Origin of the sequence: Novosphingobium colocasiae, from assembly GCF_014652555.1 — a bacterium.
Taxonomy (GTDB): Bacteria; Pseudomonadota; Alphaproteobacteria; order Sphingomonadales; family Sphingomonadaceae; genus Novosphingobium; species Novosphingobium colocasiae.
This window is the reverse complement of the sequence record NZ_BMZA01000005.1, coordinates 53,348-111,018: the sequence shown is the minus strand read 5'-3', so window position 1 is coordinate 111,018 and position 57,671 is coordinate 53,348. Positions and strand designations below refer to the sequence as shown.

46 protein-coding genes and 1 tRNA gene (1 of these 47 cut by a window edge) are annotated in these 57,671 nt (G+C 65.9%); 22 read left to right on the top strand and 25 right to left on the bottom strand.

Going from position 1 to position 57,671, the window contains the following annotated elements:
• The 6 genes from IE122_RS09285 to IE122_RS09260 all read left to right on the top strand — a co-directional run.
• Positions 1-1,607 carry the 3' portion of a [protein-PII] uridylyltransferase gene (locus IE122_RS09285; protein WP_189620880.1) on the top strand. 1,144 nt of this gene lie to the left of the window's left edge, so the window shows 1,607 of its 2,751 coding nt (coding positions 1,145-2,751); its start codon lies beyond the left edge, outside the window; its stop codon occupies positions 1,605-1,607.
• 125 nt (positions 1,608-1,732) lie between these two features.
• Entirely contained in the window at positions 1,733-2,887 is a 1,155-nt protein-coding gene (locus IE122_RS09280; protein WP_229813952.1) for a patatin-like phospholipase family protein, read from the top strand.
• A gap of 31 nt (positions 2,888-2,918) precedes the next feature.
• Entirely contained in the window at positions 2,919-3,701 is a 783-nt protein-coding gene (locus tag IE122_RS09275) for a 3-hydroxybutyrate dehydrogenase (RefSeq protein ID WP_189620878.1), read from the top strand.
• Positions 3,702-3,865: 164 nt separating this feature from the next.
• Positions 3,866-4,132: a hypothetical protein gene (locus IE122_RS09270; RefSeq protein ID WP_189620877.1), complete on the top strand. Its 267-nt coding sequence runs from the start codon at positions 3,866-3,868 to the stop codon at positions 4,130-4,132.
• 227 nt (positions 4,133-4,359) lie between these two features.
• Positions 4,360-5,436 carry a response regulator transcription factor gene (locus IE122_RS09265; RefSeq protein WP_189620876.1) on the top strand — a complete coding sequence of 359 codons (1,077 nt, stop codon included), beginning with the start codon at positions 4,360-4,362 and terminating at the stop codon, positions 5,434-5,436.
• 104 nt (positions 5,437-5,540) lie between these two features.
• Positions 5,541-6,395, top strand: coding sequence for a hypothetical protein (locus IE122_RS09260; protein WP_189620875.1), 855 nt, complete (start codon positions 5,541-5,543; stop codon positions 6,393-6,395).
• Positions 6,396-6,877: 482 nt separating this feature from the next.
• On the opposite strand, the gene IE122_RS09255 is transcribed toward IE122_RS09260, so the two are convergent.
• Together IE122_RS09255 and IE122_RS09250 are read right to left on the bottom strand one after the other, a co-directional pair.
• Positions 6,878-8,209, bottom strand: a complete 1,332-nt coding sequence (locus tag IE122_RS09255) for a glutamate--tRNA ligase (RefSeq protein WP_189620874.1) — start codon at positions 8,207-8,209, stop codon at positions 6,878-6,880.
• 33 nt (positions 8,210-8,242) lie between these two features.
• Positions 8,243-8,623 carry an RrF2 family transcriptional regulator gene (locus IE122_RS09250; RefSeq protein ID WP_229813950.1) on the bottom strand — a complete coding sequence of 127 codons (381 nt, stop codon included), beginning with the start codon at positions 8,621-8,623 and terminating at the stop codon, positions 8,243-8,245.
• Positions 8,624-8,732: 109 nt separating this feature from the next.
• Here IE122_RS09250 and hcp point away from each other — a divergent pair, with 109 nt between their 5' ends.
• The gene (hcp, locus tag IE122_RS09245; RefSeq protein ID WP_189620873.1) at positions 8,733-10,373 is read left to right on the top strand and encodes a hydroxylamine reductase; all 1,641 of its coding nucleotides are present in this window, start codon (positions 8,733-8,735) and stop codon (positions 10,371-10,373) included.
• Between the two features lie 73 nt (positions 10,374-10,446).
• Here hcp and IE122_RS09240 read toward each other — a convergent pair whose 3' ends face one another.
• Both IE122_RS09240 and IE122_RS09235 read right to left on the bottom strand, forming a co-directional pair.
• Positions 10,447-12,126 carry an NAD+ synthase gene (locus IE122_RS09240; RefSeq protein ID WP_189620872.1) on the bottom strand — a complete coding sequence of 560 codons (1,680 nt, stop codon included), beginning with the start codon at positions 12,124-12,126 and terminating at the stop codon, positions 10,447-10,449.
• Positions 12,127-12,386: 260 nt separating this feature from the next.
• Positions 12,387-12,557, bottom strand: coding sequence for a hypothetical protein (locus IE122_RS09235; RefSeq protein WP_189620871.1), 171 nt, complete (start codon positions 12,555-12,557; stop codon positions 12,387-12,389).
• Positions 12,558-12,738: 181 nt separating this feature from the next.
• On the opposite strand from IE122_RS09235, the gene IE122_RS09230 reads away from it, so the two are divergent.
• The 5 genes from IE122_RS09230 to metH all read left to right on the top strand — a co-directional run bounded on the left by IE122_RS09230 (position 12,739) and on the right by metH (position 19,164).
• Positions 12,739-13,737: an ArsR/SmtB family transcription factor gene (locus IE122_RS09230; protein WP_189620870.1), complete on the top strand. Its 999-nt coding sequence runs from the start codon at positions 12,739-12,741 to the stop codon at positions 13,735-13,737.
• Positions 13,734-14,621 carry a methylenetetrahydrofolate reductase [NAD(P)H] gene (metF, locus tag IE122_RS09225; protein WP_189620869.1) on the top strand — a complete coding sequence of 296 codons (888 nt, stop codon included), beginning with the start codon at positions 13,734-13,736 and terminating at the stop codon, positions 14,619-14,621. Before IE122_RS09230 ends, metF begins: the two co-directional genes overlap by 4 nt.
• Positions 14,618-15,679, top strand: a complete 1,062-nt coding sequence (locus IE122_RS09220) for a homocysteine S-methyltransferase family protein (RefSeq protein WP_189620868.1) — start codon at positions 14,618-14,620, stop codon at positions 15,677-15,679. The genes metF and IE122_RS09220 overlap by 4 nt, the downstream gene beginning before the upstream one ends.
• Positions 15,680-15,782: 103 nt before the next feature.
• Positions 15,783-16,292, top strand: a complete 510-nt coding sequence (locus IE122_RS09215) for a GNAT family N-acetyltransferase (RefSeq protein WP_229813948.1) — start codon at positions 15,783-15,785, stop codon at positions 16,290-16,292.
• A gap of 106 nt (positions 16,293-16,398) precedes the next feature.
• Positions 16,399-19,164, top strand: coding sequence for a methionine synthase (gene metH / locus IE122_RS09210; protein WP_189620867.1), 2,766 nt, complete (start codon positions 16,399-16,401; stop codon positions 19,162-19,164).
• A gap of 85 nt (positions 19,165-19,249) precedes the next feature.
• Here metH and IE122_RS09205 read toward each other — a convergent pair whose 3' ends face one another.
• Positions 19,250-19,504, bottom strand: a complete 255-nt coding sequence (locus IE122_RS09205) for a hypothetical protein (protein WP_229813947.1) — start codon at positions 19,502-19,504, stop codon at positions 19,250-19,252.
• A 234-nt stretch (positions 19,505-19,738) separates the two neighbouring features.
• Between IE122_RS09205 and IE122_RS09200 the strand changes: the two genes are divergently transcribed.
• Positions 19,739-20,320: an NUDIX hydrolase gene (locus tag IE122_RS09200; protein ID WP_229813946.1), complete on the top strand. Its 582-nt coding sequence runs from the start codon at positions 19,739-19,741 to the stop codon at positions 20,318-20,320.
• Between the two features lie 6 nt (positions 20,321-20,326).
• Here the strand turns inward: IE122_RS09200 and IE122_RS09195 are convergent, their stop codons facing one another.
• Complete coding sequence (locus tag IE122_RS09195; protein WP_189620865.1) at positions 20,327-20,482, bottom strand: hypothetical protein; 156 nt, start codon at positions 20,480-20,482, stop codon at positions 20,327-20,329.
• A 295-nt stretch (positions 20,483-20,777) separates the two neighbouring features.
• Between IE122_RS09195 and recQ the strand changes: the two genes are divergently transcribed.
• Entirely contained in the window at positions 20,778-22,541 is a 1,764-nt protein-coding gene (gene recQ, locus IE122_RS09190; protein ID WP_229813969.1) for a DNA helicase RecQ, read from the top strand.
• A 9-nt stretch (positions 22,542-22,550) separates the two neighbouring features.
• Here recQ and IE122_RS09185 read toward each other — a convergent pair whose 3' ends face one another.
• On the bottom strand, positions 22,551-23,393 hold the full coding sequence (locus IE122_RS09185; RefSeq protein WP_189620863.1) for an SDR family NAD(P)-dependent oxidoreductase: 843 nt from the start codon (positions 23,391-23,393) through the stop codon (positions 22,551-22,553).
• A 140-nt stretch (positions 23,394-23,533) separates the two neighbouring features.
• On the opposite strand from IE122_RS09185, the gene IE122_RS09180 reads away from it, so the two are divergent.
• The gene (locus IE122_RS09180) at positions 23,534-25,969 is read left to right on the top strand and encodes a TonB-dependent receptor (protein ID WP_229813945.1); all 2,436 of its coding nucleotides are present in this window, start codon (positions 23,534-23,536) and stop codon (positions 25,967-25,969) included.
• Between the two features lie 14 nt (positions 25,970-25,983).
• Here the strand turns inward: IE122_RS09180 and IE122_RS09175 are convergent, their stop codons facing one another.
• The 8 genes from IE122_RS09175 to IE122_RS09140 form a co-directional block, all read right to left on the bottom strand.
• Positions 25,984-26,376, bottom strand: a complete 393-nt coding sequence (locus IE122_RS09175; RefSeq protein WP_189620862.1) for a winged helix-turn-helix domain-containing protein — start codon at positions 26,374-26,376, stop codon at positions 25,984-25,986.
• Positions 26,377-26,431: 55 nt separating this feature from the next.
• Complete coding sequence (locus IE122_RS09170; protein ID WP_189620861.1) at positions 26,432-27,082, bottom strand: ATP-binding cassette domain-containing protein; 651 nt, start codon at positions 27,080-27,082, stop codon at positions 26,432-26,434.
• Positions 27,079-27,744 carry a molybdate ABC transporter permease subunit gene (gene modB / locus IE122_RS09165; protein WP_189620860.1) on the bottom strand — a complete coding sequence of 222 codons (666 nt, stop codon included), beginning with the start codon at positions 27,742-27,744 and terminating at the stop codon, positions 27,079-27,081. The genes IE122_RS09170 and modB overlap by 4 nt, the downstream gene beginning before the upstream one ends.
• A 24-nt stretch (positions 27,745-27,768) precedes the next feature.
• Positions 27,769-28,518 (bottom strand): molybdate ABC transporter substrate-binding protein, encoded by a 750-nt coding sequence (gene modA / locus IE122_RS09160; RefSeq protein ID WP_189620859.1) that lies wholly within the window; start codon positions 28,516-28,518, stop codon positions 27,769-27,771.
• A gap of 83 nt (positions 28,519-28,601) precedes the next feature.
• Complete coding sequence (locus IE122_RS09155; RefSeq protein WP_189620858.1) at positions 28,602-29,273, bottom strand: NnrU family protein; 672 nt, start codon at positions 29,271-29,273, stop codon at positions 28,602-28,604.
• Positions 29,274-29,365: 92 nt separating this feature from the next.
• Complete coding sequence (locus IE122_RS09150) at positions 29,366-30,682, bottom strand: amidohydrolase family protein (protein WP_189620857.1); 1,317 nt, start codon at positions 30,680-30,682, stop codon at positions 29,366-29,368.
• A complete protein-coding gene (locus IE122_RS09145) occupies positions 30,679-32,067 on the bottom strand; it encodes an amidohydrolase (RefSeq protein WP_189620856.1) in 1,389 nt (462 codons plus the stop codon). Before IE122_RS09145 ends, IE122_RS09150 begins: the two co-directional genes overlap by 4 nt.
• 65 nt (positions 32,068-32,132) lie before the next feature.
• Positions 32,133-34,001 carry a peptide MFS transporter gene (locus IE122_RS09140; protein WP_189620855.1) on the bottom strand — a complete coding sequence of 623 codons (1,869 nt, stop codon included), beginning with the start codon at positions 33,999-34,001 and terminating at the stop codon, positions 32,133-32,135.
• A 260-nt stretch (positions 34,002-34,261) separates the two neighbouring features.
• On the opposite strand from IE122_RS09140, the gene IE122_RS09135 reads away from it, so the two are divergent.
• The 4 genes from IE122_RS09135 to IE122_RS09120 all read left to right on the top strand — a co-directional run bounded on the left by IE122_RS09135 (position 34,262) and on the right by IE122_RS09120 (position 39,327).
• Positions 34,262-34,543: an integration host factor subunit beta gene (locus IE122_RS09135; protein ID WP_189620854.1), complete on the top strand. Its 282-nt coding sequence runs from the start codon at positions 34,262-34,264 to the stop codon at positions 34,541-34,543.
• Positions 34,544-34,628: 85 nt separating this feature from the next.
• Positions 34,629-34,713 (top strand) — tRNA-Leu (locus IE122_RS09130).
• A gap of 169 nt (positions 34,714-34,882) precedes the next feature.
• Positions 34,883-37,570: a LuxR C-terminal-related transcriptional regulator gene (locus tag IE122_RS09125; RefSeq protein ID WP_189620853.1), complete on the top strand. Its 2,688-nt coding sequence runs from the start codon at positions 34,883-34,885 to the stop codon at positions 37,568-37,570.
• Positions 37,571-37,677: 107 nt separating this feature from the next.
• Positions 37,678-39,327 carry a GMC family oxidoreductase gene (locus tag IE122_RS09120; protein ID WP_189620852.1) on the top strand — a complete coding sequence of 550 codons (1,650 nt, stop codon included), beginning with the start codon at positions 37,678-37,680 and terminating at the stop codon, positions 39,325-39,327.
• A 95-nt stretch (positions 39,328-39,422) separates the two neighbouring features.
• Here the strand turns inward: IE122_RS09120 and IE122_RS09115 are convergent, their stop codons facing one another.
• Positions 39,423-40,568 (bottom strand): epoxide hydrolase family protein, encoded by a 1,146-nt coding sequence (locus tag IE122_RS09115; RefSeq protein WP_189620851.1) that lies wholly within the window; start codon positions 40,566-40,568, stop codon positions 39,423-39,425.
• Between the two features lie 279 nt (positions 40,569-40,847).
• Positions 40,848-44,477, bottom strand: a complete 3,630-nt coding sequence (putA, locus tag IE122_RS09110; protein ID WP_189620850.1) for a trifunctional transcriptional regulator/proline dehydrogenase/L-glutamate gamma-semialdehyde dehydrogenase — start codon at positions 44,475-44,477, stop codon at positions 40,848-40,850.
• 97 nt (positions 44,478-44,574) lie between these two features.
• Here putA and IE122_RS09105 point away from each other — a divergent pair, with 97 nt between their 5' ends.
• Complete coding sequence (locus IE122_RS09105) at positions 44,575-45,045, top strand: Lrp/AsnC family transcriptional regulator (protein WP_189620849.1); 471 nt, start codon at positions 44,575-44,577, stop codon at positions 45,043-45,045.
• Between the two features lie 154 nt (positions 45,046-45,199).
• On the opposite strand, the gene IE122_RS09100 is transcribed toward IE122_RS09105, so the two are convergent.
• Genes IE122_RS09100 through cyoA form a run of 7 tightly spaced genes read right to left on the bottom strand, consistent with a single transcriptional unit; the run spans position 45,200 to position 52,112 of the window.
• Entirely contained in the window at positions 45,200-45,748 is a 549-nt protein-coding gene (locus tag IE122_RS09100; protein ID WP_189620848.1) for a response regulator transcription factor, read from the bottom strand.
• Complete coding sequence (locus IE122_RS09095) at positions 45,745-47,040, bottom strand: ATP-binding protein (RefSeq protein ID WP_189620969.1); 1,296 nt, start codon at positions 47,038-47,040, stop codon at positions 45,745-45,747. The genes IE122_RS09100 and IE122_RS09095 overlap by 4 nt, the downstream gene beginning before the upstream one ends.
• On the bottom strand, positions 47,040-47,726 hold the full coding sequence (locus tag IE122_RS09090; protein ID WP_268249015.1) for an SURF1 family protein: 687 nt from the start codon (positions 47,724-47,726) through the stop codon (positions 47,040-47,042). Before IE122_RS09090 ends, IE122_RS09095 begins: the two co-directional genes overlap by 1 nt.
• 50 nt (positions 47,727-47,776) lie before the next feature.
• The gene (gene cyoD / locus IE122_RS09085) at positions 47,777-48,151 is read right to left on the bottom strand and encodes a cytochrome o ubiquinol oxidase subunit IV (protein WP_189620847.1); all 375 of its coding nucleotides are present in this window, start codon (positions 48,149-48,151) and stop codon (positions 47,777-47,779) included.
• A complete protein-coding gene (gene cyoC / locus IE122_RS09080) occupies positions 48,148-48,798 on the bottom strand; it encodes a cytochrome o ubiquinol oxidase subunit III (protein WP_373299126.1) in 651 nt (216 codons plus the stop codon). Before cyoC ends, cyoD begins: the two co-directional genes overlap by 4 nt.
• 3 nt (positions 48,799-48,801) lie before the next feature.
• Positions 48,802-50,814, bottom strand: a complete 2,013-nt coding sequence (gene cyoB / locus IE122_RS09075) for a cytochrome o ubiquinol oxidase subunit I (protein ID WP_189620846.1) — start codon at positions 50,812-50,814, stop codon at positions 48,802-48,804.
• 5 nt (positions 50,815-50,819) lie between these two features.
• Positions 50,820-52,112, bottom strand: coding sequence for a ubiquinol oxidase subunit II (cyoA, locus tag IE122_RS09070; RefSeq protein ID WP_189620966.1), 1,293 nt, complete (start codon positions 52,110-52,112; stop codon positions 50,820-50,822).
• 195 nt (positions 52,113-52,307) lie between these two features.
• Between cyoA and IE122_RS09065 the strand changes: the two genes are divergently transcribed.
• On the top strand, positions 52,308-53,636 hold the full coding sequence (locus IE122_RS09065) for an MFS transporter (RefSeq protein WP_189620845.1): 1,329 nt from the start codon (positions 52,308-52,310) through the stop codon (positions 53,634-53,636).
• An 18-nt stretch (positions 53,637-53,654) separates the two neighbouring features.
• Here IE122_RS09065 and IE122_RS09060 read toward each other — a convergent pair whose 3' ends face one another.
• Complete coding sequence (locus IE122_RS09060; RefSeq protein WP_189620844.1) at positions 53,655-55,790, bottom strand: putative bifunctional diguanylate cyclase/phosphodiesterase; 2,136 nt, start codon at positions 55,788-55,790, stop codon at positions 53,655-53,657.
• Between the two features lie 213 nt (positions 55,791-56,003).
• Here IE122_RS09060 and IE122_RS09055 point away from each other — a divergent pair, with 213 nt between their 5' ends.
• Positions 56,004-57,629 carry a hypothetical protein gene (locus IE122_RS09055; protein ID WP_189620843.1) on the top strand — a complete coding sequence of 542 codons (1,626 nt, stop codon included), beginning with the start codon at positions 56,004-56,006 and terminating at the stop codon, positions 57,627-57,629.
• The last annotated feature ends 42 nt before the right edge of the window (positions 57,630-57,671 follow it).

Here is a 57,671-nt window from a genome sequence, read left to right as displayed (position 1 = left end):
GGCGGATTTCAGCGCCGGGCGAAGGCTGGTTCAAGGCCGATCCGGTCCGCCTGATCGAGATTTTCGCGCTGGCCGAGCGCGAGGGGCTGGATATCCACCCGGATACGCTGCGCATCATCAATCACGATGTGGTGTTGATCAAGGAAGCCGTGCGCAACGACCGGCGGGCGAACGAGCTGTTCATGGAACTGCTGACCAGCCCGAAAGACCCGGAAAAGGCGCTGCGCAGCTTCAATGAGGCGGGGGTGTTCGGCCGCTTCGTCACTGAATTCGGCCGCGTCAATGCGCAGATGCAGTTCGATATGTACCACCACTATACGGTGGACGAGCACACCATCCGCGCCATCGGCCTGCTTTCGCGCATCGAGAAGGGCGAACTGGCGCAAGACCATCCGCTGGCGCACGATATCGTCCACAAGCTGCAATCGCGCCGGGCAATCTATGTCGCGGTGCTGCTGCACGATATCGCCAAGGGCCGGGGCGGCGATCATTCGGTGCTGGGCGCGGAAATCGCGATGAAGCTGGGCCCCCGCTTCGGGCTGGACGAGGTGGAAACCGAACTGGTCAGTTGGCTGGTGCGAATGCACCTGACGATCAGCGCGGTCGCCTTCAAGCGCGACCTTTCGGACGGCAAGACGATCGCCGATTTCGTGGAACTGGTCCAGTCGGTGGACCGGCTGCGCCAGTTGACCATTCTCACCATCGTCGACATCCGCGCGGTCGGGCCCGGCACCTGGAATTCCTGGAAGCGCCAGCTTATCGGCGAGCTTTATGCTGCGGCCGAGGAGCGGCTGCGGCTGGGCCATGCCGAATTCGGCCGTGAAAAGCGGGTCGCCGCCAAGAAGGCGGCGGTGGCAGCGATGTCGCCGCGCCTCGCCGAACTTGTGCAGAGCGTGGGCGAGCGTTTCGCCGATCCATACTGGATCGCCGAGAGCGAGGACGTGATTGCCGGCAATCTCGAACAGTTTGTCCAGAAACAGGGTACCCCGCTCGACATTCGCACCACCTTCTATCCGGCACGCGGGGCCACGCTGGTCACGGTCATCGCCTCGGACCATCCGGGCCTGTTCTATCGCATCGCCGGGGGCATCCATCTGGCCGGCGGCAACATCATCGATGCGCGCATCCACACCACCCGCAATGGCCGCGCGGTGGACAATTTCCTGATCCAGGACCCGCTGGGCCGCCCGTTCCGCGAAGAAGGCCAGTTGGAACGCCTGCGGGTGGCGATCGACAACGCCCTGGCCAACCGGGTCAAGATCCTGCCGCAACTGGTCGCCAAGCCCGACGCCCGCCCGCGTGCCGATGCGTTCGAAGTCCGCCCGCGAGTCGCGATCGACAACAAGGCGTCGAACCGCTTCACCGTCGTCGAGGTTAACGCCCGCGATCGCCCGGCCTTGCTGAACCGGCTTGCCCATGCGCTGTTCCAGAGCAAGCTGATGGTGCATTCCGCCCACATCACCACTTATGGCGAGCGCGCTGCCGATACGTTCTACGTAACTGATCTGCTGGGCGAAAAGCTGACCTCGCAAAGCCGGCTCAAGGCATTGGAAAGACGGCTTCTCGAAGTTTCTAACGAGGAAATCACCCGCGCCGAGCTGGCGTAAATCCCAAGCCGGGAGCGATACTGACCAATTGCAGGCTTGCAACCGGGCGCGGCGCGGGCCATTTTGCTGCATCGCAATATCTGCACGGCCGTTTACCCAAGGCCGATCAAGAAGAAGGCATGCCCATGCACGCACCGCGAACCCAGTTGAAGGCTGAAGCCCGCCCTGTCGACGAAGTCCATGACGTTTTCGTGATGCAGGGCGGCGGTTCGCTCGGCGCGTTCCAGGCCGGGGTCTATCAGGCGCTGGACGAAGCCGGCGTCGTGCCGGACTGGATCGCCGGAATTTCGATCGGCGCGATCAACGGCGCGATCATCGCCGGCAACGCGCCCGAGGATCGCGTTGCGGCGCTGCGCAAGTTCTGGAACCTCGTCTCTTCCGATTTGCTCTACCACCTTGATGAGCCGATCGGCTTCGCGCGCCGCGCCTTCAACGAAGCCTCCGCCGCGATCGGCTGCACCATCGGCGTCCCAGGCTTCTTCAACCCGCGCATACCGATGCCGCTGCCCAACTGGCCCCGCGAAATCGGGCAATTGAGCTATTACGACACCACGCCGCTGCGCCGCACCTTGCTCGACATCGTCGATTTCGACCGGATCAACCACAAGGATACCCGCCTCAGCGTCGGCGCGGTCAACATCCGCAACGGCAACTTCGCCTTTTTCGACAATCACGAACGCGAGATCCGGGTGGAGCATATCATGGCCAGCGGCGCGCTGCCGCCGGGGCTGCCGGCCGTGGAAGTCGATGGCGAATGGTACTGGGACGGTGCCCTCCTTTCCAACACGCCGCTGCAGTTCGTGCTGGACCACCGCGAAACCTGTTGCATGAATGTGTTCCAGGTCGATCTGTTCGCCGCCACCGGCGATATGCCGCGCACCATGGCCGACGTTGCCCAGCGCGAAAAGGACGTGCGCTTTTCCAGCCGCACCCGGCTCAACACCGACATGAACCGCCGCCTCCAGAAGCTCAGTTCAGCGGCCCGGCGGCTGGCGCGCAAGCTGCCGGACGATCTCCTCGACGATCCGGACCTGGCCGAACTGCTCGCCTATCGCCCCGAAGGGCCCGTGGCGATCATGCACCTGATCAATCGCGGCCATGGCTTCGAAACCAATTCGAAGGACTATGAGTTCTCGCGCATGACGGTCAACGAGCACTGGGCACTGGGCTACCACGATGCGATGATCTCGCTCAAGCATCCGGACTGGATCAACCGCAAACTCAAGCCGGATGAAATCGCCACTTTCGACCTTGTCGGGGCCACGCCGCACGTCGGCTGACCCGCCGGTCAACCCGGAGCCGCTGTTACCCATGAAACTGAAAGACAAAGTCTGCATCGTCACCGGCGCCGCCAGCGGCATCGGCAACGCCATTGCCCGCCGCTATGCCGCCGAAGGTGCCAAGGTCGCCATCGCCGATATCAATCTGGAAGCCGCGCAAAAGGCGGTGGACGATATCGCGGCGGCACACGGAACGGCCGGCCTTGCGCTGGCGATGGACGTAACCAGCGAGGAACAGGTGAACGCCGGTGTGCAGCAGGTGGTCGATGCCTGGGGCACGGTCGATGTGCTGGTGTCCAACGCGGGCATCCAGATCGTCAACCCCATCGAACAGTTCGCCTTTGCCGACTGGAAGAAGATGCTGGCGATCCACCTCGACGGGGCCTTCCTCACCTCGAAAGCGGTGATCCCGCATATGTATGCCCAAGGCTCGGGTACGATCCTGTTCATGGGCTCGGTCCACTCCAAGGAAGCGAGCAAGCTCAAAAGCGCCTATGTGACGGCAAAGCACGGCCTGCTCGGCCTGTCGCGCACGATCGCCAAGGAGGCGGGGCCCAAGGGCGTGCGCACCAACGTGATCTGCCCCGGCTTCGTGCGCACCCCGCTGGTGGACAAGCAGATCCCCGAGCAGGCGAAGGAACTGGGCATTTCCGAGGACGAGGTGATCAAGAAGGTCATGCTCGGCCAGACCGTGGATGGCGAGTTCACCACCGTCGATGACATCGCCGAAGTCGCCCTGTTCTTCGCCGCCTTCCCCAGCAACGCGCTGACCGGACAATCGCTGGTCGCCAGCCATGGCTGGTACATGGAATAATACCAAGGCTCGTTGATCCGAACGCATAGCCCTCTCCCCTTCAGGGGAGAGGGTTGGGAGAGGGGGATGGCCCCGCCCCTCTCTACTCCGGCTAGGGTCATGTCGCGCTCAATCCGGTGCGGGCGGGGCTTGCGGTGCAGGCGCAGGACTTGCGTTGGTCAAGCGTGCATGCGCTGCTTGATCCGGCGCGGGCCGACGGATTCACCGAAACCGCGCCGGTTCGGCAACGTGTTCCCGATTTTGCTGCGCTGTTGCGTTCGGATGAAGACGAAACAATGTCCGCGTTGTTGCGCCGCTCGGAAAGCACCGGCCGCCCACTCGGCGACAGCGGCTTTCTCAATCGTGTCGCAGCGATGCTGGGGCGCGATCCGAAGCCGGGTAAGCGCGGACCGAAGGTGAAGGATGAGCGATTAAGTGCACTGTCACCGTAATTCCGTCACCGTAATTCCACACTCCAAAGTCGCAGCCCCATAGATTCAGATTTTCGCCGCCTTGGGAATCCCCAGTGAATCAGACAAAGCGCAAGTTGGTATAAGTTCCCATTGACATTCTGCAAGATATCAAAAACTGTTGTCGTTTGGGCGTCGGGGGTGATGGTCATGGGGAATCGGCTGCCGGCATCGCGCTTTTGCCCTGCTGCGCGGCGGGATGGCACCGCTTGAACTCGCATTTGCATCAGCAGACGATCACCGCGTTTCGCGGTGCCGGCTATGGTGCCGGAAACTGGCAGACCGCGATCGATCTGATGGCGCGGGCCACCGGCAGCCGGCTGGGAGAGCTGGTCGGCTGGTTCTCCCCCCATCGCCCGCCGTTTCGCCTGATGACGCGCGACATCGCCGATACCGACGCCCGGCTGGCCATCTGGGGCGACTTGGGCGGCGCCGATCCGCGAATCAATCCGATGATCCGCGCCGGCGTGCGCGCGCGGCCGTTCCAGACCTTGGTCGATATCGACCTGATCGACAGCGAGGAACGCAAGCGTAACATACTTTGGAACGAGGTCTTCGATCCTTGCGACATTCCTCATATCGCCTCTGTCCTGCTTCATCGCGACAGCGATGCGCATCTTGTCGTCGGGGTGCTGCGGCGCCGGTCGCAGGGGCCGCTCGTGGGTGAGGAGCGCAAGCTGTTCGAACTTTACGCCCGCGAGGCGGCGACGAGCGCGACGTTCGCGCGCAAGCTGGGGGAAGACAGCGGCAAGCTGGTGTCCGGCGCGCTGGCGGCGGTGGGCGCGGCGGCGATCGCGCTCAACCGCTTCGGCCGCGTGGTGGGCATCACGCCCGCAGCCGAATCGATCCTCGCTACGAATGGCATGATCGCGGTCGCGGCCGGATCGCCCCGCTGCGCGCGCGCGCCTGACCAGATCCGGTTCGAACAGGCGATTGGCACAGTGCTGGCCCGACACGTGCAGCAACAGGTGGTAATGGCGGACGGCGCACGCGCGATGGCGCTGACGGTGCTGCCACTGCCCGGAGAGCTGGACCTTGGCTACAATGCCTGTGTGCTGATCGTGCTGGAGGACGTCAGCGCCAAGCTGCTTCTCACGCCGGCCGAGCGCGAGGTTCTGGCTCTTCTCCAGCAAGGGGCGCGCGCCGATGAAATTGCCCGTGCCCGCAAGGTCAGCCGTGAGACCGCGCGCTCGCAGATCAAGGCGGTCTATGCCAAGCTCGGTCGGCGCGGCCAGGTGGACCTGCTCCGCCAGAACACGGCCGGACCCGAACGCCCCTCGGATTAAAGCCCCGGCTCAAAAACTCGTCCACATCACCCCGCAGGGTGATGCACAGTTCCGTGCCGTCGGCAAAATAACCGGGAAATCATGAGATAAGGTGTACGCCCGTGTTGACCACCGCCAGAAAGTTGTCGCTTTGCCTGCTGCTTGCCCATGCCGCCTTCGCACCCGCTGCGAGCTGGGCGCAATATTCCGGCTATGACGAGGACGACTACGACGAGGAAGACTACGAAGCCGAGGCCGAGGCCGAACGGCAGCGGGCGAACAGCCAGATGATCCTCGACGCCGCCCGTCAGGGGATCAACGATGCGCTGAGAGGCTATGCGAACCGGCCGATGCCAATGCCCGCCCCGAGACCGGTGGTTCGCCCCGCACCGAGCCCTTACACGCCGCCGCCCGCGCCCGCCTATCAGCCGGCCCCGCCGATGAGCGGGCCTATGACCTCCTTCGGCAGCCTGCCGGCCGGCGCGGGCAATCCGGAGCAGCGTTCCTACTGGGCCGCTAACTGCCAGAACCGCAGCTGGCAGGTCAACTCGGTACAGGCGCAGAACTGCAACTTCATCCGCCAGCGCGCGACGGCGCCGGTGGCCAGCGGCGGCACCATGGGCAAGCCTTATACCGCGCCGGGGTATGGGGCAAAGGGTGCATCCCCCTCGACCGGCAGCGCCCAGCGCAGCTACCGCGTGGCGACAAGCTGCATGCGGTTCTCAAGCGGACAATTGATCAACGGCTGCGGTTTCGATGTCATCGTGGAATACTGCTGGGTCAACCCTGCCAGCGATTCCGACGCACGCTTCTTCACATGCCCCACCCGTGGCTCATCGAGCCAAATCGCGCCAGGACGATCGCATTCGGCCTACAATCCCAAGAGCGGGCGCATCGCCTACATCGCCTGCGAATATCCCGGCCTGCACCGCAATGTCCGCTGGAGCGGATCGAGCCTGCAGTTCGACGGGTGCTTCTGAACCCGCGCCCTACCCCGCCGCCGCGCGCCCCCGCCACGCTTCCGCGGGAGTTACGGAGAATTACGGTGACAGTGCATTAAATTGACAGCACGGTTTCCCCCTGTCAAACTCGGGAATTCCGATGACACGTGCGAAAACCCCTAAACTCTTATTCCTCCACATCGCACAATCTTGGCCATGTGACACTCGCGCCCGGCCCTTCTGCTGCTGATGCGCGTCTCACCCATGCGTAGCCGTCGTGATCGCTTTCCTACATCCATCGCCTCCGGCATAATCCACCACGGCGCGCCCGCGCCCTGCTCTTTGCCTTCGTCGATCACCTTCGCGGAATTTTCATCTCCGGGACTGTAAACTTCGTATTTTACGATCAACAAATTGATTTTAAAAAGAAATACCGCCGTTTTCGAAGTTTACACAGTGTAACCTTTGTAAACTTCGCAGCGCGCTAAACCAACGGCGGCCCGCGAATCGGGCTCGGTTGTTCAGGCCACCGCCCGCAACCGCGCCAGCGCCGCCTCGCGCCCGATCAGCGGCAGCAGTGCTGCCATGTCGGGTCCGTGGTCCATGCCCGTCAGCGCGCGGCGGAGGGGCAGGAACAGCGCCTTGCCCTTGCGCCCGGTTTCGTCCTTGAGCCGGCCGGTCAGGTCCTTCCAGATCATATCCGACCAGTCCAGCGCGTCCAGCGCCGCAGCGGCGCTCGCCAGGAAGGCCACATCGTCCGCCTCGGGCGGCGGGGCGGATACCGGCCCGGTCACCACCCGCCACCAGTCGTGCGCCTCGGCCACTTTGCCAAGGTTGGGCCGCACCGCCTGCCAGGCGGCTTCGTCCATCCCGGCGGGCAGGCGATCGGCAACCTGCGCGTAAGGCGTCGCGTGGACCACGGCGGCATTGATCCGGTCCAGCTCCGCCTCGTCAAACCGCGCCGGCGCGCGGCCGAAGCGCGACAGGTCGAAGCCAGCCGCCAGTTCATCGAGGCCGAGCAGCGGATCGACCGGATCGCTGGTCCCCAGCCGCGCCAGCAGTGCCACCAGCGCCTGCGGCTCTATCCCGGCGTCGCGAAAGTGGCCCGCGCCCAGCGATCCCAGCCGCTTGGACAGCTTGCCCTCGCTGCCGACCAGCAGCGCCTCGTGCGCGAACGCGGGCAGCGCGGCACCCAGCGCAGTGAACATCTGCACTTGCGCCGCCGTATTCGAGACATGATCCTCGCCGCGCAGGATCGCGGTGACCCCCATCGCCACGTCGTCGATCACCGAAGGCAGCATGTAGAGCCACGAGCCATCGGCGCGGCGCACGACCGGATCGCTCATCTGCGCCGGATCGAAACGCTGGGGTCCGCGAATGCCGTCTTCCCAGGCGATCGGCTCGTCATGGTCCAGCAGGAACCGCCAGTGCGGCAGATCGCCAGCCGCCAGCTTCGCCGCCTTGTCATCCTCGCCGAGCGCCAGCGCGGCGCGATCGTAGATCGGCGGCAGGCCGCGCCCCAGCAACACCTTGCGCCGCAGTTCCAGCTCCTGCGGGGTCTCCCAGCAGGGATAGACCCGCCCTTGCGCCTTCAGCGTCTCGAAAGCCGCCTCGTAGACGGGGAAGCGGGCAGACTGGCGTTCCTCCCCTTCCGGGTGAAGGCCCAGCCAGGCCAGATCGGCGCGGATGCCCTCGACGTACTCCTCCCGGCTGCGGGCGGCGTCGGTATCGTCGATCCGCAGCAGGAAACGGCCGCCATCGCGCCGTGCCAGCAGCCAGTTGTGCAGCGCCGTGCGGATATTGCCGACATGAAGGTGCCCGGTGGGCGAGGGAGCGAAGCGGGTAACGGTCATGCGCGGCGGATTAGGCCCGGCAAGCCGTGTTGGCTAGGCGATTTCGGCCAGCGTCTTTTCGTTGAGGACGGCCAGGAACGCGCCCATCGCCTTGTCGAGCTGGCGGGGCAGGGTGCAGCGGCGGGCCACCCGGCACCCACTGCAATTGACCAGCGCACGGTCGGGCTCCATCGCCGCGACCACGTCGCCGATGCGGATGTCCTCGGCCGGACGTGCCAGCACCACGCCGCCGCCACGCCCGCGCGTTGCCGCGACGAACCCGGCATGGGCCAGCGCCGCCGCGATCTTCATCAGGTGCGTGCGCGGAATGTCCTGCTCTTCCGCCACTGCCGCGATCGTCGCGCGGCCACCCTCCAGCCGGGCGAGGTGGATCAGCAGGCGAAGCGCGAAATCGGTATGCCGGGTCAACTGCATGGCATGCACCCTCGCCAAAAGACCTTCGGAGTCAATTGATTCACGTCAAACGCACCTTTCCCGAAGCGGCGTAAAAGCGGAATCGAAAATGCAACAATTGAGGTGCCCCATGTATTGCGTGCAGTGCGAACAATCGAACAAGGGTGGATGTGCGGTCAAGGTCGGCTCATGCGGCAAGACCGCAGACGTGGCCGATCAGCAGGACGTCCTGCTGCGCCTGATGCAGGGCGTCTCGGTCTATGCCGATCGCGCCGCGCGGGTTGGCGCACGCGATGAACAGGTCGATTCGTTCACCCCGCACGCCTGGTTCACCACCCTCACCAACGTCAACTTCGACAGCACCCGTTTCGATCGGCTGATAGACCGCGCGATCGGCATGCGGGAGCGCGCCCGCGCCTGCGCCCTCACTGCCGGTGCCGATCTGTCCGCCCTGCCCGAACCCGCCACCTGGAACCCCGGCATCACCCGCGCCGAGCGCGCCGCTGCCGCGCCGTTCGCCGCCATCCAGCGCTGGATGGACCGCGATGGCCCCAGCGTGACCGGCCTGCGCAACCTGCTGCTCTATGGCCTCAAGGGCACTGCCGCCTATTCCGAACATGCCCGCGTGCTGGGCCAGGAGGAAGCGGCGATCAATGCCGAATTTCACCGCATCTCCGCCTTCCTGGCGACCGATCCGACCGACATCGATGCGCTGTTGCGGGAATGTCTGGCGGTGGGCGGGCTCAACCTCAAAGTGATGGCGCTGCTCGATGCCGCCAACACCGGGCGGTTTGGCCACCCCGAGATCACCATGGTGCGCATGTCGCCGGTGGCCGGCAAGGCGATCCTGGTGTCCGGCCATGACATGGGCGACCTTGAAGCTCTGCTGCAGCAGACCGAGGGGCTGGGCATCAACGTCTATACCCACGGCGAACTGATGCCGGCCAACGCCTATCCGGGGCTGAAGAAGTACGCGCATCTGGCCGGCAACTACGGCGGCGCGTGGCAGGACCAGCAGAAGGAATTCGATGCCTTCCCCGGCGCGATCCTGATGACCTCCAACTGCCTGATCAATCCCGAGATCAAGGGTTATGCCGATCGCATCTTTACCGCCGGGCCGGTGGGCTGGAACGGCGTGCCGCATATCCAGAACCACGAGTTCGCACCGGTGATCGCTTGCGCGCTGACCCAGCCCGGCTTCGCCGCCGATGCGCCCGAACAGCGCATCCCGGCGGGCTTTGCGCGCAATACGGTGATGGGCGTGGCGGATACCCTGCTGGGCATGATCAAGGGCGGCGAGGTCAAGAACCTGTTCCTGATCGGCGGCTGCGACGGCGCGCGCCCAGGCCGCAACTACTTCCATGACCTCGCGGTCAGCACCCCCGCCGACAGCCTGGTGCTGACGCTGGGCTGCGGCAAGTTCCGCTTCAACCGCGAGGACATGGGCACCATCAACGGCATCCCGCGCGTGCTGGACATGGGCCAGTGCAACGATGCCTATTCCGCCATCCAGGTTGCGGTGGCGGTGGCTGGCGCACTGGGCTGCGAGGTCAACGATCTGCCGCTGCACTACGGGATAAGCTGGTTCGAGCAGAAGGCGACCGCCGTGCTGCTGACGATGCTTCACCTCGGCCTGCGCAAAATCCACCTCGGGCCGACGCTGCCCCAGTTCCTGACCCCCGAAGTGCTGGGCGTGCTGATCGACAAGTTCGACATCCGCCCCACCGGCGATCCGCAGGAAGACCTTGCCCGGATGCTCGCGGCCGCCTGATGGGGCGGGCGATGCCGTGACCATGGCGGGGCGGACAGGCAACCTGTCCGCCCCGTTCGCGTGTTAAACTACTTTAATTGGCGTCCTGGCGCACGGTCGAGCCGCTGCGGAAATCGTGCGTGATCGGATAGCGCCGGTCGCGCCCGAAGTTGCGGGCGGTCAGCTTGACCCCGGGCGGGGCCTGGCGGCGCTTGTATTCCGACAGGTGCAGCAGCCGCTCGACCTGCTGGACGGTGGCGCGATCGAAGCCTTCGCGGACGAGCTGGTCCACGCTCTTGTCGTGCTCCACCAGCCCCAGCAGGATCGGATCGAGCAGATCGTAAGCCGGCAGGCTGTCCGAATCGCGCTGGTTCTCCCGCAGTTCGGCGGTCGGCGGGCGGGTGAGGATGTTGTCCGGGATCACCGCCCCCGCAGGCCCCAGGCCGATGCGCGGGACATGCCGGTTGCGCCAGCGCGCCAGGGCATAGACGGTCATCTTGTAGGCGTCCTTGAGCGGATTGTAGCCGCCCGCCATGTCGCCATAGATGGTCGCATAGCCCACGCTCATCTCGCTCTTGTTGCCGGTAGTCAGCAACATCGGCCCGAACTTGTTCGAAAGCGCCATCAACGCCGTGCCGCGAATCCGCGATTGCAGATTTTCCTCGGCCAGGCCGCGCGGCGTCCCGTCGAACGCCGGGCCCAGCATCGCATCGAAGCCGTCCACCGCGCCGTCGATCGGCATCACCGAATAGCGCACGCCCAGCGCCTTGGCGCAGGCCGCCGCATCATCGAGGCTTTCGGTGCTGGTGAAACGCGAGGGCATCATCACCGCCCAGACCTTGTCCGCCCCCAGCGCATCCACCGCGATCGCCGCGCAGACCGCCGAATCGATCCCGCCCGACAGCCCCAGGACGACGCCGGGAAAGCGGTTGCGATTGACGTAATCGCGCAGCGCCAGGACCATGGCGCAATAGATATCCTCAGGATGCGTGGCCAGCGGCGGCACCTCGCCACGATCGCAGCGCCAGCCCTTGGCGGTCTTGGTCCAGTTGGTCTGGACCACCTGCTCCTCCCAGTCGCGCAACTGCACTGCGAGGCCGCCATCGCCGTTGACCACGAAGCTGGCACCATCGAACACCAGTTCGTCCTGCCCGCCAACCCGGTTGAGATAGGCCAGCGGCAACCCTGTATCGACCGCACGGCGCTTGGCCACGCCTTCGATGCGCAAGGCGTCCTTGTTGATCTCGTAAGGACTGCCGTTGATGCAGATGAACATTTCCGCCCCGAAATCGGCCAGGTGCCGGCACACTTCGGGCCGCCAGATATCCTCGCAGATCGGCACCCCGATCATCGTCCCGCGCAGGATCACCGGTTCGGGCAAGGGGCCGGGCTGGAACAGGCGCATCTCGTCGAATGTGCCATAGTTGGGCAGTTCGTGCTTGAGCCGCACCGCCGCGACCTTGCCCTGATCGAGCAGGGCCACGCCATTGTGCAGTGCGCCATCGAGGACGAAGGCCGATCCGACCAGCATCGCCGGCCCGTCCGACGCGCTGGCTTCGGCCAGCTTGTGCAGTTCGGCGGCGGCACGTTCGACCAGCGCCGGCTTGAGAATCAGGTCCTCGGGCGGGTAGCCGATGAGGTGGAGCTCGGGAAAAACGACGAGGTCCGACCCCTTGGCCTGTTCGCGCGCGGCCAGCACCGTATCGGCGTTGGCGGCGATATCGCCCACCGACTGGTTGAGTTGGCCCAGCGTGATCTTCAGGGTGTCCGGCATATCCGGCGGTGATGCCGCGCCCCTGCCCCGCATGCAAACAAAACCCGCAACAACGCCGACAATGGCTGCCGGCGGTCAGTGTCGAACCGACGGCCTGTTGCAACTAACGCTTTGCCGGAAAACAAAAAACCCTCCCGCAGGGGAGGGTTTATGTGGCTCCGCAGCGAGTGCGGAAACCGATCTTCGATCCCTCCCGGAATGGGCGGGAAAGAAGGGCGGGGGCCGACCAGACTTGCGGTCGGACCGAGCCCCCTTACCGATTACTCGGCGGTGGCTTCAGCCGACGGAGCGTCGGTGGCGTCGCCGGTCATCATTTCTTCGGGAGCGGTTTCGACCGACTCAGTGGCGTCGGGAGCCGGAGCTTCCCCGCCGCAAGCAGCGAGAGACAGAGCGGCAGCCGTCGCGAACGCGGCAAAAGCAATCTTCTTCATGCGAATCCCCTTGCATTAACTGGCGCATTGGTTTGGCGCAGACGCCAACGCCTGCAGGCAAGCCTGCGGTGCAACTCTTTAAACGAGACAATGGTGCAACGCAAATGAGAAGTAGGGCGGGGGTTTTCCGCCGTTTCCCTAGGGCTTGCCTAGATATAAAGATATCTTTATATGACATTCGATGAAAATCGAACCCGTCCTGCGCGCTGTTTCGGAGCCCACGCGGCTGCGAATGGTCCGGCTGCTGGCCCATATGGAGCTGGCGGTCGGAGAGCTTGCGCAAGTGCTCGGGCAAAGCCAGCCGCGCGTCTCTCGCCATATCCGCATCCTGTGCGATGCAGGCCTGGCGGAACGGCGCAAGGAAGGAAGCTGGGTGTTCCTGCGCAGCGCGATCGGCACTCTGCCCGCCCCTGAGGCCGATACCACCACGATCGGCGGGGCGGTGCTGCGGCTGCTGGCACTGGCCGAGCGCGACGATCGACAGTTCGCCGCCCGCTGCGAACAGGACCGCCGCCACCTCGCCGCGATCCGCGCCGGGCGCGAGGCGAACGCGTCGGCCTATTTCGAACGCCACGCAGCGGAATGGGATACCATGCGCCGCCTGCACGGGGCTGACGAACCTGTGGAAATCGCGCTGGTCGCGGCGCTGGCCGACGAACCGCTGGGCCGGGTGCTGGATATCGGCACCGGCACCGGGCGGATGGTCGAACTGCTGAGCCCGACCGCCGCGCGGCTGACCGCGATCGACAAGAGCGCGGAAATGCTCCGCATCGCCCGCGCGCGACTGCAGGATCTGCCGGCCGACAAGCTGGACCTTGTCCACGGCGATTTTACCGCGCTGCCGTTTGCCGATGCCGGGTTCGACACCGTGCTGTTCCACCATGTCCTGCATTTCGCGCAGGACCCTGCCGCCGTTCTTGCCGAAGCCGCCCGCGTCACCGCGCCGGGCGGGCGCATCGCGGTGGTCGATCTGGCCGCGCACGATCACGAGGACCTGCGGGTCCAGCATGCCCACGCCCGGCTCGGGTTTACCGATGCGCATATGGCCGCGTTCCTGGCGGATGCCGGGTTCAGCCCCGCTGCGCCGATCACCCTGCCCGGCGATCCGCTTACCGTGAAGATCTGGACCGGCCGCCGCGCCGCTCCCGCCGCCGAACCGAGAAAGGCCCTATCCGCATGACCGCCGCCACCCCGGCACCCCTGTTCGCCGATCTGCCGGGCGACATTTCCGTAAGCTTCGAATTCTTCCCGCCCAAGAGCGAGAAGATGGAGGAGCAGCTCTGGGACGCGATCACCCAACTGGCACCGCTGCAGCCCGGCTTCGTGTCGGTCACTTATGGCGCAGGCGGCACCACCCGCGAACGCACCCACGCGACTGTGGCAAGGATCGCGCGTGAAACCGCCCTTGTCGCCGCCGCGCACCTGACCTGTGTGGGAGCCAGCAAGGACGAGATCGCAGAGATCGCCGACCAGTACTGGGATGCTGGCGTGCGCCATATCGTAGCGCTGCGCGGCGATCCGCCGCCCGCTGATGGTGGCCGTTTCGTCCCACACCCTGAAGGCTATGCCAGCGCCGCAGACCTCGTTGCCGGGCTCAAGGCGCGGCACGATTTCGACATCTCGGTCGCCGCCTACCCCGAAGTCCACCCGGAAGCGCTGAGCGCGGAAGCTGATCTCGACAACCTCAAGCGCAAGCTCGATGCGGGCGCGACCCGGGCGATCACGCAGTTCTTCTTTTCCACGGACGCCTATTTCCGCTTCCTCGACAAAGTGCTGGCAGCAGGGATCAGCGCGCCGATCCTGCCCGGCATCATGCCGGTCACCAGCTTCGCCGCGATCCGTCGCATGTCGGCCAACACCGAAATCCCGGCAGAGATGGAGCGCCTGTTCGACGGGCTCGATGAACGGCCCGGACCGCGCGCCCTGATCGCCGCCGTGGCCGCCGCCGACCTGTGCAACCGCCTCTATGCCGGCGGCGTGCGCGATTTCCATTTCTACACGCTCAACAAGCACGAGCAGACTTATGCCATCTGCCACCTGCTCGGACTGAGGCCCCAGCCATGACCCTGACCCCATCCACCGCCCGCACCGCGTTCCTGGCAGAGGCCGCCAAGCGCATCCTCGTCACCGATGGCGCGTTCGGCACCGAAATCCAGAACTGGAAGCTGTCCGAGGCCGACTATGCCGGTTCATTGGGCCTGAGCCACGAGCAGAAGGGCAACAACGACATTCTGGCGCTGACCAAGCCGGAAGTGCCCGAGGCGATCCACCGCGCCTATTTCGAGGCGGGGGCGGACATCGCCGAGACCAACACGTTCTCCGCCAACCGCATCAGCCAGGCCGATTACGGGGCCGAGCATCTGGTGCGCGAGATCAACGTGGAAAGCGCAAAGCTGGCCCGCAGGCTGGCTGACGAATATGCGGCCAGGGACGGCCGCCCCCGTTTCGTCGCCGGTGCGATCGGGCCGACCAACAAGACGCTCTCGCTCAGCCCCGACGTCAACGATCCGGGCTACCGCGAGATCGACTGGGATACCCTGGTGGATGTCTACAAGGAACAGGCGGCGGCGCTGGTCGAAGGCGGCGCGGACTTCATCCTGATCGAGACGGTGTTCGATACACTCAACGCCAAGGCCGGGGTGATGGCGGTGCGGCAACTGGAGCATGAACTCGGCCGCGAAGTGCCGATCATGCTGTCGATGACGCTGACCGATCTTTCTGGCCGCAACCTGTCGGGCCATACCGTCGAGGCATTCTGGTATGCGGTGCGCCATGCCAGGCCGCTGACTATCGGCCTCAACTGCTCGTTCGGCGCGACGCAGTTGCGCCCGCACGTCAAGACGCTGGCCGAGATCGCCGATACGCTCATCATGATCTACCCCAACGCCGGCCTGCCGAACGAGCTGGGGGCCTATGACGAGATGCCCGATACGACGGCGGGCTTTGTCGGCGAATGGGCGGTGGCGGGGCAGGTCAACGCGCTGGGCGGCTGCTGCGGCTCCACCCCGGCGCATATCGCCGCCATCGCGAACAAGGTTGCGGGACTGGCCCCGCGCCCGATCCCGGCGCTGGAGCCGGTGACGCGCCTTGCGGGCCTCGAACCCTTCACCATGGCAGGCTGACCACCCCACCTCCCGTTCGTGTCGAGCGAAGTCGAGACACGGGCGCGCAGGTGTCTCGACTTCGCTCGGCACGAACGGATGTAGTGTTGTGATTGATGAGCCGTTGAACTGGACAATCCGCTCCGCCGGAGCCGAGGACGCCGATGCGCTGGCGCTGGTCGGCGCGGCGACGTTCCTCGATACCTATGCCGGTGCGGTGGATGGCCGGGGCATCATCGCCTTTGGCCGCGAACACCATAGCGCCGATGCCTATCGCGCCTACCTCGCGAAGGGCGCGCAGGCGTGGCTGGCCGAGTGCGAGCCGGGCGGCGCACCGATCGGCTATGCGCTGACATGCGCTCCGGAGCTGGAACAAGCCGGCGACGGCGATCGGGAACTGAAGCGCATCTATGTGCTGTCGCGCTTTCACGGCAGCGGCATCGCCGCCGCGCTGATGGCAGCGGCACTGGCGGGCAGCGCCGGGCACCGCCGCCTGTTGCTGGGCGTGAAAAACGATAATCACCGCGCGCTGGCGTTCTATGCCAGGCACGGTTTCGAACCTATCGGCACCCGCACTTTCCGCGTGGGCGACAACCACTACGACGATTTCGTGCTGGCGCGCGCGCTGGCATGAGTATGGACCAACCTGCCCCCGTTCGTGTCGAGCGTAGTCGAGACACGCCCGCACAGCACCTGCCTCACGTGTCTCGACACGCTCGACACGAACGGAGTTTTGTTAAGTGACGTCCGACAATCAGATTTCCGGTGCCCGCTTCGTCAACATCGGCGAACGCACCAACGTCACCGGCTCTGCCGCGTTCAAGAAGCTGATCATGGCCGGCGATTACGCCAAGGCCGTGGACGTTGCGCGCCAGCAGGTCGAGAACGGCGCGCAGGTGATCGACGTCAACATGGACGAAGGCCTGCTCGACGCGCATCTGGCGATGACCACGTTCCTCAAGCTGATCGCCGCCGAGCCCGACATTGCCCGGGTGCCGGTGATGATCGACAGTTCGAAGTGGGACGTGATCGAAGCCGGGCTCAAATGCGTACCAGGCAAGCCGATCGTCAATTCCATCAGCATGAAGGAGGGCGAGGCGCAGTTCCTGGACCACGCCCGCAAATGCATGGAATACGGCGCCGCCGTCGTCGTTATGGCGTTTGACGAGACCGGGCAGGCCGACACCCGCCAGCGCAAGATCGAGATTTGCGAGCGCGCTTACAAGCTGCTGACGGGCATCGGTTTTCCGCCTGAAGATATCATCTTCGATCCCAACGTCTTCGCCGTCGCGACCGGGATCGAGGAGCATGATCGCTACGGCCTGGACTTCATCGAAGCGGTGGCCGAGATCAAGGCGCGCTGCCCGCACGTCCACTTTTCCGGCGGGCTGTCGAACCTGTCCTTCAGCTTCCGGGGCAACGAAACGGTGCGCCGGGCAATGCATTCGGTGTTCCTCTACCATGCGATCCCTGCCGGGCTTGACATGGCCATCGTCAATGCCGGCCAGCTCGACGTCTACGACCAGATCGATCCCACCTTGCGCGACGCTTGCGAGGACGTGATCCTGATGCGCGCGCCGCCGGCCGACAGCGGCTTCGAAACCGCGACCGAGCGGCTGATCGCGCTGGCGGAAGGCTTCAAGGGCAAGGACAAGGCGGCGGAAAAGGCGGCCGAGGAATGGCGCGGCTATCCGGTTGCCAAGCGCATCGAACACGCGCTGGTGCGCGGGCTGGACGCCTTCATCGTCGAGGACACCGAAGAGATGCGCGCCGCCACCGCCGCAGCGGGCGGGCGGCCGATCGAGGTGATCGAAGGGCCGCTGATGGACGGCATGAACGTGGTGGGCGACCTGTTCGGGTCAGGCAAGATGTTCCTGCCCCAGGTGGTCAAATCGGCACGGGTCATGAAGAAGGCCGTGGCCCACCTGATCCCCTACATCGAAGCGGAAAAAGACGGCAATTCAAAGGCGAAGGGCCGGATCATCATGGCCACCGTCAAAGGTGACGTCCACGATATCGGCAAGAATATCGTCGGCGTCGTGCTCCAGTGCAACGGCTACGAGGTGATCGACCTTGGCGTGATGGTGCCCTGGTCCCGGATCCTGGAAGCGGCGAACGAGAACGAGGCGGATATCATCGGCCTGTCGGGCCTCATCACCCCCTCGCTCGACGAGATGGTGACGGTGGCCGAGGAGATGCAGCGCGCCGGGATGGCGATCCCGCTGATGATCGGCGGTGCCACCACCAGCAAAGTGCATACCGCGCTGCGGATCGATCCCGCCTATGAAGGCGCGGTGATACATGTGCTGGACGCCAGCCGCGCGGTAGGCGTGGCCAGCCAGTTGCTGTCCGATACCCAGGCCGCCGGTTTCAAGGCCGGGGTCGCCAACGATTACGAAAAGGTGCGCGAGGCGCGCGAGGGCAAGGGGCAAAGCGCGCTGCTGACGCTCGCCGAAGCGCGCGCCAACCGCTTCCCCACCGACTTCGCGTTGAAAGCCCCGGCCCCGGTCCAGCCCGGCCTCCACGTATTCGACGACTGGGACCTGGCAGATCTGGTCGAAACCTTCGACTGGACGCCGTTCTTCCGCGCCTGGGAACTGGCCGGCGCCTATCCCGCGATCCTGGATGACGACGTGGTCGGCGAGAGCGCCACCGGCCTTTATGCCGATGCGCGGGCGATGCTGGACCGGATCATCGCGGAGAAGTGGCTGACCGCACGCGGCGTCTGCGCCTTCTGGCCGGCGAGGGCGGAAGGGGACGATGTGCTTCTGAAGCCCCCTGCGCTGTATGGGCAAGGCAACCTGCCCCCCCTCCCCTTGAGGGGAGGGGCCGGGGGTGGGGGCGCGCCGGCGAGCGCTGCGGCAACCGACACCCCCCACCCCAACCCCTCCCCTGAAGGGGAGGGGCCAGAGATACGCATCCCGTTCCTGCGCCAGCAGTTCAAGAAATCGCGCGGGCGCGCCAGCTTCTGCCTGTCCGACTTCGTCGATCCGGCGGGCGACGACTGGCTGGGCGGCTTCGCGGTCGGCATCCACGGCATCGAACCGCACCTTGAACGCTTCAAGGCGGCGCATGACGATTATTCGGACATCCTGCTCAAGGCGCTGGCCGACCGCTTCGCCGAAGCCTTTGCCGAGCGGCTGCACCAGCACGTGCGCACCACGCTGTGGGGCTATGCACCGGGTGAGCAACTGACCAACGCGGCGCTGATCCGGGAGGAATATCGCGGCATCCGTCCGGCTCCCGGCTATCCCGCCTGCCCGGACCATTCGCTCAAGCCGATCCTGTTCGATCTGCTGCAAGCACCGGACAATGCCGGCATCGTGCTGACCGAAAGCCAGGCCATGCTGCCGACCGCCGCCGTCTCCGGCTTCTACTTCGCGCACCCGGACAGCCAGTATTTCGGCGTTGCCCGGATCGGCCAGGATCAACTGGAAGATTATGCCACCCGGCGCGGGATCGATCTGCCCACCGCAACCCGCTGGTTGCGTCCGAACCTGGACTAGTGGACGCCGCGCCGCGAGAGGGTGGCGGTACGGCGCGGCGTCCTGGTCGAGGCCTTCCCTGGTGCAAAGGCCTCGGGGGAGCTGGTCAGTGAAACGAGCGTGACGGCAGGGGATCAGTGGTCCGGGCGACGACCGGCGTCCGGGGGCTGTGCGCCGCGCCGGTCGCCATCATGTCCAGCGCGGCATCGAACCCGCGCCGGGCCAGCATGTCGATGATCGGCCCGGTGTCCTGCCCCAGATCGACCGCAAGGCTTTTGACGATGCGGGCCTGATCGGCAAAAGCCAGTTCGTGTTCCTGCGCGCTCAAGAGTTCAGTGCCGCCAACCAGCGCATCCAGCATCATGCATCCCATCGAACGGCTCCCATTTTTGTCGATCCGCTGCGGACCTGACTTCTGCTGCAATCGTTTTAATGATTCGCATTTGAAGGTGGCGTTAACGCAGCGAGGGGCACTTTTGCGGCGTGGACGAGCGAGGGAAATTTACCATGCGGCAGAACGCATTCGCACATTTCATGAATCGATCGCCGCCATACGGCTATCGCCTCGCATTTTTCCCTGACACAACGACACCCTGTGACTGACGCTTACGCAATTCCAGCCTCGATACTCCAGCAGACCCTCATCTATGACGGGTGGTATCGCTTCTCGCGATTGGAGCTGGCGATGCCGGACGGCACCCGCGCCGAACGGCACCTTCTGGACAACGGCTCGGCCGTGGCCGTCCTGCCCTTTGATCCTGTCAGACGTCTTTGCATACTGGTCGACCAGCCGCGCGCAGCAGTGCTTGCAGCAGGCGAAGACCCTTTGTTGGAAGTGATCGCCGGCGGACTTGATCAAACAGCTCCCGAGCATCGCATCCGCGAGGAAGCGATGGAAGAAGCGGGGTTGCGCATCGACAAGCTCCATTTCGTGGCAAACATTTGGCCGCTGCCGCCAGTATCCACCGAAAGGGTGACGCTTTATTTTGCCGAATACGCTGCCGAGGACCGTATTGCACCCGGCGGCGGCGCGGCACACGAAAACGAATGCATCAATGTACGGGAAATTTCGCTGGACGATCTGCGAAACCTTGCGTTGTCCGGCGCACTGACGGACGCCAAAACACTCATCCTTGCCCAAGCCCTGATGTTAGCCCGGCCGGAGCTCTGGCAGTAAACGATCTCAGAACAACCGCGACAACAGCCGGCCGAGCAATCCCTGATCTTCATCCATCGGCTGGATCGGCCCGAACACACGGTGCCGTTCGCACGGGTTGCGGGTGCTGCGTCCGTCTCCAGATCCGGGAGAGCGGCTGGAGCGAAAGCGATAGGCGGACATGGGGATTCACCTTTCCTTTCCCGAGTGATCGTGGCTGCAATGTCCAACGCGCCAGAGCAGCGAACGTGCCAAGAGAATCACAAATGTCGGGCCACCGCCAGCCGATTTGGCGCGGCGGTGGAGGAAATCCACAGGCCAGGCATTTCCCCCCGGCTCGCACCTCTGCCATAAGACCGGCGTGACTGACGAAGACGACTGGCCTTACGAGACGACCTTCTACGCCGAGCCCGAGTGGGACCGGGTGGAGGAACACGTCCAGCACTGGTCCCCGGCAGAGCCGCCCTCGGCCGATCGGGTGGCGCAGGCATTGCACGATACCTTCGGGTTCAGTGCCTTTCGCGGGGTGCAGGACCGGGTGGTCGATCGCGTGCTGCACGGCCGCTCGACGCTGGCGGTCATGCCCACCGGTGCCGGCAAGTCGCTGACCTATCAGTTGCCCGCCGTGCTGCTGCCGGGCACCTGCGTGGTGGTATCGCCGCTGATCGCGCTGATGCACGACCAGCTCCGCTCGGCCACCGCCAACGGCATCCGCGCCGCCACGCTGACCAGCGCCGACGACAACCGGGCCGAGACGATGGCCGCGCTGCGCGCGGGCGAACTCGACCTGCTCTATGTCGCCCCGGAACGGGCCAGCCAGCCTTACTTCCGCGATTTGCTGAGCCAGGCGCGGATCGCGCTGTTCGCCATCGACGAAGCGCACTGCGTCTCCGAATGGGGGCACGATTTCCGGCCGGACTATCGCCTGCTGCGGCCGCTGCTGGACACTTTCCCGCAAGTCCCCCGGCTGGCGCTGACCGCCACCGCCGATCACCACACCCGCGCCGACATCCTCGCCCAGCTCGGCATTGATGAAGACGGCCTGATCGTGGCCGGATTCGATCGGCCGAACATCCGCTATGCCATCCGCCCGCGCGACAATGCGCTGCGCCAGCTCAAGACGCTGCTGGAAGAAAATCCGGGACCGGGGATCATCTATGCTCCCACCCGCGCCCGGGTCGAGCAACTGGCCGAGAGCCTGGCCCGCGCCACCGGCCGCAGGGTGCTGCCCTATCACGCCGGGCTGGCGCAGGAGGTGCGGGCCCGCAACCAGACCGCGTTCGTCGCTTCGGAAGACATGGTAATGGTTGCGACCGTCGCCTTCGGGATGGGGATCGACAAGCCCGACGTGCGCTTCGTCGCCCATGCCGGCGTGCCCAAGTCGATCGAGGGCTACTATCAGGAAACCGGCCGCGCCGGTCGCGATGGCGATCCGTCCGTGGCGGTGATGTTCTGGGGCGCTGACGATTTCGCGCGGGCCCGCATGCGCCTGTCCGAAATCGAGCCGCACCGCCAGGCAAGCGAGCGGACCCGGCTCGATGCCCTCGCCGCGCTGGTCGAAACCGGCGAATGCCGCCGCGCCGTGCTGCTGCGCCACTTCGGCGAAGACCCGCCGGCGGCATGCGGCAACTGCGACAACTGCCTCGAACCCGTCGGTCTGATCGCAGTGACCGATCTGGCCCGCAAGCTGCTGTCGGCGGTCTACCGCACGGGGCAGAGCTTCGGACTTGGCCATCTGGAAAAGGTGCTGGCGGGCGTCAGCGATGATCGCGTGCTGCAGCGCGGTCACGATCAGCTATCGGTGTTCGGCATACTGACGGAGGATGAAAAGCCGCTGCTCAAGCCGCTGGCGCGGGCGCTGCAGGCGCGCGGCAGCCTGGTGCCGACGGAACACGGCGGGCTGGCGCTGGGCGGCGATGCCCGCGCGATCCTCAAGGGCGAAACCGAAGTGACCATCGCAGTCCCGCCCAAGCGCGACCCGCGCGGGCGCAAGGGGCGCGGCACCACCGGCGGGGCCAACCCGGTCGGCGATCCGCTGTTCGAAGCGCTGCGCGACTTGCGCCGCCAGCTTGCGCAGGATGCCGGGGTGCCGCCTTACGTCGTCTTCCACGATGCCACCTTGCGTGAAATCGCGGCAGCCCGCCCCGCCACCCTGGCCGCGCTGGGCGAAATCCCCGGCATCGGCGCGCGCAAGCTGCAAGCCTATGGCGACGCGTTCCTGGCGGTTGTCCGCCAGTTCTGACCCTATCCGTCAATCCATCCGGTAACCGCCGTCGACGTTGATCGTCTGCCCGGTGATGTAGCTGGCATCTGGGCTGAGCAGGAACGCGGCGGCTGCCGCCTGTTCGTCGGGATGGCCGCGCCGGTTCATCGGAATGATGCCGAGGTTGTAGCCGGCCTTGAATTCCGGCGTCGGGACATTGGCGATCGCCGCCTTGCGGGCCATGGTGCCGTCCAGCATGTCGGTTTCGATGGAACCGGGGCAGATGCAGTTCACCCGCACACCCTTGGTTGCCAGTTCGAGGGCAAGTTGCTGGGTCAGCCCGATGACGGCAAACTTGCTGGCGCAATAGCCGCCGTAGTTGGCGAACCCGAACCGCCCCGCGAGCGATGAGATATTCACGATCGCGCTGGGCCTGCCGTGCGCCAGCATAGCGCGGCCGGTGGCCTTGCACATGTTGTAGACACCGTTCAGGTTGACATCGATCGTGCGGTGCCAGAGCTCGTCCGTCATATCGATGATCGATGCGGCGGCGGCTTCACTGGCAATGCCGGCGTTGTTGACCAGGCCGGTGAGCGGGCCCAGTTCGCGCTCGGTCCGCTCGATGCAGGCGATCACCTGATCGCTGCGGGTCACATCGCAATCGATCGCCAGCGCCCGCCGGCCGAGAGCGCGGATTTCCTCCGCAACGGACGTAACGCCGCGCCAGCCTTCATCCTGTTCGTGCTGCGGGAACGACGATGGATCGCGCGGCAACCCGGTGACCACCACATCCGCGCCATCCTGCGCCAGCCGCAGCGCGATCGCCCGCCCAATGCCGCGTTTGCGCGCCGCGCCGGTGACGAGCGCCACCATACCATCCAGTTTTGCCACCAAGCCTTCTCCTCTCGCGCCGATCCGCAGCGTTATCGCGGCACTGTGCCACAACCACCGCGAACCGCCCCCTGCGAACCGCACGAACCAAGCCCGGCAAGAAATTGCTTGTGCGGCGCAAAATCACATCGCTATATTCAATGAAATATAGCGATGTCGCACTGGCGGCTATCGCGCCATCAGGGGGTGATCGCATGACATACCGCAACCGCGTGCCGGCTCGGGCACGCCCTGCTTGCGCATGGTCGACCGGGAAATGGTTCCGTACCGCATCGCAAACCAGCGCTGCGCTGGCCGCGCTGGCCGGCGCAGTGCCGGCCATGGCGCAGGACATCCCGGCAGAGGGTGAGCGCGAAGGGGTTATCATCGTCACTGCGCGCCAGCGGGTGGAAGACGCGCAGAAAGTGCCGGTTGCGCTTTCCGTGGTTGACGGGACGACGCTCGATCGCACGGCAACGATCAGCACCAGCACGCTAAGCCAACTGGTACCGACGCTGAACTACAGCTCGCCCAACCCGCGCAACACGGCCTATACGATCCGGGGCCTCGGTTCGGGTGTAGCTGCCGTCAGCTCCTCGAACGACGGGCTGGAGGCAGGGGTCGGCTATTACGTCGATCAGGTCTACCACGCCCGCCCGGCAACGGCGGCGTTCGATTTCACCGATGTCGAGCGGGTGGAAATCCTGCGGGGCCCGCAAGGCACGCTGTTCGGCAAGAACAGCACTGCCGGGGCGATCAGCATCGCCACCCGCAAGCCGCAGTTCACCCCCGCCGCAGACGGCGAATTTTCGTTCGGAGAGCATGATGCCCTGCGCGTCCGGGCGGCGGTGACCGGACCGCTGGCGGGCGATGTGCTCGCCTTCCGGCTATCGGGGATGGTCAACCGGCGCGATGGGCTGGTGCGCAACATCACCTCGGGCCACAAGCAGAACGATGTCGATAACAAGGCCACAAGGGCGCAGTTGCTGTTCCAGTCCGGCCCGGACTTCAGCCTGCGCCTGATCGCCGACTGGTCGAGCGTGAAGGGCGAATGCTGTGTCCCGGTGCCGTGGAAGGTCGTCACCACCAACAAGGCCGCCAACAAGCAGTTCGCCAACCTTGCCGCCAGCCTTGGCTATACCCTGCCGACCGACACCGTCTACGACCGGGTGACCGACATCGATTCCCCGCTGAACCTCGATACCAGCGAAGGCGGCGTCTCGGGCATTGCCGACTGGAAGCTGGGCGGGGTTACACTGATTTCGGTTTCCGCCTGGCGGTTCTGGAACTGGAATGTCGATAACGATCGCGATTACACCGGGGTCGAGATCCAGACCATCCAGCGCATCCCCTCGCGGCACGATCAGTTCAGCCAGGAACTGCGCCTAGCCACGAACGGCGATGGGCCTTTGCAGGCTGTCGGCGGGCTCTATTTCCTCGATCAGGTGATCAAGGGGACCCAGAACAGCGAATATGGTGCCGATGCCGCTTACTGGCTGCTCGGCTCGACCTATCCCGCCGCGCTGCTCGATGGCTACGGCATATCCGCCAAGACCCGCTTCCACGCCCGCAGCTATGCCGCGTTCGGCGAGGTGACGTGGCGGCCGCTGCCCCGCCTCGCGGTGACCGGGGGGCTGCGCTACACTTATGAGAAGAAGCACGGGTCCTATCTCGGCGAGACGTATGGCGGGCTTGCCACCACCAATCCGACCGACATCAAAGGCAAAAAAGGCATCTTGCAGGATCAGGACTATGCCCAGCGCGTGAGCGACGGCAGCATCACCGGGCGGGTCAATTTTGCCTATGATCTGACCGATGGGGTGATGGTCTATGCCGGCTATGCCCAGGCGGAAAAGTCCGGCGGCATCAACATGTCGGGGCTGCCGGTGGACCAGAACTTCCTCCTCGATACCAGCAAGGCGGTGGTGCGGCCGGAGAAGAACAAGAGCTGGGAAGCGGGGATCAAGATCAGGGCTCTGAACGATGCGCTGACGCTCTCGCTCGATGCGTTCCGGGTGGATGTGACCGATTACCAGGCCAACGTGGTCAACAACGTCGGTACCTCGCTGCGGACCTATCTGGCCAACATCCCCAAGGTCCGCTCGCAGGGCGTGGAACTGGACGGAAGTTGGCGCGTCAGCCCGCGGTTTTCGGTCCGGTTCGCCGGGGCCTATACCGATGCCAGGTATCGCTCCTATCCCGCCGGCCCCTGCCCGATCGAAACCGTGGCGACGCCATCGTGCGACCTGTCCGGCGTCAGGCTCGCCAATACGCCCAGGTGGGCCGGATCGCTGGGCGGCGAATACACTGCGCCGCTGGCAGCCGGCGAGGCCTATCTGCGGGCGGACGCCAATGCCAGGACTCGGGTGAACGGCGATGCCAGCGGCTCAACCTATCTGGTCATCCCCGGCTATGCGCTGGTCAACGCCAGCATCGGCTATCGCAGCGGGGTGTGGGACGTATCGGTCTTCGCGCGCAACCTGTTCGACAAGGACTACCTCCAGAACGTGACCGCGCAGACCGGCAACAGCGGCCTGATCTTCGCCAATCCCGGCGATCCGCGCATCATCGGCCTGTCTGTGCGCCTGCGCCAATAGTCCGCAGGCACCCCTCAATCCTCGTGCGCCTGCCCCTCTCTGGGGTGGTCGCGCAGGAGCGCCATCAGCGCCGCGCTGGGCTCGCCCTCTGCCGCACAGCGCAGATCGGCCTGCAATGCGCGGTAATGCGCCAGCACCTCCTGGCCCCGTGCGGACAGCCGGGCACCGCCGCCCTGCTTGCCGCCCATCGCGGTTTCGACCAGCGGCACGTCCCAGCAGCGGTTCATCACGTCGACCAGCATCCACGTGCGCCGATAGCTCATGCCCATCGCCCGCCCGGCCGCCGAAATCGACCCCTCGCGCGCGATCGCCTCCAGCAGATCGGCCTTGCCCGGCCCCATCGCGATCTCATCACCACAATAGATCTGCACCCTGATCTTGCAGCGCCGCGCAGCCGTCTCGCTCATCGTTCCCACCCGTATCGCCACACACAAGCGGTAGCAGGTCGTGATCGCCTTGCAATCAGCGCAGCGGGCCGCCGCCCGGGTCCAGCGCCCCGGCGCGCATCCGGACGCAGCCGATCGCCAGCCGGCGCGCCTCTGTCTCGTCATGGGTCACATAGATCACCGGGATCGGGAGCGTCGCCAGCAGGCTTTCAAAATGGCCGAGGAACTGGCCCCGCGCCTCGCTGTCCAAGGCCGACAGGGGCTCGTCCATCAGCAGCAGGGACGGCTGGCGCAACAGGGCGCACGCAATCGAGGCGCGTTGCATTTCCCCGCCGGAAAGCCGCGCAGGGATGCGGTCCATCAGCCCGCCGATGCCGGTGCGCGCCACCACATCGTCACACCCGAACGCCCCCGGCGGCGCGCGACGCGCGGCATAGATGAGGTTCCGGCCGACGGTCAGATGCGGCAGCAGCCCGCCGCCCTGGAAGACATAGCCGACCGGGCGCTTGTGCGCGGGGACGAAATGCCGGCCGTCCTGCCAGGCCTCATCGCCGAAGCGGATCGTGCCCGGCACCCGTTCCAACCCGGCAATCGCCCGCAGCACCGTCGTCTTGCCGGACCCGGACGGGCCGAGCAGCGCGGTCACCCCCTGCGCGGCGATCCCGAAATCGACGTCGAGATGGAAGCTTCGCCCGATCCGCCCGGACAGGCTGACCCGCAGGCTCATCGATCGGCCACGGCGATGCGGCGTTCGACCAGCAGCAGCAGAAACACCGCAACGAAGGCAAAGGCGACCAGCCAGGCGGCGATGCGATGCGCCGCCGCGAAATCCAGGCTTTCGACCAGTTGGAACATCCGGGTGGAGAGCACTTCGGTCTTGCCGGGAATCGCCCCGCCAATCATCAGCACCACGCCGAACTCACCAACGGTATGCGCGAACACCAGGATGCCGGCCGACAGGAACCCGCGCCGGGCCAGCGGCACGGCCACCGTGAAGAAGCGATCGACCGGCCCTGCCCCCAGCGTGGCCGCAACCTCCAACGGCCGGTCACCGATCAGTTCGAAAGCGGTGCGCAACGGCTGCACCGCGAACGGCAGCGAATAGAGCAGCGAGCCGATCACCAGCCCTTCGAACGTGAACGCCAGCGTGCGCACCCCGAACGGGTGCAGCAGCGCCATCAGCGGGCTCTGCGGCCCCAACGCGACCAGCACGTAAAACCCGATCACGGTGGGCGGCAGGATCAAGGGCAATGCCACCAGCGCGCCGACGATCTCCTTCGCCCACTGCCGCGAACGCGCCAGCCACCAGGCGACCGGCGTCGACAGCAGCAAGAGCAGGACCGTCGTGATCGCGGCCAGTTCGATCGTGGTGCGGATTACGAGGTTCACCCGCGCAGTCTCCGCCCCTGCGTCCTATCGCGCAAGGGCATAGCCGTATTTCCGGATGATCGCCCCCGCTGCCGGGGACTTGAGGAATTTCATGAAGCTGATCGCGGCCCTGTCCGCAGCCCCGGTCCTGAGCAGTACCGCCTGCTGTTCGATCGGTGCATGCAATTTCGCCGGTACGATCCATCGCGACCCGCCCGGTACCCGCGCAATCTGGCTATAGGCGACGAAGCCGATTTCGGCCGCGCCGGTCGCCACGAACTGGTAGGTCTGGGTGATCGAGCCGCCCTTGACGAGCTTGGGCCGCAGATTCGCCGTCACGCCGAGCTTGCCCATCGTCTCCATCGCCGCCGTGCCATAAGGGGCAAGCAGCGGATCGGCTATGGCGATCTTGTCGAAAGTGCCGCGCCGCAGGATGCCGCCGCCCTGATCGACCAGACCCGGCCGGGTCGAATAGAGCGCCAGCGTTCCTACCGCATAGGTAAACCGCGTGCCCGGCACCGCCAGCCCGTCCTGCTCGGCTTTCGCCGGGCGCTCGTTATCGGCCGACAGGAACACCTCGAACGGCGCGCCCTGGGCAATCTGGGTGTAGAACGCGCCGGACGACCCGAAGCTGAGCACCGCGTCGTTCCCCGTCCTGCGGCGAAACGCGGCCGCGATTTCCTTCGCCGGGTCGGTAAAGTTCGCTGCTACCGCGACATGAACCTCACCGGCAGAAGCCGGCACCGCCACCCCGGCAAGCGCCGCCATGCCTAACGCGGCCCGAAAAATGCGCATGCCCAACTCTGACCCATTCGCTGTACACTGCCGGATATAACGCGCAGGAAGCGTTGGAAAGCGCAAAACGCCTCAAGGGCTGCTTAGAGCCACCGCCACAAGCCGGCGGGGATGCCCGCCAGCCAGAGGTGAACCCAGGTCAGCCCCAGCCACGCGGCAACGGCGATGAGCCAGGTGGAAACCCCGACGGCGGCAAAGCCCGCGAGGCGGGGCCAGTAGCTGGTCTGGGCTTCCCAGTTCCTCCAGCTCGCGCCCAGCAGCCGTTCTTTCTTGCGATCCTGAAGGTGCGCGCCGACCAGCGCCAGAAAAGCCATCGCCCCCGCCGTCGCCAGCGTGCGCGCGCTGGGCCAGACCAGCACGTGCGCCAGCGCCCACAGCGCGAAGCTCCACATCATCGGGTGGCGGGTGATCGCGAAGACGCCATCGGCACGGGCGGCGGCAATACGATCGATCGGCGTATCGGGGAGCGCCGGATTGCCCTTGAACGATCCCACCAGCAGCACCAGCGCCACGAGTGTCAGCAGGCTCGCCAGCGCCCAAGCCACGTCTGAGCCGCCGCCGAGCGGCAGCATCGGTGCGGCGCGAAAGGCCACGACGATCCAGCCGAAAGTGGCGAAGCTGACCAGCGAATAAACGCCCAGAAACGCCTTTTCCCCCAGCCGCGATACCAGCCCGGCGCGCAACGGGTGCGACAACAGGAAATGGCTGCCGACGAAGGCGGCGTTGGCGAGGATCAGCGATGCGATCGGCGACATGACGATATCTCCCTCTCCCCTTCCCCGTCGGAAAGGCCCGTATGCGGATCTACTGCATCGGCACCATCCGAACCATGCGCCAGATCAAGGCGTTACCAGTCGTAGGCCTTGGGCAGGTAAGTGCGGTCGAGGCTCTTGTAGCGGTCCCGCAGGCGGGTTTGGCGGGTGGTGAGCGGCTGGTCGATGCCGTCGATCCACACTTTGACCGGGGCCGAGGAAAGCTCCAGCGGATCGCCATCCCACAACACCACATCGCCCACCGCGCCCGGCTTCAGCACGCCTTGTGCCGCGCCCTTCTGGCCGCCCATGCCGGTGATGTCCGCAGGGATCGAGGTGATCGCCGCCAGCGCCTGCCCCCACGACAGGCCGGTCGCGCCGGGCACCTTGGTCAGCGCCACCATGTTGCCCGCCTGCTGCGGCGCATAGCGCGGCTGGTTCATCCCTGCGAACATGCCGATGCCCACTTTCACGCCGGCCTTGGTCATCCGGCCGATGTTCGACTGGGTGGCGGCGATCTGCTCGAACTGGGCGGGCAGGTCGTTCATCGGCATGACCAGCACCGGGACTTTCGCGGCGGCAAGGTCAGCGGCGACCATCCAGCCTTCGGTCGCGCCGACGATCACCATGTCGAGTTTGGGAAATTCGGTCCTCAACGCCAGCACCGCACGAATGTCGGCGGCGCGCTCCACTTCGACGTAGAGCTTTTGCACGCCCTGCACCACCGGCACCAGCGCGACGGCATCGGCATGGGTCAGCAGGACGTCCGACTTGCGATCCGCGCCGGCGGGAATGGCGGCGATGTCACGCGCTTCACGCAGGGCATTGCGGAACGTCACATAAGCGGCGACGCGGCTGCCCCCCGCCAGCTTGGCCCCGTTTTCGCCCAGCGAGACCACCTGGAACGCGCGCGGTTGCACCAGCATCTGCGGGTCCGCGCCCAGGTCGATCACCGCCCCCTGCCCGGCGAAGATGGACTTGCCGTTGAACCCGGTCACGCTGGCACGGGTAACCCCGCCGGCGCGGTTGATGGCGATATGTTCGGACGCGGGATTGAGCGCGACCGAGATGTCGAGCGCGGCGTTGAACGGGCTGTCGTCGGCCGACTTGTCGTTGCTTTCGTCAACCGCATCGACATCCCACAGACCCAGATCGGTATAGGCGGCGAAGATGCCGGGGGTGACCCATTTGCCGGTGCCGTCGATCACCGGGATGCCCGCCGGGGTTGCCATGCCCGCACCGGCAGCGGCGATCCGGCCGCCGCGCACCACGACGGTGGCGTCGCTGATCGGCTCGGTCCCGTCACCCAGCGCGACGGTGGCATGGGTGACAGCGAAATCCTGCGCCTGCGCCTGCGCTCCGACAAGAGCGGTGGCGATGGCGGCGAGCGACGTGAAGAGGCGGCGGCTCATTTCACGTCTCCTTCGCCGGGCAGGCCGAGTTCGAAATCGCTCACCGGCCGGCGCTTGGGATCATCCGCGTCATACAGCATCGCGCCATCGACCCAGACTTTCTCGGGCCGCGAATAGACCGACAGAGGGTTGCCATTCCACAGCACCGCGTCGCCCATCTTGCCCGGCTCCAGGCTGCCGGTCTTGTCACCGATGCCCATCGCCTTGGCCGCGTTATAGGTGAACCACGGGATCACCGCTTCGTCAGCGATCTCGATGCCGATCCGCCGTCCGGCGGCGCGCGCCGAGGCGGCGGCCTGGTTCAGCCGCTGGATGCCGTCCTCGCTGTCACTGTGGATGACCACGCAGGCCCCCGCCTGCTGAAGCAACGCGGCGTTTTCGGGGATGCCGTCGTGCGCTTCCATCTTGAAGCCGTACCAGTCGGCCCAGATCGCGGCGCAGACATCGTTGGCCTTGAGCAGATCGGCGATCTTGTAGGCTTCGACCGCGTGATGGAATGCGGTGACCTTGTACCCGAACTCCTTGGCCATATCCATGACGAGCGCCATTTCATCGGCGCGGTAGCAGTGGTTCTGGACGAGGATTTCGCCCTTCAGCACACCTTCCAGCGTTTCCTTGCCGAGATCGCGCTGGGCGTGATCGCCGTCCATATAGGCCCTGGCATCGATCCAGGTCTGGCGGTTGACCGCGAAGTTGCCCATCCGGGTAGAGGGCTTCTGGCCCTTCTCGCCATAGACGCGTTTGGGATTTTCGCCGCAGGCCATCTTGAGCGCATAAGGCGCGCCAGGGAACTTCATCCCCTGCACGGTCAGGCTGGGGACGTTCTTCACGGTGATCGCCCGCCCGCCCATGAGGTTGGCCGAACCGGGCAGGATTTCCAGCGTCGTCACCCCGCCGTTCATCAGCGCCCGCGAGAAGCCGGGGTCCTGCGGCCAGACCGAATGTTCTGCCCAGACATCGGGGGTGGTCGGCGCGGTGGCTTCGTTGCCGTCGGAATTGGCTTCGACCGAGGGGCTGGGGTAATCGCCGAGGTGTGAATGGATGTCGATCACGCCGGGGGTGACGAACTTGCCGCGCGCATCGATGCGATCATAGCCTTCCGGCACGGCCAGATCGGCCCCGCCTACGGCTTCGACCTTGCCGTCCTTGAGCAGGACGGTGCCGTTCTCGATGCGCTGGCCGCGCCCGTCGAACACGGTGCCGCCCACCAGCGCGGTGGGGCGGCCGGGATAAGGCCGATAGGTGGAGGGATAGGGCGTCTGCGCCGCCGCACCATCCTTGTCCCTGTCCTTCTTCTTCGCCACGCCCGCAGCGGGCGTCAGCATCAGCGCCACGCCCATCGCCGCAAGCGGCAGCGCACGGACCATCGCCGGCCAGTTTCTCATGTCAGTCGCCCCTCTTCGGGCCACCCGCGCCGCACGCGCGGATGGCTGATCCAATATGCGTTCAATCAATGCGCGATGGTCGGATGCACACCGGCTTCCTGCGCTTCCATCCCGGCTTCGGCCGCGCCTTCAAGGTCATCGCCCTTGTCGGCCAGGGTATCGAGATGCATCCAGCGCTTCACCAGCGGCGAAACGGCCAGCACCGCCACCGCGATGCCGATCGTGACCCAGCCGATCTTGCTGTAGATCGCCAGCGTCAGCTCCTTGCTCATCTCGCCGCTCTCGCCGCCGGTCGCCTCGCCGATCTTGCCGGCGACGAACTGGCCCACGGCCGTCATGTAGAACCATGCGCCCATGATAAAGCTGCCCAGATGCGCCGGCGAAAGCCGGGTCATCGCCGAAAGCCCGACCGGGGACAGGCACAGTTCGCCCGTGGTCTGCAGCAGATAGATCAGGAACACGAACAGCACCGGCGTCATCGCCGCCATGCCCACGCTTTCCGCACCCCACACGAAGACCAGGAACGACAGCCCGACCTGGATCAGCGCATAGCCGAACTTGGCGGGCGCTGACGGCTCGATCCCCTTGCGCCCCAGCCACTGCCACAGCGCGGCAAAGATCGGGCCGAGGAGCACGATGTAGATCGGGTTGATGGACTGGAACAGGCTGGCCGGCACCCCGCCGCGATCGACGTACTTGTCGGTATAGAGGTTGAGGCTGCCGCCGGCCTGCTCGAACAGGCCCCAGAACACGGGGTTGAGCGCGATCAGGAACAGGATCGCAAAGATGCGGTCGCGCGCTTCGCAAGCGATTGCCTTTTTTTCAAGGCCACAGATCGCAATGATGCCCAAGGTCGACAGGACCACTAATGCCATGGCCAGCGAAAGGTCATAGCCAGCCAGACTGATATGATGTTGCGCGATGAGCCAGCCTCTGGACGTCGAAAGCATCGATACCAGCAATATCAGCAGCAAAGCCAATAGTGCGCCGATGCGGATAGGAGGCGCGTTGGCCACCCGGCCGTATGGAAATCGGAAGAGTGCCTCAAACAGGACAAACGCAAGCATGGCGACACCAGAGACCATCAAGATATCTTGGATAAGGTTCTGGTACTGCACCAACAGCCACATCACCCCGACCGACGCCGCGCCGACGGCATAAAGGCCCCATTCGGTCTTGCGCGCCAGCGGTGCCGGCGGCTCGCCTTGGCCCTTGAGTGCGGGCTTGCCGATCATGAAGATGATGAGGCCCAGCACCATGCCGATCCCGGCCAGCCCGAAGCCCCAGGACCAGCCGATCGTCTGGCCGAGATAGCCGACCAGGATCGTGCCGAGAGCGGCACCCACGTTCACGCCCATGTAGAAGATGGTGTAGGCCCCGTCGCGCCGCGCATCGGTCATCTTGTAGAGCTGGCCGACGATGACCGAGATGTTGGCCTTGAGGAAACCGGAGCCGACCACGATCAGCGACAGTGCGAACCAGAATACGCTGATCGCGGGATCGGCCTGCTTGACTGCCGGGTCGGTAATCCCCTGCATGCCCTCGTAAGCCATGAACATATGGCCCAGCGCCAGCACCACGCCGCCGAACACCACCGCCTTGCGCTGGCCCAGCCAGCGATCGGCGAGATACCCGCCCAGCACCGGGGTAATGTAGACCAGGCTGTTGTAGCCGCCATAGATCAGGTTGGCCTGGCCATCATTGTAGAGCCAGAACTGCGTGAGATAGAGCACCAGCAGCGCGCGCATGCCGTAGTAGGAAAAGCGCTCCCACATTTCGGCATAGAACAGCACGAACAGGCCGCGCGGGTGGCCGGCGAATTCCTCGCTCTTGCGGGTGGCGATAACGCCGCCGATGACCAGTACGGCGAACAGCGAGACGGCCGCGATCGCGCCGATCCAGTCGCCTTCGTTCCAGGTGGAAATGTCCTTCATGCGACTCCCGGGGGTTAGCCTGCGCCAGGGCGAAATGTGATCGATCGAGGTTAGCGGCCTATTCGCGGCTGTAAATGCCCAGAACTGAACCGGGTTTCAACTTTTAACCGCACGCGCCGGGGCTACGGCAGAAAATGCGGGGTTCCAGCAGGGGTCTTGCGCCATGGCCCCCGGCATGGCATGTTGCATTGCAGCGGCGTGCGGGCCGCAGAATTTTCCAATCAATGCTTCGTCTTGCAGTCGTTCCGGGAGGCGGGAAGATGATACGATCCGAACTGCTGTTGGCGCTTGCGAAAGAGAACCCAGAGCTGCGCGCCGAAGATGTGGAGTGCGTGGTCGATACGTTCTTCGACGAGATCGCCCAGCGTCTGGCCGATGGTGGCCGGGTGGAATTGCGCGGCTTCGGGGCTTTTTCGACGCGCGATCGCGATGGCCGGCAAGGCCGCAATCCGCGCACCGGCGAAACGGTCGACGTGCCGGCCAAGCGCGTGCCCTATTTCAAGCCCGGCAAGGAAATGCGCGCGCGCCTCAACGTAAGCTGATTCGCGCCGCCCCCCTCATCTTCTGACAGTTGCCGCCATCGCGGCGATCTGCCACAGCGCTCGCCACCGGGCGCGCGGTCGCAGCGCGGACGTGGCGGAATGGTAGACGCAGGGGACTTAAAATCCCTTTGGGTATCCCAGTGCGGGTTCGAGTCCCGCCGTCCGCACCAGCGCCGCCGCGCCCGGTCCCTCACCCCGCCAAAGGCCCACCCAAAGGCGGGGCCCCTCCTTGTCGCCCATGATCCCATACTTTAGGAGGGGGAGAGTGCGCGCAGGCAACGCCATCACCGGCGGCAAGCCCGCGACAAGGGTGGGACCGAGGATACCTGCAGGCAGGCGATGGCGAACACCGCACCACCCCAGATCGCGTTCGAACCGGTGCGCGTGCGCGCCTTGCGCCGGATTGTGTCCAGCGGGGTGGTGCGCCACAAGCTGACCACGCTGGTCGCGCCGATAGGCTACGGCAAGACCACGGTGATGGGCATGGTTCTGGCCGAACTGCGGCGCTCGGGCCGTCATGCGGCCTGGGTCACACTCGGCCCCCGCGCCGATACGCTGGATGCCACCGTCCAGTCGCTGCTGGCACAACTCCAGCCCGAAGCCCCCCGCGCCCACCCGACCGAGGCGTTGCTGGACGGCCGCACCGCGCCCGATCAGGGGATCGACGCGCTGATCCGGGCGCTGAACGCCCATCCTGTCCCGGTTGCCCTGTTCCTCGACAATATCGACCATTGCACCGATCCGCGCCTGCCCCGGCTGATCGACCGGCTGTGCTTCGATACGCCCGCCAGCATCCAGATCTTCGCCAGCAGCACGCAGGACATCGCCTATAACCGTTCGCGCGCCGAGCTGGAGGGTGTGGTCCTGCCGCTCACCGCCGCCGACCTGCGCTTCGATGCTGCCGAGGCGGGCGAGTTGTTCGGGGCCGAACTGGCGCGCACGCTGGGTGCGGCGGGGGTGGACACCGTGATGGCGCGCACCGAAGGCTGGCCGGCGGCGCTGCGGATGATCCGCATCATCCTGGAACGGTCCAGCGATACCGGGGCTACGCTGGCAGCGATCAGCGGCTCGCACCAGATGCTGGCCGATCTGCTGAACCGCGAAATCCTGTCGCGCTTCGTCCCGCACCAGCGCGCCCGCCTGATCGAACTGGGCCTGCTGCACAGCTTTTCGGAACCGCTTATCCATGCGATCTGGCCGGAATCGCGCGATGATGGCCTGTTCGAAACACTGCTGGGCGGCAGCGTGCTGCTGGTCGCGCTCGATCCCGCCAACACCAGCTTCCGCTTCCACACCTTGCTGCGCGACTTTCTGGCCGCCGAGGCGCTGGCGCACATCCCCGAAAGCCGCCGCGCCGCCATCCGCACCAGCGCCGGGCAGTGGCACGAACAGCAAGGCAACTGGCGCGAGGCGATCGAATACGCCTTTGCCGCCGGCGATGCCGTTTGGGCCAATCGCCTGCTCACTGACCACGCCGAGGAAGCCGTGCGCGACAACGGCCAGACCCCGCAGTTCCTCGACTGGGCCGATGCCCTGGAGCAGGCTGGCATCACGCTGGCGGCGGAAACCGAATACTGGCGCATCTGGGCACTGGCCTTCCGCCGCCATTACGACGCCGCCAAGCGCCGGCTGACCCGGCTGCAGGCCCGGGTGGAAGGCGAAGGTGCCGGCGATCATCGGCTGCTACGCCCGATCCACCTGCTGCAGGCCTCGATCGAAAGCCTGACCGACAACGGCAGTGCCGCCCACCGCGAGGCGTCCGCCTGGCTCAAAGGCAGCCGCCCCGACGACGATCCGTTCGAACTGTGCGCCGCGCACTGCATCCTGACCGGCACGCTGACCGCCGAGAGCCGCTTCACCGAAGCGCGCGAGGCGATCCAGTCGGCCCGGCTAGCGGCGAGCGAGGCGAGCAGCCCATATGTCGACGGCTGGGTGGCGACATACGGCAATCTGATTCCGGTGGCCGAGGGCAACTATACCGACGCCTATGCCATGCTGATCGGCGCGATCACCCGGCTGCGCGGCGAGCTGGCCGACAGCGCCGGCATCTGCGGCGCGCTGGCGCTGGTGGCGGCCCGGTGCGCGGTGGAAATGAACCTGGAGGAGGAAGCGCGCGGGCTGCTGGTGGCCGGACTGCCGCACCTGCGCACGCATGGGTTCCTGGATGTGGCCGCCTGCGGCCTTGCCGCTGCCGTGGCGCTGTGGGACGGCACCGCCGCGTCCCCTTACGAACCGCGCGCGCTGCAGGCCATTGCCGACAGCTATCCGCCGCGCCTTTCGCGCATGCTGGGCGGCTTCGTGGTGCGCCGGCTGATCGAACTGGAGCGGATCGACGAGGCGGCTATCGCGGCGGCGCGGATCGGCATCGTGGTGAACCTGGAGACCAGCGGGCGCGAAGCCGCACTCCCATCGCCGCGCGGGACCAACCCGGCGCTGGCCTTGGCCGAGGCTGATCTGGTGTTGTCGATGTGCCAGCCCGCCGTCGCAGCCGGGCTGATCGAGGCCGGCCTTGCCCGCACCCGGCGGCAGCGCCGCAGCGCCGATCTGGTCGACTGGCTGCTGCTCAAGGCGCAACTGGCGGGGGACGATCACAACCCGGAACTGGCGAAAGGCTGCCTGATCGAAGCGATCCGCATCGCCACGCACCGCCGCATCTTGCGCCCGTTTATCGCCCGACGCCGCCCGCTGGCCCCCACTCTGCGCGACTTGTGCGAGGAACCGGCGACGTTCTCGGTCGCCGCCGAGCGGGCGTTTTTCGCGGAACTGATCGAGACGATGGCGCTCGACGGGCCCGAGGGCACCCCGGCACGCCTGCTCGAACCGCAACTGTTCGAACGGCTGACCCCGCGCGAACTGGACATGCTGCGGCTGGTCGCGGTGGGGATGAGCAACGAGCGGATCGCCGCCCGGCTCGGCATTTCGATCACCACCGTCAAATGGCACTTGCAGAACGTGTTCGGCAAGATGGACGTGCGCAACCGCTCCGCCGCCGTCGCCACCGCGCGGCTGCTGGGGCTGGTGGGATAGCCCCTTCGAAAGGACGGCCCGAAACCGGCCCGGCCCGGCGACGATGGCGGCAAGACATCCGCCAGCCCGCGTCAACCGGGGCCCGCGCGGCGAGAGGATCAGCGTCGATGGATTTCAAGCCCGATTACATCATCGTCGGTGCCGGCTCGGCCGGGTGCGTGCTGGCCAACCGGCTGAGCGCCGATCCCGCCTGCAAGGTGCTGCTCCTGGAAGCTGGCGGCAGCGACGGCGGGCTGTTCTATCGCATGCCCGCCGGGTTCTTCGAGCTGATGAAGCGCGGCACCGGCAACTGGAACTTCGAGACGGTGCCGCAGGCCGGGCTCGACGGCCGCACGATATACTTTCCGCGCGGCAAGGTGCTGGGCGGGTCCAGCTCGATCAACGGCCTCGTCGTCGCGCGGGGGAATGCGGGCGATTACGATCGCTGGGCGCAGATGGGCAATCCCGGCTGGAGCTGGGCGGACTGCCTGCCCTATTTCCGCCGCATCGAAAGCTGCCCGGCCAGCGCCGATCCGGCAACGCGCGGCCATGATGGGCCGGTAGGGGTAGCCTGGACCTCTATCGACGCGATGAACCCCACCTCCGCCGCCTTCATCAAGGGGGCGATAGCCGCCGGCCATCCGTTCAATCCGGACATGAACCGGGGCGATCCTTCGGGCGTGGCCCAGATGCAGGGCAATTACCGCGACGGCCTGCGCCAGAGCGCATCGGCCTGTTACCTGAAGCCGGTGCTCGCGCGGCCTAACCTCAAAGTGGTGACCGGCGCGCTGGCGGCGAAAGTGCTGATGCGCTCCGGTCGCGCGACCGGGCTGACTTATGGTCGCAAGGGTCGGTTGGTCTCGGTGGAGGCCGCGCGCGGCGTGATCCTGGCCGGGGGCGTCGTCAATTCGCCGCAACTGCTGCAACTGTCGGGGATCGGCGATCCCGCCGATATCACCCCCCACGGCATCGCGATGGTGCACGAATTACCCGAGGTCGGGCGCAATCTCAAGGATCACCTCGCCGTCACCGTCAAGCAGCGGCTGACGCGGCCCTATTCGATGCTTGGTATGCTGCGGCCGCTGGGCGCGCTGAAAGCGCTGGGCCAGTACCTGCTGTTCCGCTCCGGCCCCACCGCCGTCGGCGGGCTGGAGGCGTGGGCCCACCTCATGTCGCGCCCCGATCTCGAATATCCGGATATCCAGATCTACACCGTGCCGCTGATGTACAACGACCACGGCCGCGATGTGATACCGGAGGAGGGCTTCCAGGGGGTGCTGAACGGGAGCCGGCCGAACAGCGCCGGGACGATCCGCATCGCCTCGGCCGATCCCGCCGCCGCGCCGCTGATCGATCCGCGCTACCTGTCCGATCCCGAAGACTTGCGCGTGCTGCGCGAAGGCATCCGCCTGACCCGTGACATCTTTGCGCAGGATGCCTACGCCGATTTTCGCGGCGACGAATACGCCCCCGGCGCGGCGTGCCGCTCCGACGCGGAACTCGACGCCTATGTCCGCGCCACCGCATATACCCTGTATCACCCGGTCGGCACATGCCGCATGGGCACGGACGCGGGTGCCGTGGTCGATCCCGACTTGCGCGTGCGCGGGATCGACGGACTGTGGGTCGTCGATGCCTCGGTCATGCCGGAGATCATCAGCGGCAACACCAACTTCCCGACGATGATGATCGCCGAGAAAGCGGCCGAAGCGATCATAGCCGGGGAGCGATCGGGGGCTGAGCCCGGATTGACCCCAAGCCCTGCCATGGCCGTTTAATCCCCACCTCCGTTCGTATCGAGCGTAGTCGAGATACGGTGGCGCTGACGTATCTCGACTACGCTCGATACGAACGGAGCGTTACGGTAATCAGGTTACCGCATTTGCCGGAAGCACTGACGCACTTCGCCGACGAACAGTTCGGGCTGTTCGAGCGCGGCAAAGTGGCCGCCCTTGTCCAGGGTGTTCCAATGGATCATCCGCGGCGTGCATTGCCTGGCCCAGCTTAGCGGGGCGGGGTAGATTTCCTTGGGGAACACGCTGTAGCCGCAAGGGATCTGCACCTGCTTCTTGTTGACGAAGCCCCCGGTGAAGCTTTCCCAGTACAGCCGGGCCGAAGAAGCACCGCAGTTGGGCAGCCAGTACATCATCACCGCGTCGATCAGTTCGTCGGCGGTCAGGATGTTGAGCGGATCGCCATCGCAATCGGACCAGGCGGCGAACTTCTCGACAATCCAGGCCGCCTGCCCCACCGGCGAATCCGCCAGCGCATAGCCGACCGTCTGCGGCCGGGTCGCCTGCTGGAGCGAATAGCCTGCTTCCTGCCGCTGGTAATAGTCCATGGCCTCCATCATCTTCGCCTGATCGGGCTCCAGATCGCCGAACGGCGGCGGCGGCATCACGATCGGCATGTTGGTATGGACTGCGATCAGCCCTTCGGGCTGCTGCAGGCCCAGCGCATAGGTCACGGCCGAGCCCCAGTCCCCGCCCTGCGCCACCCAGCGATCATAGCCCAGCCGCTTCATCAGCTTGCCCCAGACGCCCGCGATCCGGCCCACACCCCAGCCGGTCGCGTCCGGTTTGCCGGAAAAGCCGAAGCCGGGCAGCGCCGGAATGACAAGGTGAAAGGCATCGGCGGCGTTCCCGCCGTGGGCCTGCGGCTCGGTCAGCGGGCCGATCGACTTCATGAACTCCAGGATCGAGCCGGGCCAGCCATGGGTCAGCAGCAGCGGCATAGCGTCGGGGTTGGACGAGCGGACATGCAGGAAGTGGATGTCGAGCCCGTCGAACGCGGTCATGAACTGGGGCAGCGCGTTCAGCGCCGCCTCGCAGCGCCGCCAGTCATAACGATGCCGCCAGTGATCGACGAGCGCGCGCATCCACTCCTGCGGGACGCCCTGCGACCAGTCGGCCACCGTCTCGCGCGCGGGCCAGCGGGTGCGCGCCAGCCGCTCGTCGAGATCGCGCAAGTCCTCGTCGGGGATGGCGATGGTGAAGGGCCGGATGGCATCTGTGGTCATGGCTGTTCTCTCCCCAGCGCGGCGATGCGCGCCGTTATCCTTAGTCATCGGCCATGGCCGGCATGGCGGCGGTCAGGTGATCCCTGATACTGCGGACAAGACTTCCATCTGGTCAGGACAATGTCAACGTCCCGGCACGCCATCGGCCGTGCCCGTCGCCCGATGCTGGATGAAGGTCTATCGCATCGCGAATGGAACGCCTCCGATACACTGCGAACCGGCGAACCACGCGGATGCGCGGTCATCGCCCTCGATGCCGCGCCCGGTATGCGTGCCGGATCAGCCGATCATCATCAGGCTGGCGTTGCCCCCGGCAGCGGTGGTGTTGGTGCAGACGGCCAGTTCATCGAGCAAGAAGTTGACCGGGTAACGGCCCGTCACGCCCGGCGCGGCGGCGTAAACGGATGCGATCTGCGCCGGTTGCGCGGCTGCGAGCGCGACCGCTTCGGCCACCTCCACAGCCTCGCCTTCGACCAGGACGGCGGCAACGCTGCCGGCGGTATCGGTGGCGATCCGTTCCTTGACGGCAGCGGGCAGTCCGGCCGGCATGAGGGTCGCATCGATCACCGCCACGTTGCCCGATGCCAGCACCGCCGACAACTGATCGGCAAAGCCGGAAGCGCTCTGCGGCATGACGCGCACGCGGCCGCGCGGGTGGAGGGTATAGAGGTTACGCTCCCCCACCGGGCCGGGCAGTTCCAAGGCGGCACCCAAGGCCGAACGCGCGCCATAGGCCTTCGCGACCGCAGCACCTTCATGATTTCCCCGTGCGCAAAGCCAGCCGATGAATTCGCGCAAGGCGGCCGGTAGCGCGCCGTTGCCCGCAATGACGTTCTCCGGCACCCGTCTTGACAGTCGTCCGAGGTAGAGCGGCCCACCCGCCTTGGGGCCGGTGCCCGAAAGGCCCCTGCCCCCGAACGGCTGCACCCCGACTGTCGCGGCGATGATGTTGCGGTTCACATAGACGTTGCCCACCGCGATGCGCGCGGTGACATGCGCGATCGTTGCATCGAGCCGGGTGTGCAAGCCAAAGGTCAGCCCATAACCGGTAGCGTTGATGGCATCGATCAGCCGGTCCAGCCCTTCGCGCCGGAAGCGGACGACGTGGAGCACCGGTCCGAACACCTCGCGTTCCAGTTCGGCCACGCTGTCGATCTCGATGATCGTCGGCGCGACGAAATGCCCCGCGACCGCCGCGTCCGGCAGTGCCAGCCGTTCGACCCGATGCCCCCGCTCTGCCATCGCCGCGACATGGCGCTCGATCGTGTCGCGTGCATCCGCCGTGATGACCGGACCAATATCGGCCGCCAGCCGATCCGTGCGCCGGATCGCCAGTTCGCGCAGCGCGCCTTTGAGCATCGCCAGCGTGCGATCCGCGATCTCCTCCTGCAGGCACAGCACCCGCAGCGCCGAACAACGCTGGCCCGCGCTGTCGAACGCCGAGGCGATCACATCGGCCACGACCTGCTCGGCCAGAGCCGAGGAATCGACGATCATCGCGTTCTGCCCGCCGGTTTCGGCGATCAGCGGAATAGGCAGGCCATCGTCCGAAAGCCGCAAGGCAAGCTGGCGCTGGATGAGCCGCGCAACCTCGGTCGAACCGGTAAAGATCACCCCCGCCGTCTGCGGCGCGGCGACGAGCGCGGCCCCGATCGCGCCATCGCCGGGCAGGAATTGCAGCACTTCGGCCGGAACCCCTGCTTCGTGCAGGATGCGGACGGCCTCCGCGGCGATCAGCGGGGTTTCCTCCGCCGGCTTGGCCAGCACGGGGTTGCCCGCCACCAGCGCCGCCGCCACCTGACCGGCGAAGATGGCGAGCGGGAAGTTCCACGGGCTGATGCACACTACCGGCCCCAACGGCACCTGATCCGGGCCGAACGTGGCCTTGGCCTGCCCCGCGTAATAGCGCAGGAAATCGATCGCCTCGCGCACTTCGCCAATAGCGTTAGGCGCCGATTTGCCCGCCTCGCGCACGGCGAGGCCGATGAGGTCAGCCATCTGCGCCTGCATGCGGTCGGCCGCGCGATCGAGACAGGCGGCGCGGGTCGCCACCGGCGTCGCCGCCCAGCCGGCCGCAGCCTTCGCGGCGGTGCGCGCGGCGTGCGCCGCATCGCGCTCCAGCGCGAAAGCGACTTCGCCCACCTGGTCCTGCCGATCGCCGGGGTTCAGCACCGGATGCCGCTGCCGCTCGATCTGCAAGCCCGCAATCAGCGGCGCGGCGCTCCAGTCGCGCCCGGCGCTGTGGCGCAGGCTATCGCCAAGGCTGGCCAGCGCGCTTTCGTCAGTGAGGTCGATGCCGGTGGAATTGCGCCGGTCGGGATAGAGATCGGCCGGCAGGGCGACCCCGTCGTGGCGCGCGCCCGGCCCGGGCATAGCGCTGACAATCGCGACCGGATCGGCGATCAGCTCGTCGATCGACACCGCCGGATCGGCGATGCGGTTGACGAACGAGGAGTTGGCCCCGTTCTCCAGCAGGCGGCGCACCAGATAGGCCAGCAGCGTCTCGTGGGTGCCGACCGGGGCATAGATACGGCAGGGCCGGTCCAGCCTGTCGCGGCCGACGACCTGCTCGTAGAGCGGCTCCCCCATGCCGTGGAGGCACTGGAACTCGTACTGCCCGATTTCAAAATCCGGCCCGGCCAGATGATGGATCGTCGCCACCGTCTGCGCGTTGTGCGTGGCGAACTGCGGGAACACCGCATCGGGTGCTGCCAACAGCGCGCGCGCGCAGGCGATGTAGGCGACATCGGTGTGGACCTTGCGGGTGTAGACCGGAAAGTCGGCCAGACCATCGACCTGGGCGCGCTTGATCTCGGCATCCCAATAGGCTCCCTTCACCAACCGCACCATCATCCTGCGGCCCGCCCGCCGCGCCAGATCGATGATCCAGTCGATCACGAAGGGACAACGCTTGCCATAGGCCTGAACCACGAAGCCGAGCCCGTCCCACCCCTGCAGCGCGGGGTCCAGCGCCAGGGATTCGAGCAGGTCGAGCGACAGTTCCAGCCGATCCGCTTCCTCGGCATCGATGTTGAAGCCGATACCGTAGCCGCATGCCAGCAGGGCAAGGTCACGGACGCGCGGCAGCAGTTCGGCCATGACCCGGTCCGCCTGCGCCCGGCTGTAGCGCGGGTGCAGCGCCGACAGCTTGATCGAGATGCCGGGCCCGTCATAGATGCCACGCCCGGCCGCTGCGCGGCCGATGGCATGGATCGCCTGCTCGTAATCGCGATAGAACCGCGCCGCATCCGCCGCTGTCGCCGCTGCTTCGCCCAGCATGTCGTAGCTGTAGCGAAAGCCCCGCTCCTCCAGCCGCCGCGCCCGGCGCAGCGCTTCGGCGATGGTCTCGCCGGTCACGAACTGTTCGCCCATCATCCGCATCGCCAGATCGACGCCGCGCCGCACCACCGGCTCCCCGGCGCGGCCCAGCAGCCGCGTCAGCGCCGCGCCAAGGCCGCGATCATCCACGCTGCCCGCCAGCTTGCCGGTCACCACCAGTCCCCAGGTCGCCGCGTTGACGAACAGCGATTTGCCGCCGCCCAGATGCGAAGCCCAGTCACCATCAGCCAGCTTGTCGCGGATCAGGGCATCGCGGGTGGCGTGATCGGGGATGCGCAGCAACGCCTCGGCCAGGCACATCAGCGCCACCCCCTCCTCGCTCGACAGCGAATACTCCTGCACCAGCCCCTCTACCCCGGTGCCGCGGTAATTGGCGCGCAAGGTGCTGACGAGCCGTCGCGCGGTAGCGGCGATCGCCGCGCCCGATGCGGCATCCACCCGCGCCCGCTCGATCAATGGCTCAAGGCACGCCGCTTCGTCGCGCCGGTAAGCGGCGGTGATCGCCTGCCGCAGCACTGTGGGCTGGCGGACGGGGGGCGCGAAAGCGGCGAATGGGTGCGGATCGGTCATGCATCGTGATAGCGCAGAGACTGGCGGCGTTCCGCCCAATCTTTCGGCTCCAGGAGAGCGATTGGACTTTATATCGACCATTTGGTAGGTAATCAGGATGGATAAATCAGTCAAACCAGTCGATCTGGATGATTTCGATCGCAAGATCATCGCCGCGCTCGTAAAGGACGGGCGGATGACGGTCACCGATCTCGCCCGCACCGTGGGCCTGTCCAAGACGCCGTGCCAGGTGCGGCTGCGCCGGCTGATCAACGGCGGGGTCATCACCGGCTTTTGCGCCACGATCGATCCCGTCAGGCTGGGTGTCGATCATGTTGCCTTCACCGAAGTGAAGCTTTCCGACACGCGCGAAAAGTCATTGGAAGAATTCAACGCCGCCGTCCGCCGCATCGCCGAGGTGGAGGAATGCCACATGATCGCCAGCAGCTTCGATTACCTGCTGAAAGTGCGCACGGCCGATATCCGCCGCTATCGCATCGTGCTGGGCGAAAAGATCTCCGCGCTGCCGCATGTGGAGAGCACGTCCACCTTCGTGGCGATGGAAACCGTGAAGGATCGCGGGGTTTAGGAGCCTTTCACATCACCATGCGCTCCCCGCCCCTGCGGGGCGGGGCCGGGGGTGGGGGAGCGGTGCCGCCAGGCAGCGCGTCAAAGCTATCGTGGTACACCCCCCTCCCAACCTCCCCCCTGAAGGGTGGAGGAGCAGGCGGTACCATCGCCCTCTATATCCGCCGCTTCTCCAGCTTGCGGGCCAGGGTGCGACGGTGAAGGCCCAGCCGTCGCGCCGCCTCGGAGACGTTGAAGTCGCACTCCACCAGCGTCTGGTGGATATATTCCCATTCCAGCGTCTTGATCGAACTCCTGCGCCCGTCGACCGGAACGCTGGCATCGCCCTGCGCGCTGGCGAAGGCGGCTTCGATATCGTCGGTGTTGGATGGCTTGGCCAAGTAATGCGAAGCCCCCAGCTTGATCGCTTCCACCGCCGTCGCGATGCTGGCGTAGCCGGTCAGCACGACGATATGCGTCTTGGGCTGCAGCGCGTGGAGCGACTGGACCACCGCCAGCCCGGAATCGCCGCCCAGCTTGAGATCGACGACCGCGTAGTCGAACCGGGATTCGTGCGCCCGGGCCTCGGCGGCGGCGGCAGAGGCGGCTGACGATACGACATAGCCGCGCCGCTCGAACGACCGGCGCAAGGTGCGGGCAAAGGCCGGATCGTCCTCCACGATCAGCAGGGTCGCGCCGGCGATTTCGGGCTCTGCCTCGGTCATTGGGCCACCCCGTCGTGATACGCGATGGCCTGCAGCGGCAGCGTCAGCCGTACCGCCGCCCCACCGATCTCGCGGTTTTCGACCATCACTCGCCCGCCCAGCTTGCGCACCACGTTCACCACCAGGAACAGCCCCAGCCCGCCGCCATCGCGGCCCTTGGTCGAGGCATAGGGCTGGCCGATCCGCTCCATGATCTCGGGCGCGAAGCCGGGGCCGCTGTCCGCCACGACGATCTCCAGATCATCGCCGCTACGCGCGATTTCAAGCGAGACCTGTCCCGGCGCGGCTTCCTGGGCATTGTCGATCACATTGCCGATGACCTGCGTCAGCCCCCGGTCGGCGACAATGGCCACGTCCTCGCCGAAGCTGTCGACATAGCGCAGGTCACCCGCCATGCGCGCCTGCCAGTCTGCGGCGATGGCGGCGAACAGGGTGCGCACGGTGGTGACGGCGGGATTTTCCCCGCGCAGGTCACCCGCCGACATCAGGATGCCGCTGACGATGGTCTTGCAGCGATCGAGCTCGGTGCGCATGTCGGCAAGATCTGCAGCCAAGTCCTCGTTCGCGGCGACGACCGGGAGACGCGACCAGTCGCCCAGGATCACCGAGATCGAGGACAGCGGCGTGCCCAGTTCGTGCGCCGCGCCCGATGCCAGCAGGCCCATACGGATGATGTGGTCCTCCTCCGCCGCCTGCCGCCGCAGCGCTTCGAGCGCGGTATCGTTCTCTCGCCGGTTACGGTCGAGCCGGGCGACGAAGAACACCAGCAGGACCGAGGCGAGGACGAAGCAGAACAGGCTGCCAAGCTGATAGAGGTGGAACCGGTTGGCGGCATAGCGCGCCGGCAGGTTCAGGGGCACGTAGAAGAAGGTCAGGAACAGGATCGACAGGCACGCCAGCATCGCGATCACCCAGCTCCAGCGCGGCTTGAGGATCACCGTGGCGATCACGATCTGGAGCAGGAACAGGAAGGTGAAGGGGTTGGTTGCCCCGCCGCTGTGATAAAGCTGCCAGCCCAGCACGGCGACATCGATCAACAGTGCGGCCAGCAGTTCGCCCTGCGAAAAGTCGCGGCGGCGCTGGAGCAGGCTGGCGGTCGCCAGGTTGACGACGATCAGCAGGAGCGGCGCGATCAGCAGCGCCGCCAGTGGCAGCCGCGCGCCCAGCACCTGGGTGACCGCCACGATTGTCGCAAGCTGGCCGAACACCGCGATCCAGCGCAACTGCATCAGCAGCAGGACATTGCGCCAACTGGCGCTGCGCGAGGTGGGATGCGCTGCGAACAGGCGCATCACGGCGAACCGTCCGCGCGGGGCCGCACGCTCCGCCAGGCGGCGGCGAAGGATAGCACCGCCATCGCCAGCCAGGTCAGCGCGTAGGCAAGGTGATTGTCGGCAAAGCGGATCACCGTGAGCCCCGGCACCGGCGCTGCACCCTGCCCGCGCCGCTGGTCCTGCGCGCGTTCCTGCTGGACATCGACGAACACCCGCGCGACCCGGCCGATGCCGCGCGCCTGTGCCAGCGCTGCGGTGTCGCGGGAATACCAGCGATCGTCCTGCGGCCGGTTGGCCTGCAGCAGGCTGCCGCCCGGCTCATCAAGGCGCAGAAGGCCGACGAGCGCGACCGGCCCCCGCGGCACCGCATCGCGCACTTTGGCGAGCGGCGTGCCCGCAGGCACGAACCCGCGGTTGACCCACAAGGTCCTGCCATCCGCGATCCGCATCGGCGTCATCGCCCAGTATCCCGTGCCCAGTTCAGTGCTCGCCCTGACAAGGGCGCTCGCCTGCCCGGCATAGACGCCCCGAAGGCGAACGCGAAGATACTCCGTGGCACGCGGCGATCCGGCGAGCACCCCGTCGGCTGGCAGATCGACCGGACCAGCATGGACCCGGGCATCGACCCGGGCGATCAGATCCTGCTTCCAGTGGATCCGCTGCACTTGCCAGATGCCGAGCGCGACGAATGCCGCCCCGGCTATCGTCAGCAGCGCGATCAGCCCCCAGGGCCGGCGCGACGCGGCGCGGGGTATCAGGGCATCTGCCCCATTTCGTGAGCGGTCGGCATCATGTTGTGGTTGAGGTGGTACATGACCCACAGCGAGCCGGACAGCGCGATGATGACGATGATCACAGTGAAGATCAGCGCCATGATCGTCCAGCCGCTCTCCGCCTTGGCGTTCATGTGCAGAAAGTAGATCATGTGCACCACGATCTGCACGATCGCGAATGCCATGATCACCAGCGCGGTCGCTTGCCGATCGGCGATGGCGTGGCTCATCACCAGCCAGAAAGGGATCGCCGTCAGCACCACCGACAGCAGGAAGCCGATCACGTAATCGCGCATCGAGCCGTGGTTGCCATGGTCATCGTGGTGGCCGTGCGCGGAGTAGTCGGCAGCGCTCATCGCAGCATCCCCATGAGATAGACAAAGGTGAAGACGCCGATCCAGATGACGTCGAGGAAATGCCAGAACAGCGACAGGCACATCAGCCGCCGCCGGTTGGCGGCGATGAGGCCCTTCGCGGCGATCTGCGCCACCAGCGTGAACAGCCACACCAGCCCGAAGGTCACGTGCAGGCCGTGGGTTCCCACCAGCGAGAAGAACGCGGTCAGGAAGCCCGACCGCATCGGCGTCGCGCCTTCGTGGATGAGGTTGGCGAATTCGTAGAGTTCGATCGAAAGGAACGCGGCACCGAACCCGGCAGTGACCAGCAGCCAGGTGATGGTCTGCCCGGCCTTGCCGCGCTCCATCGCCAGCATGGCAAAGCCATAGGTGATCGACGAGAACAGCAGCATCGCGGTGTTCAGCGCCACCAGCGGCAGCTCGAACAGGTCCCTCGGCCCCGGGCCCGCCGCGAAGTTGCCGCCCAGCACGCCATAGGCGGCGAACAGCATCGCAAAGATGAGGCAATCGCTCATCAGGTAGATCCAGAAGCCCAGCATCGTGCTGCCGCCTTCGGGGTGATCGTGCTCGTTCAGGTCATAGAACGCGGCGGTGATCTGGGCCTCGTCGGCGCGGATCATGGTCTGCTGGGGGGTGGTCGCATGCATCGCTCAGGCTCCCGCCGCCGCCAGCCGGCGCGTGCGCGCGGCCTCGGTCTCGGCCACCGTGGCCGCCGGGATGTGGTAATCGCGCCGGTAATTGAAGGTGTGGACGATGGCATAGCCGATGATGCCGACGAACGAGAGCGCGGCCAGCCACCAGATGTACCAGATCATCGCGAAGCCCAGCGCCGTCGAAAGGCCCGCCAGGATCACACCGGTGCCGGTGCCCTTGGGCATGTGGATCGGCCGGAAGCCGCCCAGCGGCCGCGCCACCTTGCAGGCCTTCATGTCGGCCCAGGCATCGATATCGTGGACGATCGGGGTGAAGGCGAAATTGTATTCGGGCGGCGGCGAGCTGGTCGACCATTCGAGCGTGCGCCCGTCCCACGGATCGCCGGTCTCGTCCCGCAGCGCCTCGCGGTTGCGGATCGACACGGCGAACTGGATCAGCATGGCACCGATGCCCAGCGCGATCAGGAACGCGCCGAAGGCGGCGATGCCGAACCATACCTGCAGCGAAGGATCATCGAACACGCGCATCCGGCGGGTCACGCCCATCAGGCCCAGCACGTAGAGCGGCATGAAGGCGAACCAGAAACCCGTCACCCAGCACCAGAAGCTGACCTTGCCCCAGAACTGGTTGAGCCGGAACCCGAACGCCTTGGGCCACCAGTAGTTGATCGCCGCGAACACGCCGAACACGACGCCACCGATAATGACGTTATGGAAGTGGGCGATCAGGAACAGCGAATTGTGCAGCACGAAGTCCGCCGGCGGCACCGCCAGCAGCACCCCGGTCATCCCGCCGACCACAAAGGTCAGCATGAAGGCCACCGTCCACATCATCGGCAGTTCGAAGCGGATGCGGCCGCGGTACATCGTGAACAGCCAGTTGAACAGCTTGGCCCCGGTCGGGATGGAGATCACCATGGTGGTGATACCGAAGAACGAGTTGACGCTGGCCCCCGAACCCATCGTGAAGAAGTGGTGCAGCCATACGACATACGACAGGATGGTGATGACCAGCGTGGCGTAGACCATCGAGGAATACCCGAACAGCCGCTTGCCACAGAAGGTGGAGGTGATTTCGGAGAACACGCCGAAGATCGGCAGGATCAGGATGTAGACTTCCGGGTGGCCCCAGATCCAGATCAGGTTCACGTACATCATGGCGTTGCCGCCGAAATCGTTCGTGAAGAAGTTGAAGCCCAGGTAACGGTCCACCGTCAGCATGCACAGCACCGCCGTCAGCACGGGAAATGCGGCAACGATCAGGATGTTGGTGCACAGGGCGGTCCAGGTGAAGATCGGCATGCGCATCATCGTCATGCCCGGACAGCGCATCTTGACGATCGTGGCGATCAGGTTGACCCCCGAGAGCAGCGTGCCGACCCCGGCGATCTGCAACGCCCAGATATAGTAATCGACCCCCACCCACGGGCTGTACGCCAGGTTCGAAAGCGGCGGATAGGCAAGCCACCCGGTCTGCGCGAACTCGCCCACGAACAGGCTCATCATCACCAGCACCGCGCCCGCCGTGGTCATCCAGAAGCTGAAGTTGTTGAGGAACGGGAAAGACACGTCGCGCGCGCCGATCTGCAGCGGGACGATGTAGTTCATCAGCCCGGTCACGAACGGCATCGCCACAAAGAAGATCATGATGACGCCGTGCGCGGTGAATATCTGGTCATAATGGTGGGAGTTGAGGTAACCCTCGTTGCCGTTGAAGGCCATCGCCTGCTGGATGCGCATCATCACCGCATCGGCGAACCCGCGCAGGAACATCACCAGCCCCAGCGCCATGTACATGACGCCGATCTTCTTGTGATCGACGCTGGTGAACCACTCCTTCCACAGATAGCCCCACAAGCGGAAATACGTGAGCGCCGCCAGCATCGCGACCCCGCCCAGCACGACGACGGCGAACGTCGCCAGGACAATGGGCTCCTGCGGGATCGCGTCCAGTCCGAGCCGGCCCAGCAGCGGGCTCCAGTGCGCATGGTCTACGGCTTCGATGGCCATGGGGATCAGTTCCGGGACAGCAAGGGGAAGGATGCGGAGGCGGGGGCGCGGCTTTGCGCCGTGCCGGGCGCGGGCAGGCCCGCTCCGCCCAGCGCACGCGGGTCGAGCGGCGGTCGCACGGTGCCGTCAGGCGTCTTGCCCGGCGCGCGGGCGCACAGCGCGCGCACCCATGCCAGCTCGCGGCGCACCGCCTCGCCGGGGTTGGCCTTGGCCGCCAGCGTCGCCTGCCGGCCGTGCTTGTCGTAAGCGAGCATAGAGACGTTGCGGATGCCGGCCTTGCCCAGCCCGCCGCGCATATCGATCGCCATCATCTCGCTGGTGCACATCTTGCCCGGCTCGACGCACATGTTGACCACGGCATCGTAAAGCTGCGGATCGACGGCGGCGAAGCGGATCGACGGAACTTTCTCACTCGGCTTTTCCAGCGTCAGGTAAGCAGCGCGATCAAGCGTTCCGCCCAGCATCGGCACAGGCGGATCGCCGGGCACGACGTCGTCGGCCGGCCGGCCTGCGGGCTGCGGTTTCACCCCGGTCGCGCGCACTTCGCCGATCCAGCGATCGAACCCATCGCTGCCCAGCGCGCGCACGGGAAAGCGCATGTTGGAGAAGCCGGCCCCCGAATAGTTGGCCGAGAAGCCGACCGAAGTCACCGGCCGGTTCATCACCGCGTGCAGCCGCGTCTCCATGCCGGGCATGGCATAGATTTGGCCGGCCATCGCCGGGACGTAGAAGGAGTTCATCACGCTGGACGAGGTGATGCGGAACTGCAGCGGCCGTCCGGTCGGCACTACCAGTTCGTTGACCGTCGCCACGCCCTGCTCCGGATAGATGAACAGCCATTTCCAATCGAGCGCGACGACGTCGATTTCGAGCGGCCGGGCATCGGGCGCGACCGGTGTGTGTTCGTCGAGCCGGCCGATGGCGCGGTACGGGTCGAGCAGGTGGGTCCCAACCCAGGTCAGCGCCCCCAAGCAGATGATGATGAGCAGCGGCGCAGCCCAGATCACCAGTTCGAGCTGGGTCGAATGATCCCAGTCGGGCTGGTATTCCGCAGCGCTGTTCGATGCCCGGTAACGCCAGGCGAAGAACACCGTCAGCGCCATGACCGGAACGATGATGATCAACATCAGGACGGTCGAGACGACGACCAGATCACTCTGCTGCCGCGCGACATCGCCCGCCGGGCGCAGGACCACGCTGTTGCACGCAGCCAGGGCACCCATCAGCGCAAGGGCAGCGAGAGTTCGGAAGGAAGCCCGCAGGAAGCGCGGCTTCTGGGGGGATTCGGGGTCACGCATGATCGCCCGATAGGCTGATGCTGCGAGTGCGAACATAGGACATTTTGTCCAATACCCTTGATCGCCGTCAATGACGATAGGACCATGCCTGTGGGCCGCAGCAGGCACCGCCCAGAGTGATTCGTCCCCGCATCGCCCGCGATGGTTCCCCGCGAGCAGAATGTCAGGACCCGCAACGAGGCCGCAAGACTTATCATGACCAGCCCCGCGCCCAGCCACCTTTCGCCCACCCGGGATGCCCTGGGCGTGCCTTTGTTCAAGGGCCATCACGAACCCTCGCCGGGGGAAATCGCGATCGGCGTGGTGATCGGCCGGACCTCGGAATTCTTCGATTTCTTCGTCTATGCCGTCGCCTCGGTGCTGGTCTTCCCCAAGCTTTTCTTCCCGTTCCTTGATCCGCTGGAAGGCACCTTGTGGTCGTTCGCGATCTTTTCGCTGGCGTTCGTCGCGCGGCCGGTGGGCAGTCTGGTGTTCATGGCGATCGACCGTGCCTATGGCCGGGGCACCAAGCTGACGATCGCGCTGTTCCTGCTCGGCGGATCGACGGCTGCGATCGCCTTCCTGCCGTCCTACGAAGCCGCTGGGACCACCTCGATCTGGTTGCTGGCGCTGTTCCGGCTGGGTCAGGGTTTCGCGCTGGGCGGGACATGGGACGGGCTCGCCTCGCTGCTCGCGCTCAACGCGCCCGAACACCGGCGCGGCTGGTATGCGATGATCCCGCAGCTTGGTGCGCCGTTCGGGCTGATCGTCGCCAGCGCGCTGTTTGCCTTCATGATCGCCGAGCTGCCGGCCGCCGATTTCCTCGACTGGGGCTGGCGCTATCCGTTCTTCGTCGCTTTTGCGATCAATGTGGTGGCACTGTTCGCCCGGCTACGCATCGTCGTCACCGCCGAATTCGAACACCTGTTCTCTACCCGTGATCTTCAGCCCGTCAGCGTCCTCAGCACCATCCGCACCGAATGGCGCACCATCGTCATCGGCGCGCTTGCCCCGCTGGCCAGCTTCGCGCTGTTCCACATGGTCACCGTGTTCCCGCTGTCATGGGTGTTCCTCTATACCCGTGAAGCGCCCACCCGCTTCCTGCTGATCGAGGCGTTTTCCGCCGTGGTCGGGGTCGCCGCCGTCATCGCCTCGGGCCGCATTGCCGATCGCATCGGCCGCCGCCGCCTGCTCAGCGGCTGCGCCGCCGGCATCGCCGCCTTCTCGGGCTTCGCCCCGCAATTGCTGGACGCGGGGACGCTGGGCGAAGTGGCCTTCATGGTGATCGGCTTCGTCCTGCTGGGGCTGTCATTCGGCCAGAGTTCGGGCGTCGTTTCATCCTCGTTCGCCACCGAGCACCGCTATACCGGCTCAGCGATCACCAGCGACCTGGCATGGCTGCTCGGCGCGGGCTTCGCCCCGCTGGCGGCGCTGTGGCTGTCGGTGAATTTCGGCCTCATCGCCTCGGGCGGCTATCTGCTGTCCGGCGCGCTGATCACGTTCGCCGCGCTCTGGCTCAATACCGAACTCGCCAGCCGCCGCTGAGATGTCGACAGGGCGGCTTCAGGCCGCCTGACCGGACGCCATCGTCCCGTTGATCGCCTTGCGGCCGATCGTCGATGTGAAAGCGGGGATCGTCAGCTTGCCGTCGCGCGATCCGATCGGGGTGCGGATCTTGTGGTTCTCGATATCGGTCGGCAGCCCGGCGGATACCAGGTCATAGGTCGATACCCGGCTGCGCGTGCACAGCCCGCCATTGCCGTCGTTGACCAGCGAGCGATCGAATTCCAGGCCCAGTTGTTCGTGCAGCACCCGCCGCACGGTCGCGGTTTCCAACTGCCCTTCGCCGAAATAGAGCACGAAGCGGGTGCCGGCGGGTACGTCCTCCAGCCCTTCGATCAGCGCACCGGTGGCCGACAGATTGCGCAGCACGACCGGATAGTAATGATCTTCGTGGATCGCCCCGATCCAGCGAAACATCGATATGCGCTCGTTGCGCTGGCGGGCCGGGCCTTCGGGGGTGATGCCCCATTCGGAATGGCCGGCCCCTTCCAGGAACGCCGCCGCGTTCATCGGCCGCGAATAGATATAGCCCTGGATCTGGCCCACCCCGATCGCGCGCATCAGTTCAAGCTGATCGTGCGTCTCGATCCCTTCCGCGGTGGTATCCATCCCCAGCGCCGCCGCCAGGCCGACGATCGCGGCGATGATCGCCCCGTTGCGCGAACCCGGATCGGACACCCCGCGCACGAAGCTCTGGTCGATCTTGATCTTGTCGAACGGCGCGGTGCGCAGATAGGCGAGCGAGGAATAGCCGGTGCCGAAATCGTCCAGCGCCAGCCGCACGCCCAGCGTCTTGAGCGCGCGAAACCGGCTGGCGGTATCGCTGCCGTCGGCCAAGAACACGCTCTCGGTGATTTCCAGTTCGAGCCGCTCCGGCGCAAGCCCGGACGATGCCAGCGCATTGGCCACGGTCGCCGGGAACGCCGCATCGCAGAAATGGGTGGGCGATATGTTGACCGCCACCTTGAGATTGCCCGGCCAACGCGCCGCTTCGTGGCATGCGGTGCGCAGCACCCAATCGCCGATGTGTCGGATCAGTGCCGATTCCTCGGCAATGGGAATGAACTGTGCGGGGCTGATCATGCCCTTTTCCGGGTGGTTCCACCGGATCAGCGCCTCGGCCCCGATCACCGTATCGCTCTGTGCGCCCACCAGCGGCTGGTAATGCAGCTCGAATTCGCCCCGGGTGACGGCATCGTGCAGCGCTTCCTCAAGCTGCCGGCGGTCCTCGGCAGCAGTCAGCAGCTCACCGGTGAAGAAACGGAACGAGCCGCGCCCCTTGTGCTTGGCCGCATAGAGCGCGAGATCGACATTGCGCGCCAGTTCGTCGGCATCGGCCCCATCGAACGGGCTGACGGCGATGCCCACTGAAGCGCCGATGGTGCAGCGGCTGCCCGCGACCGAATAGGGCTGCGAAACCATGGCGATGACGCGCTCTGCCAACTGGCCCAGATCGCCGCGATCTTCCATGTCGGGCAGCAGCACCTGGAACTCGTCACCGCCCAGGCGGCACAGCGTCCCGGTGTCACCGATGATGGTTTGCAGCCGCTCCGCGACCTGCTTGAGCAGCGCATCACCGGCGCTGTGACCCAGCGTGTCGTTGACCTGCTTGAACCGGTCGAGGTCGATCAGCATCGTCGCGCAAGGCCGCTTGCCGGGGCCGTATGCGGCCAGCGTGCGCTGGATTGTCTGGCTCATCTGGCGACGGTTGAGCAGACCCGTCAGCGGATCGTGCATCGCCGCGTCGGCATTTTCCTCGGCGATGCGGCGTTCGTCGGTGATCTCGGAGATGACCCCGGCAAACCCGCCGAAGCTGTCACCACTCACCCCGCGCGCTTCGCCGGACAACAGCCACCAGCGGCGATCCTCGCCCTCGCCGGTGTGCACCGCCATGCGTTCGAGCCGTGATCGGCGCGACAGCATGAAACGCAGCGAACGGCCCGAGCCGCCCAGATCCTCGTGCCCGCGAAACACGTCTGTCAGCGGCTGGCCAACCAGCGACACCGCGCCCGGCAGGCGGTCCAGCGCCTTGCCGGACAGATGCGTGATCCGCCCTTCGGCATCGCTGGTCCAGAAACCGATGGCATCGAGATGGCTGACCGCCTGGCAGAACTCCATCGCCTGCCCTGGCGTCATCGCCGAGGCCGGCGACCCGCCCGCCGTTGCGGACCGATCACCTCGTTTGCCTTTTCTTGCCAAATTCCAGACCATTGGGCCCCGCCTCAAGCCATTGCTTATCCGGCAAATACCGCAACGGTAGTTACTTTTTGGTAACCACAGAGGTTTCACATTCCGGCTCGAACGACGTTTGTGTATAGCACGCGGCAAGGGGCAAATGGAGGGCCAGACTTGTACCGTCGTTTATTGACAGCCGCGCTCGTATCGAGCGCGATCATCATGCCGCATGTCCTCATCGCACAGACCCTGCCACCATCACCGCCCGTGATAACGGTACCGCCGGCAGCAAAGGGCCCGGCAGACCCGCTATCGACCACTCCGGAAGACCTGAAGGCGTTCGGCTCGCTCTATTTGCGCTGCGATGGCCGGCCTAACAACGTGACTGACGGGGAAAGTTTCGCCCGTTTTCTCGGCGCGGTAACGCTCTTGTCGCTCTTCGCCCCATCTCCGGAAATGCCGGATTCATCCGAACGACTGTTTGGAGAAAAGGGCGTTGCCGTGTGCAATGAACTGCTCGATAACCCCAAGCAGGAAACCAACGGATTACGCCGCATCCCGCTGATCTTGGGTCGCGCGATCCACCAGATCGAGGCCAAGAACTACGATACCGCGATCGCCGACGTTGCGAAAGCGCGCCAGGAGGCGACAGCCATCGGCCTTGTCGGCAACCCCTACTTCGATCGTTCAATGGGGCTGTCATTCAACATCATCGAAGCACATGCCCTGCTCCGCTCCGGCCATCCTGCCGAGGCGCAACACAAAGCGCTCGAGAATGCCCTGCGCCTGCCGTTCAGCTTCTATGCGGGCCTTGCCTCGCCCACCTTCCCGGAGTTCAACCGCGAACTGACATCGGACGAAGAAGCATTCTATCGCGCCAACGGCCGCATTTCCCGGCTCCAGGGGATCAGGTTCGCCAACCGCCTGGAAGAAGCCGGCCGCTTCGCCGAAGCCGCGAAGTGGCGCGACAGCATCACCACCGTGCTCAACGCCATGGATACCGCCAGCAAGGACACCTGGACTTATTCCGTCGCGGCAATTTCCTATGCGCTGGCCGGCAACTGGCAATTGGCCGACCAGCGCGCGGCGGAAGCACAGGCTAACATGGATGCCCGGATCGCCGCGGGCAAACCGGAAACCACGCAGGCCGCCGACATCGAACGCCTTGATCTGTATCAGGTCCTCAAACAGGCCCATGAAGGGCATCTGACCGAAGCACGGCGCAGCTTTGCGGCGCGCTCAAAGTGGATCGCGCCGAGCTTCGGGGCGATTGTGGCGACCAATGCTCTTCTGCGCCAGGGTGCGCGGCCGGACGAACTGTTCGGCAGCCTCGCCAAAACCCCCGATGCCCTGTGGGCAGAGCGGCGGACCGCGGCGCTTTCGGTCATGCTGGAGAATGACAAGAACAACCGGACCTTGTGGACGTTCCTGCTGCCTTACGCCAAGATCAGCGACTATGAAGCCGCCAGCAAGACAGTCTGGCGGGTGCAGAAGTCCTGGATCCTGGCCAAGGAGCCGATGAAGGATTCGCGTTTCTATCTCGAAACGATCAACAGCGGCCCGTTGACCCAGCCGGAGGCGCTGCTGCTGCACGGTGCATTGCAGGCCAAGGCCAAGGGTTTTGCCGGGTTGGTCATACTGACTCTGCCGGAACGACCGTCAGTTGCCTATGTCGAATTCGGCAATCCGGGCGATGCCGACATGACCGCTGACGGCTATCTGGATGCCGATACCGTGATCGCAGCCTTGCGGCCAGTGTTCCCCTCACCGGAAGACCTGGCCGCCCGCCGCAAATCGTAAGCACCAGCGAGCCCTCACTCCCATAGCAAAAAGCCCCGCCGG

Bases quoted from the DNA above. Each gene is read 5' to 3' on its own strand.
- modA (WP_189620859.1), bottom strand. From the start codon at position 28,518: ATGCGCATTTTTCGGGCCGCGTTAGGCATGGCGGCGCTTGCCGGGGTG.
- IE122_RS09115 (WP_189620851.1), bottom strand. From the start codon at position 40,568: ATGACCACAGATGCCATCCGGCCCTTCACCATCGCCATCCCCGACGAG.
- IE122_RS09060 (WP_189620844.1), bottom strand. From the start codon at position 55,790: ATGACGCCAGGGCAGGCGATGGAGTTCTGCCAGGCGGTCAGCCATCTC.
- IE122_RS09135 (WP_189620854.1), top strand. From the start codon at position 34,262: ATGATACGATCCGAACTGCTGTTGGCGCTTGCGAAAGAGAACCCAGAG.
- IE122_RS09280 (WP_229813952.1), top strand. From the start codon at position 1,733: ATGCACGCACCGCGAACCCAGTTGAAGGCTGAAGCCCGCCCTGTCGAC.
- hcp (WP_189620873.1), top strand. From the start codon at position 8,733: ATGTATTGCGTGCAGTGCGAACAATCGAACAAGGGTGGATGTGCGGTC.
- IE122_RS09230 (WP_189620870.1), top strand. From the start codon at position 12,739: ATGAAAATCGAACCCGTCCTGCGCGCTGTTTCGGAGCCCACGCGGCTG.
- IE122_RS09105 (WP_189620849.1), top strand. From the start codon at position 44,575: ATGGATAAATCAGTCAAACCAGTCGATCTGGATGATTTCGATCGCAAG.
- IE122_RS09240 (WP_189620872.1), bottom strand. From the start codon at position 12,126: ATGCCGGACACCCTGAAGATCACGCTGGGCCAACTCAACCAGTCGGTG.
- IE122_RS09195 (WP_189620865.1), bottom strand. From the start codon at position 20,482: ATGTCCGCCTATCGCTTTCGCTCCAGCCGCTCTCCCGGATCTGGAGAC.
- cyoD (WP_189620847.1), bottom strand. From the start codon at position 48,151: ATGAGCGCTGCCGACTACTCCGCGCACGGCCACCACGATGACCATGGC.
- IE122_RS09255 (WP_189620874.1), bottom strand. From the start codon at position 8,209: ATGACCGTTACCCGCTTCGCTCCCTCGCCCACCGGGCACCTTCATGTC.
- IE122_RS09275 (WP_189620878.1), top strand. From the start codon at position 2,919: ATGAAACTGAAAGACAAAGTCTGCATCGTCACCGGCGCCGCCAGCGGC.
- cyoA (WP_189620966.1), bottom strand. From the start codon at position 52,112: ATGCGTGACCCCGAATCCCCCCAGAAGCCGCGCTTCCTGCGGGCTTCC.
- IE122_RS09180 (WP_229813945.1), top strand. From the start codon at position 23,534: ATGAAATATAGCGATGTCGCACTGGCGGCTATCGCGCCATCAGGGGGT.
- cyoB (WP_189620846.1), bottom strand. From the start codon at position 50,814: ATGGCCATCGAAGCCGTAGACCATGCGCACTGGAGCCCGCTGCTGGGC.
- IE122_RS09170 (WP_189620861.1), bottom strand. From the start codon at position 27,082: ATGAGCCTGCGGGTCAGCCTGTCCGGGCGGATCGGGCGAAGCTTCCAT.
- putA (WP_189620850.1), bottom strand. From the start codon at position 44,477: ATGACCGATCCGCACCCATTCGCCGCTTTCGCGCCCCCCGTCCGCCAG.
- cyoC (WP_373299126.1), bottom strand. From the start codon at position 48,798: ATGCATGCGACCACCCCCCAGCAGACCATGATCCGCGCCGACGAGGCC.
- IE122_RS09220 (WP_189620868.1), top strand. From the start codon at position 14,618: ATGACCCTGACCCCATCCACCGCCCGCACCGCGTTCCTGGCAGAGGCC.
- IE122_RS09250 (WP_229813950.1), bottom strand. From the start codon at position 8,623: ATGCAGTTGACCCGGCATACCGATTTCGCGCTTCGCCTGCTGATCCAC.
- IE122_RS09150 (WP_189620857.1), bottom strand. From the start codon at position 30,682: ATGAGCCGCCGCCTCTTCACGTCGCTCGCCGCCATCGCCACCGCTCTT.
- IE122_RS09095 (WP_189620969.1), bottom strand. From the start codon at position 47,040: ATGCGCCTGTTCGCAGCGCATCCCACCTCGCGCAGCGCCAGTTGGCGC.
- IE122_RS09065 (WP_189620845.1), top strand. From the start codon at position 52,308: ATGACCAGCCCCGCGCCCAGCCACCTTTCGCCCACCCGGGATGCCCTG.
- IE122_RS09205 (WP_229813947.1), bottom strand. From the start codon at position 19,504: ATGCTGGATGCGCTGGTTGGCGGCACTGAACTCTTGAGCGCGCAGGAA.
- IE122_RS09175 (WP_189620862.1), bottom strand. From the start codon at position 26,376: ATGAGCGAGACGGCTGCGCGGCGCTGCAAGATCAGGGTGCAGATCTAT.
- metF (WP_189620869.1), top strand. From the start codon at position 13,734: ATGACCGCCGCCACCCCGGCACCCCTGTTCGCCGATCTGCCGGGCGAC.
- IE122_RS09120 (WP_189620852.1), top strand. From the start codon at position 37,678: ATGGATTTCAAGCCCGATTACATCATCGTCGGTGCCGGCTCGGCCGGG.
- IE122_RS09155 (WP_189620858.1), bottom strand. From the start codon at position 29,273: ATGTCGCCGATCGCATCGCTGATCCTCGCCAACGCCGCCTTCGTCGGC.
- IE122_RS09100 (WP_189620848.1), bottom strand. From the start codon at position 45,748: ATGACCGAGGCAGAGCCCGAAATCGCCGGCGCGACCCTGCTGATCGTG.
- IE122_RS09140 (WP_189620855.1), bottom strand. From the start codon at position 34,001: ATGAAGGACATTTCCACCTGGAACGAAGGCGACTGGATCGGCGCGATC.
- IE122_RS09125 (WP_189620853.1), top strand. From the start codon at position 34,883: ATGGCGAACACCGCACCACCCCAGATCGCGTTCGAACCGGTGCGCGTG.
- IE122_RS09235 (WP_189620871.1), bottom strand. From the start codon at position 12,557: ATGAAGAAGATTGCTTTTGCCGCGTTCGCGACGGCTGCCGCTCTGTCT.
- IE122_RS09145 (WP_189620856.1), bottom strand. From the start codon at position 32,067: ATGAGAAACTGGCCGGCGATGGTCCGTGCGCTGCCGCTTGCGGCGATG.